Raw genomic sequence first — 57,671 nt, 5'->3', positions numbered from 1 at the left:
GTAACTGTTGGAGCTACGAAATCAACACGAAGAATAGCTTCTTTTGTGTTTTTATTTGTAAAAATAGACTGGAAGTTGGCATCAAGCTCGTACAATCCCAAATCAATAGTCGCTTGCGCAGCTTGTGCAGCTTTAGTGAAATATGCATTTGCTTTCGCTTGATTTATCCCTGTTAAAGGATCTGAATTAAATTGCTTCTTATCATTCTTTGCAATTGAACCTGCAAATAGTGCTGCACGCGATTGTAAAGCATAGGCTGCTCCTTTTCCGGCGCGTCCGCTCTTGTTGCTGTTCGGTAAATTTGCTGCAGCGAAATCCAAATCTTCAATTATGAAATCATAAACCGCCTCTTCACTAGACCGCGGGTTGTCCTTCGTAGCATATTGTTCGATATCATTAAAAATGATGACAGATCCGTGTAGTTTCGCCAACCAGAAATAAGCATACGCTCTGATGAAACGTGCTTCTGCTTCATATTTAACCTTCTCTTCATCGCTTGATTGCGACTTCGTCTTTAGTCCGCCAATAAATTCGTTTACACGACGAATTCTATCATACCCCGAGCCCCAATAATTCAATCCTACACTCGCAGGGGAAAATTGATTTGCATTCGATATCAAGATATTGACTGTGCCATTACCTGGAGTATTGGAAGTAAACTTCATACCATCGGCTAACGCGTCCATCGCATTATCATAACCTAAATTGGGAAACAAGCCGAACTGGAACTTTTTCACTTCCGCATACATTCCGTTGATGTATAACTCAATGGTCGAAGGATCAGCCCAAATATTTTCCTCAACATATCTATCTTGTGGGATGACGTCAATACTACAGCTATTCATACTAATGAATGCCGAAGAAAACAATGCCATCGCGCTATATTTTAATACTTTTAAATTTCTCATGATCAATGATTAAAAAGTGACGTTAAGACCAAATGAATAAATCCGTTGTTGTGGATAGAAACCATTGTTCACATTTGGCATCTCTGGATCTAAATATTTCAAATAATCCCATGTAAATAAATTGGATCCTGTTACGAACAAACGAACATTTTCGATCTTCGCTCTCTCAGTTAATGTCTTTGGCAAAGTATAACCTAACTGCACCGACTTCAAGCGTAAATAATCTCCTTTACGAATCCATGCCGAGTTCTTGTTCGCATTATGTGCTGACATACCTGTTGCTTTGTAGGAGCTTAAACGTGGAAATTCCGCATTTGGATTATCCGGTGTCCAAGAGTTCTCAACTAAGAAGTAAGGTGAGTTACCAAAACCGTAGAACGTCCTCGTGAATGGTGTATTGTCATCAACGCCAGTCGTTCCGGAAGAACCTTCATATGTTCCCGCTAGGGTCACATCCGCCAAAGCCGCACCTTGGAATAAAGCTGAAAAATCAAAACCCTTATATGCCATATCAATGTTCAATCCGAAGGTTAATTCAGGTACATTCGAACGACCAATGAAAGTCATATCCTCTGCACGAGTTAAACGGCCATCCCCATTTAAGTCTCTGAACTTAAATGAACCTGGAGCAATAATGCCTGAACTTGGAGACATCGCGTTATTCGCTTCTTCCCAGGTTTGAATCATTCCATCTACAACAAAACCAGTTTTTTCGCCAACAGAACGGCCAATGACGCTTAAATAAGAAGGAGTACCATCTGGTTCTTGATATTTCAGATATCTGTTTTTCGACCAGTTAATATTACCAGTTAGCCCTAAACGGAAGTCGCCGTAAGTATCATTATATTTAATCTGTGCGTCAAATCCGCGGTTATCCATTTCACCAATATTCGCCAAACTTGGATAATAACCGCCAATCGAAGCAGGATATAAACTACCAACGCTTCCTAAGATTCCCGTTGTATGACGGTAGAACCATTCGAAATCAAAGCCTAGCTTGTTATCTAAGAAGAAGGATTCAAAGCCTACGTTAAACATGGTTGACTCTTCCCATTTCAACGATGGATTGGGAATATTCGATGTGTAAATAGCAGTCACCGGCTTACCGTCGATCACGACAACAGGCGCCGTATTTTGAACGAATGTGGCCAAATAAGGAAATGTACCTACCTGTGCACGGTCATTACCGGATTTACCATAAGAGGTTTTCAACTTCAAATAATTGATACCCTTAAAGTCTGCAAAAAAGTCCTCATTAGAAACAACCCAACCTAAACCTACGCCTGGAAATGATTTCCAACGATTCTCCGGTGCAAAATTTGCCGATGCATCCCAACGTGCTGCTGCTTCTAACAGGTACTTGCTCTTATAAGAGTAGTTGACACGTGCAACCATACCTGCGCGAGCTTGCTCCGCATCTGAAGAACCAGTAGGCATCACATAATCTAAAGGATCTTTTGACCCGTAGTTAATTTCTTGGATGATATCAATTGGGAAATTAGCAGCCCCTGTGGAGAATAAGTTCCCCTTTTGGCCAGAGAATTCATATAGCGCTAAAACCGATAAGTTATGATCCGTAGCAATCACTTTATCATAGTTCATGCTCGCCTGAAGCGTCTTTCTATAGCTTGCAGAGTAACCCTGACGCAAAGTACTTTTTGTAATTCCTGGTAAAGTCGAAAGAGCTACATAATCTCCAGTAACCTGATCCCGACCACGTCCCATTGTTTCATATGGAGTTAACCAAGTTTTGCTTTCCTGATTAGAATAATCATATGCTGCTTGCACTTTCGCTTGTAAGCCTTCCACACGAGGAACGCGTAGGGTAACATTTGCTTGCCCTTGGAATACATTCCCATTGTATTTCTGATAACCTGAACGTTCTACCGCTGCTAATGGATTCACATAACCAGCATTGGAATTGTACGAAGTCGGCAAACCATTCGGCGCAAACATTGGCATGTTTGGTAAAGTACGAACCGCTTGATAGAATGGGTTCATATATGCTGTATTATCAGGAGAAATACCTGGCGTATTGGTAATTTGATTACGCAAGCCAACATTCAATCCAACAGATAAATAGTCTGTTAAGCGACTGTTTAAGTTCGTACGTACGTTGTAACGTTTAAAGTTCGTATTAGCGACAACACCATCTTGATCCATATGGTTAATTGCCGCGAAGTATTGTGTATTCGAATTTCCGCCGGTAATAGTCGCAGAATGATGCTGCGATTGTGAATTGTTGTCTACCAACATGCCGATCCAATCTGTATTTCCAAATAAAGGATTAGTATTCGTACCGTTACGAACGGCATCAATTAAATCCTGCGAGTAAACAAGTGCCGCTGGAGCTTGCCCTGTATTAATTAAGAAATCATTATCTACTTCAATCCCCTTATTATACCATGTCATATAATCTGGTCCATCCAGGAATTCAGGAAAACGTGTATTTTGCCCGATACTGTAAGAAAAATCATACGATACTTTAGAAGGTGACTCTTTACCAGATTTAGTCTTTACGATGATGATACCGTTCGCTGCCTGCACACCGTATGCCGCAGTAGCAACCGCATCTTTTAATACCGAAATGGATTCGATTTCATTAGGATCTAAATAAGCTAAGGTCGAAGAAGGTCTTTCCACATCATCAATGATAACTAATGGACTTCTATTAGAACCATAGGTTCCTATACCTCGAACATAAAGTGACGAGCCATCAGCTCCCGGACGACCCGACTGCTGTACAGCCGTTAATCCTGGCAAACGTCCCGCCAAAGTGTTGGTAATATTTTGCGCTGGAGTACGCTTCAGTTCGTCTCCTTTAATTTGAGCAACTGACCCTACCATCGTACCTTTCTTTTGCGTTCCGTAAGCAACAACCATCACCTCTTCTAATGCATTATCCTCTGAAGACAAGGTAATGTTGTTGTTCGTCGCGCTATTGACTAACACCTCTCTCGACTGATAGCCAAGAAACTGAACTTGAAGGGTAACTGGTAAAGCATCAACTTGAACCTCAAAAGATCCCCGTTCGTCAGACATCACTGTTTGACTCTTACCTTTTACTTTCACAGTAGCTCCGGCAATCGGAGCGTTCTGTTCATCTTTGATCAAACCGCGAACGATAGACTGCGCATAGGAAGCAGCCGTTTGCATCAGTAAGAACATAAAACAGAACATCTTAAAAATCAAAGATTTACTCTTTTTTAGATGATTCATAATTTAATTAACTAGTTTATTAAAATTGTTTGTTTTTCAAATTTCCTGCATAGTCAATCTCTTGATCGAACAAGTTCAAGACCTTATCTAAAAGAACCGCTACAGATCTTCTATTCAGCTTGCTAGCATTGTCGATGACGTCGATACCCTCTTCTTTTAGCATACTTCGAAGTGATTCCTCCGAAACATCCTTTTTCACATAATTCAACATCGTACGCAATCCTGTAAGATCAAGACTTTCTCCTGACGCATCCCAGTTATTGTTCAATGCTGGAAAATAGCTGCGAAGGCCCTGCATCAATTCATACTGACTCACCTCGCGTTCAGGATAAAACCAGGTTTGGTTAGCCCATTTGTATGGCACGCCCGTACCTTTTAGAAGTCCCGTTGCTCCAATTTTTTGTAGAATCTTAAATTGAGGATCCGTAGATGACACATCGATGTAAGGCATGATATAAGCTTTATGATCTAATAATGCAGCTTGTACATCTCTAATAGAAACCTCCGAAGGCTGTTTTCCCTGTTTAACGGACACGGCTGCTAAAGCTCCCGAAGCCTGACCGATTCCCAACACTACAGGTTGCAAACGCGTCGCACCATTCACGATATTACTGACACCAATGCTTTTCTCCGAAACAATCAAGCCATCGTAATCAGCTGGGACTAAGGAGCCCATAGGAACATTATAGGACGGGACGCGGATCTTAACGAAATCTATCTCCGGAGCATTTCCATATTTATAATGATGATGGTCGATCGTGTAATCACCCACAGCAATACCGGTCTTATAATAGGCTTCTTCTGTTTCAAATGGCGACATGATATGCTGAAGTGCAAAGAGGGATTTCGCTTTCAATCTTCTAGATTCGCGATGATAGGGAATCATTGGAAAGCCGTCTTTCGTTGGATACTCATCATACGCGATGCCTAGGTGTTTAAAGCCAAGCTCGTTCTGAATATAATAGACAAAGCGCAATGTCATTTGCTTTGCTTCTTCCAACATTTTAGCACGTTCTACTGGACTTTTTTCGATTATATTAAGGTAAATATCATTACCTTTTTTCGGCCAATTAATCATGAACTTATTATTCGGCAAGGCGCCGTAAGTAAGCATTTTATAGCAATCGTTATTATCTTTTAAGTGCGTTGCGGGATCAGACACATCACAACATCCTGCAAATTCTGATGGATCGTAGTTTTTAGGCTTCTTGATGGTTTTGTTAGCTCCTTTTCCAAAATCCTTCAACGTAATTACATATGTCAAATCCTGAACGATATCATTGCCTTCAGACAATGCAAAGCTTTCTTTTGTTAAGGTTTGGCTATCCATACCCAAGTAATAGGGAACCTTCAAAGCCGCCATTACATCCCCCAACTCTGTCGCATCAATTAATACTTTTGCTTCCACTTTGGTCGACTTACCATTGATTGCTTTAACATCCATGACCCATCCATTCGCGGTTTTGCTAGGGTTGGCCCAATGTGTTTCAAATAGCACTTTAATGTTAGGCTCTTTCGCTACCATTTCTTGAAGAATCTTGTTTCCGATTGATGGTTCGAAAAGGGTATTACTAACCCATCCAGTTTCTACAGCTTCTGCCCCACCGTAATGCTGATATAACTTCTCTCTAAATTCTCCCCATAAGCCGGAAGGCATTTTGTGATTACCATCGATCGCAGACACGCCCGCCGATGTCAACATACCGCCCAACCAAACGGTTTCCTCTACAACAACAGCCTTCACGCCCAGACGCGATGCTTGAATCGCGGCCATAGTACCACTGGCACCACCCCCGATAATTAAAACATCTGTCTTTATCTGTGAAATAAGTTGCGAATTGGACAAGAAAAGAATTAAGCACAATAAGTAAATCTTCTTCATATTGGGTTTGTTGTCTTAACTATGCGAGATCAAATGGTGCCCCCTCATAATTAGGTAGATCATATACTAGGTTACATTACGGGAACTAAATTATAAATAAAAACAACAATGACCAATATATTTTTAAAATAATTTAAAAACACATCGGTCATTATTATATTTTATACAAATAGGTAGCGCAGCAACTATTTACGTGGTTCCATCTCTTCGTTTTCATCCGGCTTGCGTAGTGGTACTAACCAACTGACGATAAATGCAGGAATCGTCGCGATTAAAACCCAAATAAAAAACTCTTTATATCCGAGATGATCGCTCAAATAACCACTGATCATCGATGGAATCATAAAGCCTAAGTTCATTAAACCACTTCCAAATGCATAATGCGCCATCTTATATTTACCGGGAGCAATATTCTGCATCATAAATAAAATCAAGCCTACAAATCCAAATCCATATCCAAAGTATTCCACAATGACTGCTCCCGCGATTAGATAAAGGTCAGTCGGCATTGCAATGGCCAGAAAAGCGTAGGCTCCAAAAGGTATATTGAAAAATGCGCAAAGTACCAATAACGTTTTTCGATTTAATCCATATTTTGCAACATAATTACCAGCTAGAATGGATCCTAAGACGAAAGCAATCGCACCGAAAACACCGTACAACAATCCAATTTCTGAAGTACTTAGGCCCAATCCCCCTTCCTCGCGCGTGGCCTTAAAAAACAGCGGGATAATCTTAATCGCCTGGCCTTCAGCAAAACGATAAAAAACGATGAATGCTAAACTAAACCAGATATATTTTTTCTGAAAGAAAGAAATAATTACATCTTTTAAAGTAGAAAACCCCTCCTTTAGCGAGCTCGTTTCCGCTGCCGGCTGTCCCGATGGAATAGCACGCATATTATAAATTCCCAAAAGTATCATGATCAAACCATAAGCGAACATCACGATCATCCAGGCATTAACAACGCCTATATTCTTTTCCAATTGCCCGGCAATATATACTAGTGCTCCTCCGGAAAATACTTTCGCAATATTATAAAAAGCTCCTTGCCAGCCTACGTATTTAGCTTGTAACGTCGCACTCAACTCATTCAGGTACACACCGTCGGCCGCCGTATCGTGGGTTGCCCCACTAATAGCGATGATGGCTAAAATTCCGATCGAAATACTGAAAAAGGCATCTAACTGTAAGGAGATCCCAACCAATCCAAACAACAAACCGGTTAAAATCTGTGTCACAAAAACAAAAAACCTCTTGGTCTTATACAACTCTAAGAAAGGACCCCAAAGCGGTTTTAATGTCCAAGGCATCATAATTAAGGATGTCCAAAAAGCGATTTTACTATCGGAAACCCCTAGGTTTTTATACATTAAGGTAGCGGCTGTCGATAAGGCAACAAATGGCAATCCCATAGCGAACCAGGTGGATGGAATCCAAATCAATGGATGCGCTTCTTTGTTGTTGAGTTGTTCTTTCACGTTAGTATAATTAAGGTTTTCGATATTTTTGGTATATTATGCAATCATTTAATTACGTAGAGCTTATTTTAAGCTATATTTATTAAATGATTTTCATGGGTAGATGTTTTATGCCCGTAGTTCATAAAATCATCCAATTATATTAAAAAAATATTAAAACCTAAAACTTGTTTTTAAAATTATTTAATAATATCAATATTTTTACTAATATCGCAGTGTATTACAAGCACCCTATAATAACAGCTAGGTAAATAAACATGACCTTAAATTTTCTAAACGAAAGACAACTCGGCGCCAATACTGGTGTAGCATATAAAAACATTAGGCTAAAAAAGCAGATCTTGTCTTATTTCGCCCAGAATGAAACGGCCACCATTGCTGAATTGAGCAAAGAGTTCAATGTAAGTATTCCAAAAATAAACGAGTGCGTCACGGAACTCATAAACGATCAGTTAGTCAAAGACTACGGCAAGACATCAGCAAGCGTAGGTAGAAAACCGAACTCCTATGGATTGGTTGCTAATGCTGCTTACTTCATCGGTGTGCAGGTAGGAACGGAAAACCTCAGTATCGCCATGATCAACTTGAAGAAAGATTTGGTCGCTAAAAAAGAGGATATCCCCTTTCAATTAGAAAACAACGAGGAATCCTTGCAGGTTATCTGTGACAACATAACGGAGTTTATCGATAAGCAACCCGTCAACAAGGAGCATATTTTGGGTATAGGTATCAACCTTTCCGGTCGAATCAATTATCGTACAGGCTATTCCTATAGTTATTTCAACTTCTATGAAGATCCGCTCTCGACCTATTTCGAAAAAGCATTGGGCATCCCTTCATACCTTGAAAATGATACAAAAGCGCTCTCCTATGCTGAGTTCTCTAGCGGAATCTTGGGTACCGAAAAAGATGCGCTATATATCAATATAGACAACGGGATTGGTCTAGGTATTATGATCAACGGGCAACTGTATTACGGTAAATCCGGATTCTCCGGCGAGTTTGGTCACATCCCGATCTTTGACAACGAGATCATCTGTAAGTGCGGAAAGAAAGGCTGTTTAGAAACTGAAGCTTCAGGCCGTGCGCTACGTATGAAAATCATAGAAGAAATCAATGCAGGAGCGACAAGCACGCTAACGAAGAAATTTAGCAACATTGAAGATATCCGATTGAACGACATTATCCTGGCAGCGAAAAAAGATGATAACCTCGCAATCGAATCCATAAATCATATAGGCGATAAATTAGGTCGTGGAATCGCGTCGCTAATCAATATATTCAATCCGGAATTGATTATCATTGGCGGCTCACTCGCTAAGTCGGGGGAATATTTAAGCTTACCGGTGAAAAATGCCATCAACAAATATTCACTTTCCATTGTAAACAGAGACACCAAAATTACCCTGTCTTCCAACGGTGAGAAATTAGCGGCCTACGGAGCCTGCTTATTATTACGCGACAGATTGCTGGAAATAACAGAGTAATATACCTTCTATGAAAAAAATCTACCTAAGCTTATTAGCAGTAGCCTGCTATGTGGGCAGTATTGCCCAAGAAACTACAGTTTTCAAATCTGGCGAAGATGGATATGCCAGCTATCGCATTCCTGCCATCATAAAAAATAAGAATGGCGACTTGATGGCGATTGCCGAAGGCCGTGTAGACCATGCCGGCGATTATGGAAACGTAGATATCGTTTGCAAAATCAGCAATGATCAAGGCAAAACCTGGGGCTCCTTGCAAGTAATTGTAGATTATGAGAACCTACAAGCCGGCAACCCTGCTGTTGTGGTCGACCTATTAAACCGCAACTTTAAGAATGGCCGTATTTTTCTTTTCTATAACACCGGAAACAACCATGAGGGGGAAGTACGAAAAGGAAAAGGATTGAGAGAAAACTGGTACATCAGTTCAAGCGATGGCGGCAAAACATGGTCGGAAGCAATCAACATCACATCATCTACGCACCGTCCAAAACAACCAGAAATCAACCCTGCCTATAACTTCAAGGAAGATTGGCGAACCTCTGCGAACACTCCAGGACATGCTTTCCAATTCGTCAGCGGTCCGAACAAAGGAAGGATATACATCGCTGCGAATCATAGTGCCGGCGCACCTGATCCACAAGGAAAAGACTGGAATGCACATGCCTTCTACTCCGACGATCATGGAAAAACATTTCAATTGAGCGAAAATATTCCGTATGCCGGATCGAATGAATCCATGGCCGCGCAGGTCGATGAAAATGAAGTCTATATGAGCTCCAGAAATCAACAGCTCAATCCAAAGTTGCGTATCGTATCGCGCTCTGTAGACGGCGGAGAAACATGGGAGTCATCAGTCACCGACCCCAACCTTCAAGACCCAATCAACCAAGCATCGGTGCTGTCCTGGAAAAAAGGTAAAAACTTTATCCTCGCACATCTCAATGCCGCCGATCAAACGCGACGTAATAACCTAACCCTGCGACTATCCAAAGACAAAGGCAAGACTTGGTATTTCAATAAAACAATCGCCAAAGCGCCGGAAAACATGAAAGGCGATTATTCCGCCTATTCAGATCTCGTATTGATCAATAAAAATCAAATCGGAATTCTATACGAAAAGAATAACTACAAAGAGATAGTCTTCGTCAAGGAAGATATTAAATAAGCTACCCACACATTTAAATAAGATTTTAATAACAGCAGATTTATCAAGTAAATCTGCTGTTTCTTTTACTGCACCATTAAAAATCCATTTGGTATTAATCATTGCTTCGAATAAAGAAAGGAATAAGTCTCGTTCGACTTAAAGCCCTTTCAAATCCCTTTCACTCCCCTTTCATAACCGTATCAAACCCGCTCCGGAAGGGCTATGATTTGGGTATGAAAAAGGAATGAATAGCGATTGATGTAAAGTAGTTGCTTTTTTGTCTGAACCAGGAAAGGAAGGATTTGAGGATTGGCAGGATCCTGTTGAAAGAAAAAAAGTGGCTGTTTCTGAACCAGGAAAGGAAGGATGCAAGGATTATCAGGATCCTGTTGAAAGAAAAAAAGCGGCTGCTTCTGAACCAGGAAAGGAAGGATGCAAGGATTATCAGGATCATGTTGAAAGAAAAAAAGTGGCTGTTTCTGAACCAGGAAAGGAAGGATGATAAAATGAACAGGATCCTGCCAATCCTTGCATCCTTCCTTTCCTGGTTCAGAAAAACGAATCCAAGCTTCAAACTAATCGAAAGATAGCAGCTAGAATGGACGCTATAGGTCTAAATACTAACTACTAAATACTAACTACTACTTAACCAATTTATTAGCATTCATCAGCTTAACCTTCTCCTCTACTTCCAAATTAATGAACTGCGAAGGTGTGATTCCATAAAAAGCTTTGAAAGTCTTGCTAAACCATTTAGGATCGGAGAATCCTACGGAATAAGCAACTTCGGCAATACTGAGTTCTTTATTTCCGAGCAGTGTGCTGGCGGTTCTCAGTCTTACGGCGTTGATCATTTCGATGATGCTGAGGCCTGTCAGTTGTTTTACTTTTCTATAGAGCACGGGTCTGCTCATACCAATCTGATTGGCGAGCTGCATGACATTGAGTTCCTCCTCAGCCAAATGCTCTTCAATAAAGCTGACTAGTTTACTGAGAAAACCCATTTCCTCATTCGCTGTTTCCTCGTCCTCTTTCTTATCCTTTAATAGATATTCTTTAACAAAATGCTTCCTGAAACTTTGCTGCGTAAAGAGTATGTTCTGGATTTTCAGCGCTAGAATTTCGATGTTTACGGGCTTGGTCAAGTAATCATCCGATCCCGCATGCATCCCGGTTTTCATATCTTCTGTAGAGGATAGCGCGGTAAGTAGAATTACGGGAATATGCGACGTAGTAGCGTTAGATTTCATCATTTTTGCGAGGCTGATGCCGTCGACATTGGGCATCATGACATCGGAAATAACAAGATCGGGCAAGTTTTCTGAAACCTGCTTCCATGCCTCTTCGCCATCTCTCGCCAGCAGCACCTGATAGTTTTTGTTCAATTGCTGATAAAGAAACTGCAAAATCTCTTCATTGTCATCGACCAACAGCACCATTTTACGCTCTTTTGAAGGAATATGCTCAGCTATTTCGATAGCCTCCTCGGTTGGCAGCGTAGGATTTTGCACTACAGCTGTTGTTTCTACATCTCCGAGCGAAGGTTGATTCTGCGGAGAGACCTGCAATATTTCCTCCGCCTTTAAATGAGCTTTCCCTAGAGGAATTCGGATGTAAAAACTGGTGTACGAAGGTTTGTCCGTTTCTTCATTTTGGCTTTCTACGTAAATCTCACCATGATGCAGCTCTACAATATCTTTCGAAAGAGAAAGACCGATTCCACTACTATATTTCTTGCTGGATAGGTTTTGATCGCCTTGATAGAAAAACTCAAAAACGGTTTCCAGTTCGTGTTTCGGAATCCCTGGACCGGAATCCGTAACACACAGTTGCAGCATCCCTTCCGGATATCTCTCCTGTGCCTCTTCTTGCGATAGCGATAATTTGATTTCCCCTCCTTCAGGTGTAAACCGCAACGCATTGGAAAGTATATTGAAGCAAACTTTCTCCATCTGATTGATATCGATCCAAACGTCCGGCAGATCGTCCTCAACTTCCAATCGAACTTCTATTTGCTTGCTTTGAAAATCATTTTTGAAGGATTCGAGCACATCCAAGATGACTGCATGGAGGTCGTATTGAGCAACCTGTAGCTTTAAGAGTCCCAATTCACTTTTCCTTACATCCAAGAGCTCATTGACGAGCAGCAACAAACGCTGTGCGTTCTTCTTCATCACACGGAGTGTTGGCTTGCTATCATGGTCGGCAGTAGTAGATAGAATCTGTTGCAAAGGACTAAGAATAAGCATCAGGGGCGTCCGCAACTCATGCGATACATTGGTAAAGAAATTCGCCTTCATTTCCGCTACTTTCTTTTCGTGGGCAGTCTCTAGATTGACCAATTCCAACTGGTATTTTAGCTCACTCTTCGATTTAATAAATTGAATGATGATGTAGAATATGCTCAGCCCCAATAACACATAAATACATATCGACCACCAGGTTAGCCACCAAGGGGGAAGAATCGTTAATTCCAACCTATTGATCTCCTGCGACCATACCGCATCATTGCTCGCTCCTTTAATCAAAAGCGTATATTTTCCTGGAGAAAGGTTGGTATAGGTTGCTGTTGGGATATTTACATAGTTCCAATCTTCCTCCAGCCCCTCTAATTTATAGGCATATTTATTCTTTTCGGGCGTAACGTAATTCAACGTTGCAAAGTCGATACTAAAAGTATTCTTGTTGTAGGGCAGCTCAAACTTTGGATTCACCGCCAATTGGAAAGGCAATAGGGTTCCGCGCTGCGGATCGATGGGTTGATTATGGATTCTTAGATCCGTGAAAGTCACCTTCGGACTGTATCCGCTGCTCCCGATTTGGCGAGGATAAAATGAGGTAATACCATGTGTCCCGCCAAACAGAATTTCACCGTCGCTGCTCTTAAACGCCGCCCCAATGGAGAATTCATTACCCAATAATCCGTCCTTCATGTTGAAAGGAGCAAACTCCCCTTTTTCCGGATTGAAGGAACAGATACCGTTATTTGTACTTATCCAAAGCTTATTGGCATCTTCCAAGATGCCGACAATATTATTCCCCGGCAGCCCTTCCTTCTGTGTATAGCGTTTGAACTGCTTCGTTTCATAGTCAAATAGGTTTAAGCCTTCTTTGGAAGTTCCCACCCACAGCCTGCCCTTGCTGTCCTCAAAGATACTGAGGATAATAGAGCCACTGATGGAATGTGCATCGCCAACCTTCGGAAAGAAAACATCAAAAGCCTCTTTACTCGCCCACTTTACATTAAGCCCGTTCTCTGTGCCGACCCATACATTTCTCCTTGAATCGATGAAGACCGTACGGACCATTTCGGAAGAAAGGTTGTAAGGAGGCCTTTTACCGGGCATATATTGCTCATAATAGCCTTTGGTACCTGCTTTCTTCAGATTTAATCCGCCCCCATAGGTTCCGATCCAAAAATTACCTTGATGGTCTTCCTTGATGCTGTAAACATTGTTACTGGACAGTGACGTCGCATCGTTGGGATCATTTTTGATATGCTCAAATCCTTGTTGATCAGGCTTCAGTATGTTCAAGCCGCCGGAATAGGTTCCTATCCATACGTTGGATTTACTATCGATAAAAATATGCTTGACATGATTATTGCTCAGCGAATTGGTTTGGCTCTGTTGATGGCTATAATGTCGGACTACCTTTTTTGAAGAATTCATATAGTCCAGCCCACCGCCTTCGGTTCCTATCCAATAACCGCCGTTCTTATCTTGTACTATGCCGCTGACAACATTGTAGGATAGACTAGCAGGACGGCCATCCTTGCTGTAATGCTGGAAAACCGGAAGATGCCGATCATAGACGCTGATGCCACCATAATAGGTTCCGATCCAGATCGAACCTCTACGGTCTTGAAATATCGGCCGAATCGAATTATCAGCAAGCGAGTTGATATCATTTTCCTTTTTGAAATAATTCCTAAAGCCCCTGCCCTCCTCATAGTAGTTCAAGCCATTGATCGTACCTATCCAATAGCCGCCTCTTTTATCTTTAATAAGGCTGCGGACGTCGTTGCTGCTCAATGTTGCGCCCTCGCTGAATCCGCTTTTCGTAGTTAGATAGGTAAAAGACTTCGATGCTTCATTGAAAACATTGATTCCTCCTTCTTTGGTGCCTATCCAGAATACGCCCGGTTTCATTTCATATACAAAGCGTACTTCGTCATTATTGAGCTGTCCTGCTTTGCGTTGAAAGCTATAGATTAGCTTATTAAGACCAGTTTCGCCGCCCGCCGAGAACACATATAATCCGCCGTTCGTACTTACCCAAAGCCTATTCTTAAGATCATGATATAGCTGCTGTATATTTCCCGCATTATTGGGAAAGGACTGATCACTGATATTTCTTCCGTTGAAAGCTAATTGTACGCTAATGTCATCATCATTGCATTGGATTCTATATAATCCCTGATTACTACTGATCCAGATGTAGCCGTTTTTATCCTCGGTAATGGCATAAATCAGAGGTTCCACAGCGGGATTACTGCCGATGGCGATACGTTTGAAATCGTCCGTATCTCTAAAATATAGATTGAGCCCTATTGCTGTGCCGACCCATAGTCGCTTTTTTGAGTCTTCAAAAAGACTGGTTATATAGCTATCCGAGAGCGACGTAGAATCTGATAAGGCGGTTCGATAAATTCTGAATTTACTAGCATCGTAACGATTAAGTCCGTCGCGGGTGCCGATCCAAATAAAGTCCTGATGGTCTTGAAGCATGGAAAAGACAGTACTTTGTGATAATCCGTCCTTCGTAGACAAGTGGAAAAAACGAGCTTCCTGCGTATGCATTTGAGCAAACGACAGGGATAGCAAAGAACAAAAGAATACCAGGGAACACAGAATCCGTCTCATACTAGGCGTATTTGGTACAACATAATAGGAATTTTCGTGCGAATTTTCAAGTTTACGTTTATCCTTAAACAAATAGTACCAACCCAATTGCTCGGGTTGGTACAGCTTTAACCTATTAAAACCATTAATCTATGTTAACAGTACGTTTGAACGCGGTAGAAAAAACATCAACTCGGAATTGCTCTTGAATATTATCAACGAGATTGATGGCCACGGAGCGACGTCCAGTTGCTGCCGTGTTGTTTAATAATTTGATGTAAATCTTAGCTTGTGCTTTTTTGGCGCCTGGGAATACGATTTGATATTTGCCGGCAATGGGGCTAATCTTGTTGCCCGAAGCATCAACGACCTCAAAGTCTTTGCCCAATTCCGCCGGGTTATTGATCCCGTCTATACTGACTACATAGTGAGCAATAGCGTCGTAGTTACGCTCGAATTCGGAATAAAATTGCACAGGGAGTTCGAGCAAGGCGGTTTGCGAGCGCTTAACAGTTACTGCCGAGTTGTTGTTCGGCATATAAACCACATAGTAATGGTGCTCGTATTCCGGCAAACCAGGCAATACTTCTCTATCCTCTTTACAGGCAAATAAACTTGTTACTGCCATGAAGAGCAGCAGGATTTGAGAAGCTTTATTTCTGATATGATTGATTTTCTTTTTCATGTTATTTCCAATTAGGGTTTTGAACTACTGCACCGCCACTCAATGAAATCTCATTCAAAGGAACCGGATACAAATAATCTTTCGCAGGGTTAAATCTTCGAGTGCTTTTATCCTCCACAATTAAAATCTGGTCAGCATTCAAGTTTAAGTTCTTGATATCGGCTCCGACCCAATCCGTAGCATTATATTTTGCACCCAGAATATCTTGTGTCAATGCATTTTCTGCTAGTTTCCAACGAATCAAATCAGGATAACGGAAACCCTCAAGTGCTAATTCAACGTTTCTTTCACGACGGATCTCCTCAAGCATACTCAATTGATTAGCCGCTGCAAAGGCATTGGAAAGTTTCACGTTCATTCCAACTCTACTGCGCAATAAATTGATGCTCTTGTCTAAATCCTCGTCGGATATCGATCCGTTTAGTTCGTATTTCGCCTCGGCATAGGTTAATAACACTTCAGCATAGCGGATTAATATCCTATCTGTCGTCGCCGAACCTGAGGTTTGCCAATCTGGAATGTTGAATCCTTTTTTAGTCGCATATGCTGTTCGAGCACCTAATGTTGTTGTGGGCACCCAAGGCCCCTTGTAAGCTTGCTCGCCATCGCGAAATACCGTCAAGCCTAGGCGTGGATCCCTGTTATCCAGAACCGCATTATAGCTAGGCTCTGCGCCTTCGGCAATGTAGAAGGCTGAACGCATAGGTTTTAATTCATTGCGCTCGTTATACGCTGGGAGACCGTCCGTATAGAGATACTGACGAATAAGATTACGGGTTACCGCCACACGACCGTTTTCTAAGTCGCGAGAGTAATTATGCGCTAAAATAACATTGGATGCATCGACCCCGTAGATTTTAACTAAGATATTCTCGCTGTTTCCTGGTCCCTCGCCTTCTTGATTGAACAGCTTGGCATAGTCCGAGAACAGTTGATGTCCCTGCCCCATCACATAGGTGGCACCATCAACAGCTTGTTGTAAATGCGTCTGCGCATCAGATCCGCCATGGTATTTGGCAAATGTGCCTAGAAACAAACCGATACGTGCCTTTAATGCCTGTGCCGCGCTTTTGCTCACGCGCCCGTAGTCAGCCGCAGGGATAGATTTTGCGGTCGGCAACCAGTCTTTTGCATAGTCAAGATCTTCATAAAGCTGCTTTGCAATTTCAGCTTTTGGAGTTCTCGCCATGTTCAATTCTGGCGAATTGAAGTCTAATGTTTTCGTTAAGAACGGGACATCACCATAACGCTGTACCAGTTGAAAATAGGCATAGGCTCTAAAGAACTTCGCCTCTGCGAAGTATCTGTTCTTAATTTCCTCCGCTACGCCGGCTTTTTCGCCTTTGATCAAGATATTGTTTGCCGTAAATATCATCTCATAAGGCTGCGACCAATCCGAACTTGTGCTCGGAATGCTCCACGCTCCATTACTAATTAGATTTACCGTTTGGTTGACATTGTCATCGCCACGGTTATCCAGGTCAAAGCCTTCCAGTTGTTGATATAGACGGTTAGCGGCAAATTTTAAATCAGACTCCGTGTTCCAGAACTCCTGATCGGAGAATGTGGTTTCGGGGAATCGGTCTAAGCTACAGCTGGCAGTCATACTTAAGGCTGCAGCAAGAGCAAAATTGGTTATAATAGTATTTAATGCTTTCATGTGACAGGAGATTAAAGGGTCAGATTAAGGCCAAAAGAAACGGTTCGGAAAAACGGATAAGTGGTCGCTCCAACATTGTTGGGAACCTCAGGATCGAAGACCTCCATCACTTTCGTTGTTTCCCATAGATCTTGTCCGGAGAAGAACACTCTCAGCTTACGGATCGCTTGTGTCTTTAATGGCAATGTATAACCCAATTGTACATTCTTCAAACGTAAATACGCCCCGTTCTGAATCCATTTATCCGACGGACGGTAGTTATGTGAACTTGTTTGATACATGCGTGGGAAGGTTGCATCAGGATTCTCCGGCGACCAACGGTCCATATGTATGGTCCATGGCAAATCAGCAGTACCTAACATCGGCGACAATGTTTCTGTAGAGATCACGAATACACGTTTGGCAACCCCTTGCAACATCGCACTGAAATCAAATCCTTTGTATTGGAAGCCCATATTGAATCCGTAGAAGTAACGTCCGTTGGAAGTACCATAGTTCACTAAGTCACCTGGACTATTTGGCGTACCTTCGCCTGCCGAAATAACACTATCGCCATTAACGTCTAAGTATTTCACATCTCCGGCACCAGCATTGTTCGGGAAGAATGGCGTATTCACTTGTGCTTTATAAGCATCGTACTCTTCTTTCGTTTGGAAATATCCATCTGTTTTGTAACCCCAAACGGTGTTCATTGGATAGCCTTCTAATAAATCGACAACACCTTCATTGATGATGTTACGACCATCGAAACGCACCAGTTCATTTTGATTATCTGATAAATTGAATCCTACTGAATATCTAAAATCATTGATCTTGTCTTTCCACTTGATATCAAATTCCCATCCCCAGCTCTTTAATTCACCCACGTTGAAAAAAGGAACATCTATACCAATAATAGACGGCAAGTTCAAGGCCGCTAGCATATTCTTATTGCGCTTTACATAGTAGTCTCCAGTGAAAGAAAGGCGATTCTTCAGGATAGCGAAGTCAATACCGATATTACTTTGTTGCACAACCTCCCAAGTCTTTTGTGGAGATGCTAATTGCTTTTGGAAGAGATACTGCTCGCGCACATCGTTGAACACTAGATAAGGGTTGTCACTAGCACTCTCGCGCAATCCTGAAGACAACAACGGGATATAATCGTACAGCCCTAAGGAAGCACCATTACCCAATTGTCCCCAAGATGCTCTAATCTTTAACAAGTCAAAGATAGTTTGATCTTTCATGAACTCTTCCTGATCTAAACGCCACGCTGCAGAGAATGAAGGAAATAGTTCCCAACGGTTTTCTGGCGCTAATCGCGAACTACCGTCATATCTGAAAGATGCTTCTAATAGATAGCGTTCTTTGTAGTTGTAGTTCAAACGACCGAAGTAAGATCCCATCGCCCATGTTTGAATATCATCACCATTGGTTTTTGTCGCCGGATTACCGTAGTTTAAGCTATAGAAGTCGTTAGTGATTAAAGACTGCGCGCCTGCTACTAATTCATCCTTACGGTATTCTTCGAAGGAAGTACCAGCAAGCAAGGTAAAGTTATGATTCTCAGCAACCTTAAAGTTATAGGTAGCTACCGCTTGTAGGTTGTTTAGGAATCCTCTGTTTTTAGCCCGCTCCGTAGAGTTCGGATCGTTTACTTTCGATCGGATGGTGTTTGTTGAGCGTCCGTACCAAATAATCGTACGACGATCGCGTTGCATATTATAGTAATCTTGATTTCTAGAACCTGTGATATCGATCGTCAACCCCTCTACAATATTCTTGATCTTTAAATTGGCTCTACCTGTAAAAGATTCATAAAGACGTCTGTAGAGACCACCGTTTTGCTGGATGTCTATCGGGTTGATCTGCAAGTCACCATTGAACGGCTGCCCTGTGATATCTTCTGCTGGAACATAAAGGCTCTGGCGTGTTCTACTTCTGTACATTCTGTTGATAATCTGCTGCGTTCCGTAAGCATTCTGATTCACCTCAGATCCTACGTAATTGGCTGCGATATTTAACTGTACATATTTATTTACTTCCGCAGATAGGTTCGTTCGAAGGGTGTAACGTGAGTTATCGTCTGGACCATAGCGGAGAACACCGCTACGATTGTAATATCCTCCGGAAACATTATATGTTACCTTTTCTCCACCGCCGCTTAGGGAAAGGTTGTGATTATGCATGTCGCTATACTTATTCATCCCCTCCTTAATCCAGTTATTGTTGCCGAAATATTCCCAGCGATCCTGTGTTGGGTTAGGTCTGTAAGAAAAGTTCGGATTCATTAACCATTCGCGTTGCTCTTCCGTGAACTCTGGATTTCCGGTCGCATTCAAGCGCGCTTCGTCGATCAATAATTGCTCATCCCAAGAGTTTAAACGTTCAGGACGACGGGCAGCGATATTAACACCGTAGTAATTATTGTAATTCACTACCGGCTTACCTGCTTTTCCCTTCTTCGTCGTAACTAAGATGACACCTCCTGCAGCTCTTGCTCCATAGATTGCCGATGCTGACGCATCCTTAAGAACCGATATAGACTCTACGTCATCAGGATTGATCAGGTTGAGGTCCATTTCAATACCGTCTACTAATACCAAGGCTGACATACTATTCGCAGAACTAAAGCCACGAACACGGATACCACTGCCTTCATCACCAGGATTACCGCTACTTCGCGTTACTGCGACTCCCGGCAAAACACCCTGTAAGGCAGACGTAAGGTTAACATTTGGACGGTCGACAAGCTCTTCCCCTGCTACTTGGCTTACCGCACCGCTTAGATTAACTTTCTTTTGCGTGCCATAGCCGACCACCACAACCTCATCGAGGTTCTCTTGATTTTCAACTAAAACAACATTGATGGTCGATTGTGTTCCGACAGTAACCTCCTGCGTTTGATAACCAAGGAGTCTAAATTGCAGAACAGCTGCATTCGAAGCTTGCAAACGAAAGTCCCCAGCTTCATTTGTTGAAGTCTCTTGTTGACTGTTTTTAATGGATACACTGACATTGGCAGCAGCAGTTCCGTCTTGCAGACGTACCACTCCTTGAATAGTTCGTAAAGCTTGCGCATATGATAATTGAACAAGAAAAATAAGTCCAATTATGATACAGCAGCTCCTACTGAGGTGGATGCATGATCTCATCATAACTGATAGGTTTTAATTTGGATAAAATAAGTGCCCGAGCAGACCCGGGTTAGACAAATGTCTTGATTGGTTAATATTTATTAGGGGTAGAAATTGCTCAAATAGGGGTAGAAATTGCTTTATTTGCAATCCTACACCTGTTTTTAGAGAATCCAGATTAATGGATGCCTCATCGGCGAATTTCTGCGTACTTCTAATTCACTATAATCTAACGGCAGCTTCAACCAGGTATTCAACAAGTCTTCCCGTTGAAAATCTAATGCACCGAACAGTAAAAAAGGATGGGCAATTGGCCAATTATCCCAATACATTACATCCTTTTCATAAGGCCATTTCGTCTTGTCTACCACATATGGGAACATGAAATCAATACCCTTTTCTAAATTCTTCCCATCTACGGTAATCTCGGCTGCCTGCGAATTATGCTTCTGCAGAATACGCGTAATACCCGCAAAGATATCTAAGTTGAAAAGTGAATATCCATATGGCTTTGTTCTTTCGATCTCCAACGGAAAACTGCCGTTACTAGCCATCTGATTGGGTAATATGACCTGCTGATAGCGTTGAACGCAGGAGTCTAGCATAGCCTGATTATTTGTATAGCGAGCGAATGCTGCTGCTTGCAATAACCAACAGGAAGCGTGATTGTTCTTAGTAGCCTTTTCGTCCAGTCCATAGGGATGGGTATTCATCCAGTTTAAATAAGAAGCAAACCATTCTTCAATCGCTTTTCCGTCTTTCTCATTGAGCTTGCCAGCAGTTTTTAAGTGTTCTAGCGAGCGCGCTACTTCGACAAAATGAATTCCATCAATTAATCCGATACCTCTCCCACTTGCTACACCCTTGATGGCTTGCGCATAGTTCATCGAAGGGTTCATACGTGTATTTTTATCGACGAACCAAGCCTTTGCATGTTCCATTGCTCGCTTCGCATAGCGATCATCTTTCGTTAGCAACCATCCGGAAACCAGATCGCTAATGATATCACCGTATCGCATCACAAGCTCCCGATGTGCTACAAAGTTATCGGGATTGCTCATGCCATCTTTACGGATATAAGGACCATCGTTATCCTCTGGATTTGGCCACCAATAGTCTCCTTCCGAATAGAAGTCATTCTTCGTCCCTAAACTACGCTCGCTGGTAGCCGAAGTAATCGTCCTGATGGGCTCCTCTAAGGCTTTATCCGCTGCCGCTAAAACCTCTGGACGGAGTTTATTAACGACAGTAGTCGTCAAATCTCTGTCTTCACCAGTAATATTGATTAGTGTCGATTTGATATAATCGCCTTTCACCGATACGACGGCATGCTTTCCTGTTCGCACAAAACGGATAAGCGCACGGCCGTTATAAGCCTGTAATCTACTGCTCCCATCCGATGTACCCTGGTTGACGATAAGATATCCATCGCCTGCGGATGCAAACTCCAAATAATCGCGACTATCTAATACTGGAACTCCTTTTGCATCGAGAAACTTAGCTTCCAATAGCACAGTATCGCCTTTAGTTTCAATGGCATTCAAGCTTATGCTAGCTGGTTTACCCCATTTCTCGGTTTGGTAATCTTGAACTAGCTCATCCGATATCACTACCTTCCCTTTCCTCGCGATCGCCTTCAGTTCATTCTTCCCTTTTTCAAATTTCACCATCCATCGCAGTCCAGCTGCAGGGAAGTCCTGCGAATCACGCTTTTTCTTTCCGAGGCTTATACCATTGTGAAAAAGTTCCACTTCTTCCGCGTTCGAGTACACTTTAACCATTCTTTCCTGCCCTTCATCACCCCATCGCGTTGGCCAGCTATGACCATAGATACGAACCATAGGCTCCTCCGTCCAATAGGATTGGAAAACATAGTATGATTCCTTCTTATTCAAGTTTCTTTCAACAACCCCCTTTTGATTCATATAAGGGACGGGGTTCTCTGGACGAACCGGCGTCGTAAAATCCTTAAATGGCCAGTATGCAGTACCGGTCAACCAAGGCATGGTTTCTTGTTCTTTCAGGTGCCAATCAATTAGATTTACGATGTAGCTCTCACTCCAATCGCCATCTTTTGATACTCTCGCCGGCCCACCGAAAAGCGACGCATCACCTGCGCGCTCATCTGCCGAGGTACTGCGCATCACTTCCGAAAGCCCTTCATCAGGTGTCTCCGAATGTCTTCGCGCATGACTATCCCCACCCCATTCGACATGCAGGAAGTGACTAACCCGCTCAAACTCGGTTCTACTAGCTGTCTTGTAATCCGTATATACCCCACGATACCAACCTGCCCAAATAGAAGGCGAATAGACATCTACAATATCTCTACAGAAATCACAACGGCGAATCGCTGTCTTTCTGGAGTCATCAAGTTTATGAGATAACTGATGTAACTCAGTCATAAAGGTCCTTATCTTCTGTTGGTCGAACTCATTAAAGTCGCCGGGCCAATCATTCTCGTTTCCAAGTCCCCAAATAATAATGGACGGATGATTATAATGCTGCTCAATCATATTAGTGAGCATCCGGCGCGCTTGCTCCTGATATACAGGGCCGCCCAACCCACCGCGACACCATGGAATCTCCTCCCAAACCAATATTCCTAGTTGGTCGCAAGCTTCCAAAACTATCCTCGACTGCTGGTAATGTCCTAATCGAATAAAGTTTACCCCCATGTCCTTCATCATCCGCATCTCTTGCCAAATCTGCTCCTCTGTCATCGCTTGCCCTACACCCGCATGGTCCTCATGTCGATGCGTACCACGCAGCAAAAGGCGTTCGCCATTCAGATGAAATGGACCCGATGCAACAAATTCAAAAGATCGGAAGCCGATATGCTCCTTTAAAATAGCTGTATCCTTTCCTACGATCGCCGAGATCTCCACACGATATAGATTCGGCTGGTTGGGACTCCATAAACTAGGATTGGATACAGCAAGAGGTTCAAGATTGAAATTACCATCATTCGAAATCGAAACAGTTTGTTTCTTATTAATGATTTCCTTCCCTTTAGGATCAAATATCTTTGTTTGCAATGAAGCTTCCTTTATACCTTCAGGATTCCAAAAACGTCCTTTGAGAGTCACCTTAGCCCCCTTTAAATTAGGCTGAAGATTGATTTCCGAGAAAATATGTTGTACCGAAAGCTTCGGTGCATATACCAAATTGACATAACGATACAGCCCTCCAAACAGTGTAAAATCCGAAAGATCTGAAGGAATCATCTCCAAATCTCTGGAATTATCTGTTCTAATCAACACAGGCACTTTTCCATTAAAGCGCTTCGCGTCTTCCGATGCCCTAAACTTCGCTACTGCATCCGTAATATCCGCATACCACTCATCATAACCACCGACATGCTCTGTAACTAATTGATCGTAGACATAGACGTTGCTCTTTTGGCCAGCTCCTTCGAAGTGCAAAATAACACGTCCGTCGGAATAAGGGTTATTTATTGATAGGTTGGTTCTGTACCATGCCGGACCCTGATAATAATTCTCATGCGGATCCACCGCATCCGACGCATTGTAGGTATGTGGCAACTGCACCTTGGACCATATAGGAACAGACTCAGGCGCTCCGGCAGGAACAGGACGAATCCCCTCCCATATCCCCCCAAGATCAGAGCGCAAAAACTCCCAATCATTGATAAGCCGCTGACTAGTTTGAGCCTGCAGATTCCCAATAATTGAAAGCCCGATAAAAAGAATAAACGATAGATAAGTTTTTCTCAGCATAACAAATAGGTTCTAAATCAGTAGAACGAAGATGCATGCAGAACTGACGTTTTAGGTGTTGATATCGGTTTAAAAGGGGGAGTATTTGTTCAGAACGCTTTACAAATAGCGTTTAAACCTGATAAAACAGGTTTTCTTCATAAAAACTTTAATGGATACTTTGAAGCATCAACAGGGATAAAGCTTCTTGATGGTGTTTTGAAAAGAACACTTTCAGCAAAAAATAAAGAGAGAGCCCTTACTATAAGAACTCTCTCTTGATCTATTTATTTTAAGTTTACTTTCCTGAGGAATCTTAAGCGTGCGCTTTTTCTTTCTTGCCGAACAAAGCTTTACCAACAGTCACCAATCCCAAAGCTATCAAACCACCAACGATTGCTGCAGCAATTGATTTAACAATACCCGGTAGGCTTGGTAACATATGGTGTAGATAGTCGATATTATGAACAAAAATATCTCCTGATACCATCAATAAAGCAATCGTTCCAATTACGCCTAAGGATTTAATTACTAAGGGTAATAACTTCACTAAAGCATGCCCGAACTTAGCAGCAAATCCCTTATCGTTGGAACGCTTGATCAGGCTATATCCCATATCGTCCATGCGCACAATTAGCGCCACAATCCCATAGACACCTATCGTAGCGATAATAGCTACTACAGAAACCGTTAGAATCTGAATCGTCAAAGATTGGTCTAACACGGTTCCTAGGGCGATGATCACAATCTCCACCGATAAGATAAAGTCAGTGGTAATAGCAGACTTTATCTTCGCGTTCTCTGCAATCTCCCCCTGCTCTACATTCTTCTGGATAACCTCATGGCCTTCTTTCTTACGATGGAACAGGTAATGAACAATCTTTTCTACCCCCTCGTAAGCCAAGTAAAAACCACCGAGGATCAAGATATACTTGATCGCTATTGGAAATATTGCATTCAGGATCAATGCAATCGGCACAATGATCAGTTTATTGATAAAAGAGCCTTTGGTAATTGCCCATAGCACCGGAATCTCACGGGTTGCTAAAAATCCAGTAGCTTTTTCTGCATTAACGGCTAAATCGTCTCCTAAAATACCTGCAGTCTTACGTGTTGCCAACTTACTGGCTACCGCCACGTCGTCCATTAATGCAGCGATATCATCCAATACCGCAAATATGCCTGATGCCATAGTTATTAATTATCTTTTACTTTTCTAAAATAGAATTAATTTAGAAATGTTTGAAAAAACTTTCATGTTTTCATTGAATCATCAACAGAAATGAAAGTTCTTGAAGACCATTGATAACAGACAATTTCAGAAAAAAAATAACAAAGGACGGTATTAAACTAGTTCTACCTGCTCGCTTAATCCCTATTCTACTTCCTGCACTTTGCTTTTCCGGAACTCTTTCATGGATGCAGGCTCTTTACTTTCTAATTCCGCGAAGTCCACAACACCTGTTTCTTTTGCCCAATTTGCATAAGCCTGTGCCAGTCGGGATACGACGTCCTCATTTTTATCCGCAATATTTCTCGTCTCCGTCGGGTCGCTCTCCAAATCATATAATTCCCAGGTTTGCGACGGCCAAGTCGAAACCAACTTCCACTTCCCTACCCTCGCTGCTCTGTTCCCCGCACGCTCCCAGAAAAGACCTTCCTCTCGAAGCACCTGTTGGCTTTCGCTGGTAAGCAGTGGTAATAAACTTTTACCTGCGAGCGCATTAACCTTCGTCGCCTTATAAGCTTCCGGATACTTTGCATTCGCTAATTCATAGAACGTAGGTGCTAAGTCGATTATATGTCCAGTACCTTGTTTGATTTCTCCCTGTTGAATTCTTCCGGGGAACCAAGCGATGAACGGCGTATTGATACCACCTTCATACATGTAGTCTTTAAAAGCTTTAAACGGTGTGTTACTTGCATATGACCAATTCTTACTCTGCGATTCATAGGAAGTAACCGTCCCAATAGCGCCCTTATTCCTATCCGAACCATGATGCCAGCGAACCAAATCCTCAGCCGGCGCACCGTTATCAGAAAGGAAGACGATTAGCGTATTATCTAATTGTCCGTTCTTTTCCAAGCGGTCTAACAGCTCTCCGATACTTTGATCCAAACGATAGACCATCGCAGCGAATATTTCCATTTTCTTCGCCCAACCTGCCCTTTGTTCAGCAGTCAGTTTTTCCCAGTCATAAAGATCCCGATCAGCAGTTGATGGAGTCAGTCCCGTCGGTATCAAGCCGATTTCACGCTGTCTTTTTAGTCTTTGCTCCCTAAGGACCGACCATCCCATATCATACTTGCCTTTAAAGCGAGCTATATCCTCTTTTGGAGCAACCAAAGGCCAATGCGGAGCCGTATGTGCTAAATACAAAAAGAACGGCTCCTGTCGACTCTTAATGCTATCCAAAAAACCTATCGCATTCCGCGTGATCAAGTTGGTCGAAAATGTCGCTTGAGTTGGATAGCCCTCCGCATCTGTTTCAGGCGTTCGTAGACCCGGTGCTCCGGAATTTGCATTCTTATCATCGCGAGGATAGACGTAGTCAAATCCTCTTTCCCAAGGATAACTTTGCCCCTTCTCCGACACATGCCACTTACCAGAGGTTAGCGTAATGTAGCCATTTTCTTTAAGCACCTCCGCAATCGTTAGGGACTCCTTATTCAGATAACCCTGATATGCAGACAGTCCCAGGTCATTAGAAAAGTAACCGACCCCGGCTTTATGTTGGTACTGCCCGGTCAGCAGCGATGCTCTGGTGGGTGCACATATGGAGTTGTTATAAAACTCACGAAGGCGCAACCCTTCCTTCGCTAGACGATCTAAATTAGGGGTTGGGATTTCCGACCCATATGATCCCAGGTCCGAATAGCCCAGATCATCTGCCAGGATTAAAATAATATTTGGTCTTTTATCTTGCGCCCATACCGATAGCGAAAGAAGAAGCAATACTGTGTTTAGGAAAATGTTCTTTCTGTTCATAATGTTAATGATTAATCCAATCTGGATGTTGTTTTAGATTAGGGTTAAGGTTCAATTCTCGCTGTGGAGTAGGAAAATGCAGATGTCTTGCGGAGGCATTAATCTTGCCCGCGGCTTTCAGCTTAGCGACGTAGTAGTCCGCACCACGCCTCACCAAGTCGAACCATCTTTGATACTCATAGACGAGTTCTTTCCGACGCTCTTCAAAAACCGACTCCCGAAAGGCATCTTTACTAACGCTGGTTGTCAATAAAGTAGTCTTCGCCCGCTGCCGTACTGCATTCAACGCGTCTTTTGCAGCAGCAGTAGGTCCATTCAACTCATTTTCCGCCTCTGCGAAGATCAATAGCACTTCTGCATACCGAATAATTGGTAAGTTTTTAGAAGATTGGCTTTGATTACCGACCACCGCGTCGTCATAATATTTATTGAATTGCGGCGTAGGCAGTGCGTAATACTTACCGTCGACAGGCGATACTTTTCCGAGCGTAAAAGTCACAGCAAGGCGGGCGTCGGTTTTCTCGTACGCTTCATACAAGCCACCCTGCACATGTAAGGCATCCGCATAATCGCCATTGATGCCAGGAATATCAGCCGGTGCTGAACGGCCCGCCAAGGAATTGCCCTGGTAGCCTACATTCCCCTTAAACTGCGCCGAGAAAATATGCTCCTTCCCATTCTTCGTCTCCACGTTGAACACATCGGCAAATTCCTCAAATAGCTCATAGCCCTCCTGCTCAATGACCTCTGCTGCCTTAGCTTTCGCTTTCGCATAATCTTTCTGCGTCAGATAAACCTTAGCCAACAAGCTCTTTGCTGCTCCGGAACTCGCCCGTCCTCTGTCTGTATCGCCATATGCTTTATAATTGGGCAAAGCTTCTGCAGCCTGTAAATCGGCAATAATCTGTAAGTAAACCTGCTCCTCAGTACTTTTCGCCACCTGCAGTTCCGCCTTGCTCAGGTTTGCAATCGGCTGCAGTTGCAATGGCACGTCGCCAAACCAACGCACTAAATTGAAGTAATGCAAGGCGCGCAAGAACCTCGCTTCTAATATCAGACGCTTCTGTATCGTGGCGTCGATCTTATCGGCTGGAATCTTTTCTATAGCAACTATATTCAGGTTAGAAGCATTGATGGCATCATAGCTCTGCTTCCATAATTGCTCCATGCGGTCATTCGACGCGTCGTGCGTTAAGTTACTGATCGCGCGAACATGGGCATTCCGCGCACGCGGTCCCGCCTCATAGTCGTCCGTCGCCATCTCCACGCCAATCTGGAACAAACTATTATACAGGGACTGTCCAGTTTCATATAGTTTTCTATAAGTTCCGGTAACCGCAGCGACAGCTTGCGCCTCATCGAGGTAGAACTGCTCATTCACGAGGATAGCACGGGGCTGCTCGTCTAACTTCGAACAAGCGGTTGCAAGCAGTGAAATCAATAGGACAATAGGTAGATATCTTTTTCTCATGACAGGATATTAAAAGGTTAATGAAAGCCCCAACGACAAAGTCTTCGCTACAGGATAGATGCCAGCGTCGGTTCCGATCTGCACATTGCTGCCCGATGTTACTTCCGGGTCAAAACCGCGATAGTTTGTCAAGGTCAGTAGGTTTTGTCCAATAAAGTAAACTTGCGCATGATTAATGTGGGCTGAGCTTAACCAAGTTTTAGGCAGGGAATAAGCAAACCGTAGGTTCGCCAGCCGAACGAATGTTCCCGACTCCACAAATTGGTCCGAAAAGATGGGCGCCGGATCAAGCTTTGCCCGAGGATAAACCTGCGTAGTGTTTTCGGGAGTCCAGCGAGCTAAAGCATCTATCGACGCATTTTGCTGCCCGGTAAACATCTCGAGGTTTTGGCGATTTATATTCAGAATCTGATTACCGACAGTGCCTTGTATCAAGAAACTCAAATCGAAACCTTGATAAGAAAAGTTATTACTGAAGCCGAAGATAAAATCGGGTTGCGCATTTCCAATAATCGTGCGGTCGTTTGCTGTCGAAAACTTACCATCGCCGTCAATATCTTTATATAGGCGATCTCCAGCTTTTGGATTTGCATTCCCCGTATAAACACCCTTAGTGGCTTCCTCTCCCAACTGCAAGATACCGTCTGTCACCGTGCCATAGAATGTTCCCAATGGTTTTCCGACAGCAATCAGGTAATTACCGTTGATGTAGCGCTCCGAGCCATCGCCAATCGATAAGACCTTGTTCCGGTTAAAGGAGATATTGAAATCCGAACCCCAATTAAATGCACCCTGCACATTCTTGCTCTTGATGCTCAGTTCCACGCCTTTATTGCTCACCGAGCCGAAATTCTGCAAGGAAGTTGCATAGCCCGATGTCCAAGGAATTTCCACGCTGAGCAACAAATTTTTAGTGCGCTTGTAATAGTAGTCCGCTGATATTTGTATTCGATTTTGCAGGAATGCCAAATCAATACCCGCATCATATTGATAAGTCGTCTCCCAACCTAACTCAGCATTCGGCACACGCTGCGATGCAAATCCGGTCTGCACTGCATTTCCGAAATAATAGTTCAAAGCATAAAGAGTAGCGAGTGACTGATACTGGCCGATTTCCTGATTTCCTGTTGCTCCGAAGCTGGCGCGTACTTTCAAATCATTAATCGTCGGCAGTAAGCCTGTAAAAAAGTCCTCTTTGCTTGCTCTCCATGAAAACGCTAAGGATGGAAAATTACCCCATTTGTTAGCACTTCCAAAACGAGAACTACCGTCTCGGCGAATACTTGCCGAAACATAATATTTATTTGCATAATTATAATTTATGCGACTCAACAGCGAGTGTAATACCCAATCGTAAGCATCAGAGTTAGGACGGATTAAAACCGACCCGCTCTGCAGGTTGTTATAAAGAAGTTCGTCTGTTACGAAGCTTGATGCCCCTGCATTGAACAAGCTTGTACTGCTTTCCTGCTGCGTAAAACCGAGCAGCACGTTGAGGTCATGTTGTCCGAAGCTTTTGCTATAGGTTAGCGTATTCTCATTTAACCAGGCTTGATTCTCTAGGTTTCCCAAGTTGGCTGTCCCTTTGCTTCCTGAGCCCTCATAAATATATGATGGCAGGTAATACTTATCATTTCTATTACTCAGGTCTACCCCAAATAACACTTTAGCAGACAAACCTTTCAACAATTCGTATTGCGCATATGCAGTTCCCAGAACACGTAGATTATTAGATTCGTTGCTCGTCTCCAATAGTGTTGCAATAGGATTTGCAAAGATGTTTTCAAATGGATTACGCAGGGTATATGAACCATCCGCCTCATAGATTGTAGCCGTAGGCGGCATAATCAATAAGGAATTGATAATACCCGTCGGAGCGATCTGCGAATTGGTTTTATTGATAGTTAGATTGGCAGAAACATCCAACCGCTCGAACGGCTTTGCGTGTAAGTTGGATCGAAAACCCAATCGACGGAAGTCTGTATTGACCACAACACCTTCCTGATTCAGGTAGTTAGCGCCTAAATAATACTGAATTCTTTCTGCTCCCCCCGTCAGTGATAGCTGATGATTTTGCACCTCGCCCACTCGGAAGGCTTCGTTCTGCCAATTTGTACCCTCGCCTAGTTGGCTAATCTGTTCCTCCGACAAATACTGGAATTTTCCTCTACTTGGGTTGGTATCATACAGGGTTTCATTCCGTAATCGAGCGAAGGATTGGGCATCTAAGACGTCGATCTGCTTGACAACAGATTGCCAACCCTTGCTGCCATCGTAGTTCAGTTGCACACGACCTGCACGCCCCTTCTTCGTACTGATGATGACCACCCCGTTCGCGCCGCGAGAGCCATAGATCGCTGTCGCTGCAGCATCCTTCAAAACTTCAATGCTTTCAATATCGTTAGGGTTGATGCTCGCTAAGGGGTTGATCGGTGTCCCGCTGTTAACACCAGTGCTTTCCGACTGATTGTAAACTGGAAAGCCATCGATTACATAGAGCGGTTCATTGCCTCCTTGAATGGATGCACCGCCGCGAACCCGGATACTTACCCCCGCTCCGGGCTGCCCGGAAGTTTGTGTTACTTGTACGCCTGAGATGGCTCCTTTCAGCGACTGGTCGACAGAGCTTACCTTTTGATTCAAGAAGCTTTCCGGAACCGAGCCAACAGCTCCCGTCAGATCACGGCGTCGCTGCGTACCATAGCCGACCACGACCACCTCGTCCAGATCTTCCGAAGACGGACTTAACAAGATTGCGGTTGGCGATACGTCGACTACTAAATTCTTCGTCTTGTACCCAAGAAAGCTAACTTTGATCGTAAATGGCAATTTTTGTCCGGTGACAAATTGAAAACGGCCTTCCTGGTCAGTTTTTACTGCATGCGTTACGGCATCTAACTGTATCGTGACCCCTTCTATAGGCTGCCGGGTTAGTGAATCAAGAACAACACCTTCTAAAGATGCGTTGATGATAGGTTTGGGTTTATCCTGAGCATACAGCGTGCTGTTGAACAAGCTGAAAGCCCATAGCAATAAACTGAAATACCGAAGTACTCCAATATTTTTCATATGTTTGCTTTAGTTTAATAGTGAATACTTACAAGTGCCAACGCCAATTGAAAACTTGTTTCATTATTGAATTCGAGGGAAGCTTTGCTTCCCTTTTTTCTTTTTAGGGAAATGAACTAAAGACACATTCGCATACCAAAATGGGCAGAAAGATGAGAAAATTTGAAAGGTAAAAATGCTTGTTTAGATAGATTTCTTTTCATTGAGAATGATTTAGTTTAATAAATAATTTACTTGCGGTTACCAACGCCAATTGAATAACTTTTGACAAATATAATAGGATTAGAAAATAAAGTCTACTATTTTAGTAGATTATTTTTAAAGTGTTATATACATTCCTGATTTACAGGATAATAAAATACATTCACAGCGAGATAAGCACGAAGATTCATATTAAAGCAGTTATCTAAAAGTTTCCAAAATGGAAACTTTTACTTATTTTTATATCGCGTTATGATTATCCTGAAATTGGAACTTCTAGATCGTTTCAAAAAGAAACATGCGAGCAGCAGAAAAGGGATTGACGCTTGGATTATTCTGGTCAGAAGTGCACAATGGTTGAAAAGCCAGGACATCATAGACGATTTTCCAACTGCTAAGATTATCAGTGCGGATAGGGCTCGCTTCAAAATAGTTGGCAATAAATTCCGATTAATTATTGAAGTCGCCTATAAGGACGGTTATGTGGACGTTCGCTTTATTGGAACCCACGCAGAATATGATAAAATAGATGCGAAGAATATTTAGCTATGTGGTATTTACTAGAAAATGATAACGAGTATAAGAACGCCCTTAAACGATTTGAAGAGATCAAATATTCAAAGCGCGGTACGGTGGAACATAAAGAAAAGATGCTTTTGGTTACCTTGATTTCAAATTATGAGGTCAAAAAATACCCGGTTACGGAAATTGATCCTATTGAGATGATTAAAATTCGAATGAAAGAATTTGGATATTCGGCATCTCAACTAGGAAACAAAAGCACTGTTAGCAAGATCCTGAATTATAAACGACCACTCACCTTGTCTATGATACGGCATCTCTCGAAATTATTAAAAATCCCCTCTGACTTCTTGATCCAAGAATATCAATTAAAGCCTTAATAGTATAACATACTTTTCTAGCTATCTTTCCTATTTGTAGTTTTGAACCTTCGTATAAACAAGACGGGAATTTTGTCTTGAACTGAGGAAGGAAGGGCTAAGGGAATATGTGTATCGTCTTGAACCAGGAAAGAAAGGATGAAAAGATGAACAGGATCCTGCCAATCCTTACATCCTTCCTGTCCTGGTTCAGACGAACTTCCTTTTCTAAACAATACTATCCTGCCAATCCTTACATCCTTCCTTTCCTGGTTCAAGACAACTTTCCCTTGATAAACAATCTAAACACCTTCGTCTGACCACTAACAAACTTCAGCCTATTATAACCCCTATCAAACCCAATTCGGAGCGGCTTTGATTTGGGTTATAAAGGGGAGTGAAAGGGTTCTGAAAGGGTTCTAAGCAGATTGAGGGTTGACGAATCGACGATGCAAAAAAAATAAGCGGCCCAGAGGGGGCCGCTTATTTTTAGGTTTAGAATCGAATTACATCGTTTATCTTAATGTTTTGGCTTTTGCCAAAGCTTCTGTTGTTATATAGTATTTGGTGAGCATGTAGGACTTCTCCCATTCTGGCATCTCGCCTGCACGCACATAATCCAGGAACTTGTTGGCGACATGGGCAAAGTGCTCTTCATGTCCTTCCAATAAATCCGCAGGAACATCGACTACGTAGCCATTACCTTCCGCTTTCAGTGCAATACCCTTGTATTTACTAGCGATGGTTTCAAAGCCTGCATTTATGGCCTTTTTGTCGTCTTCTGTAAATCCGGTAGCTGCAGCTGGCTCGATGTATAAGCGTGGTTTATAGTTTTGCTCCTTGCCCTGTTTGATCGATACAATAGATCGCGTTCCACGAATTTGTGAAAGATGGGTATCAACGGATCCTTCGGGAGCCTGATAATTCCATTGTACGGCAACCTTGCTATGGACTCCTTTGAGCGAATAATTGATCTCGCCATTGGCGTAAACATTTAGCGTATCGTTCTTGACATCTTTTTGTAGGAAACCCGGGAATGCGGCATCGCCAGTTGATTGCTCAAACTCTGCTAAGCTAATTTTTGTAGGATAGCGATTCGCATTAAGAACTTCTACATCCGCCTTGTAGTCAAATACATTTTCCGGGAAAAGTTGCCATTGAATCAAATCGATCGAATGCGTGGTAACATCGACAATACCTTCTCCCTCCTGCTCGACATCGTAATACCAATCTGGACGAATCAAAGGTTTGCCCGACACCTCTTTAAAGAAGTGATGAACCGAATTCTTGATGATTGCCGGGTTATCAATTGTACCCTTCTCTAGTGTTCCAAATAGGTCGGCATTATGGACCAACTCTTTCTGAAGAATAGAAAAGATATTATAACGCTCGGTCATGATATCATATAGCAATACTTGCTTATCCTTCGCAACGTCAAAGGCGTCAATCAACAGGTTGAATCCTTCTTTGTTGATCGCCATGGGCTTATCCGAAAGTACGTTGAGCGCTGCAGAAACTGACTTATGGATATAATCTGTCTTTCTCTTATTGTTACCAGCTAACACGACGATGTTGCCAGGCTTTTCTTCCAGCATTTTCTCTAAGAAATCTGAATCGGTGTAGGATTCGACCTTCCAACCCGTCGGGTTTTCTTCACGGATATTATACTCGTTCAGCAGAGCATTGTGCGCAGATACGCCTAACGACTTTGGTGCATAAACATAACATACGGAGTCGATTCCGGGCAACATACTTTTTTGAATCAGGGACGCATGAAAATGTCCTGGATCTAAAGTCATCAGCGTGAGTTTATCTGACGTTGTTTCTTTTTCTGTTTTACAGGAATTCAAAGTAGCAAGAACAAGCAAGGCGATAGCTAATTTTTTCATTTGAAATTAGTTTAGTTGTGCAGCACTATCCTTATCAATAAAGAGTGATACCTGTGGATGTGTCCGCAATATACTAGATGGTATTTCCGTTGTAATTTCTCCGTTTAGGGTGGCATGAACTGCCGTCGCTTTGGTACTACCGGGCACCATGCAAAAAAGGCTTTGTCCAGCAAATAATGCTGGTACGGTCAGTGTGATTGCATGCGTTGGCACCTCCTCCAAGGTAAGGAAACATCCGTCGTTGACCTGCTGTTGTCTACTTGTTAAATCCAAGTCGACCAGCTTGACAAAATGAGGGTCTGCGAAGTCTGCTAAGTGAGGTTCATTGAATGCAATATGTGCGTTTTCCCCTATTCCTAAGCATACGATATCGATGGGCGCTTCTTTCAATAAGGCTTCATAGCGCTCGCATTCTGCCTGAGGATCCTCAGCAATGCCGTTGATGAAATGAACCTGTCCGATATTTACTTGATCAAATAGATTTTGCTCTAAGAAGCTAGCAAAGCTTTGCGGATGGTTTTTCTCGATGCCGACATACTCGTCCATATGAAAAGCGACTACCCGAGACCAGTCGATACCCTCGTCCTTACGTAAATAAGCCAGTGTTTCCAGCTGTGAAGGCGCCGAGGCAAATATCATACGAACAATTTTATCGGGTGTTTCCTGCAGTTCTTTAATTCGTGCTGCAGCTTTTTTTCCTGCATACAAACCTAGCTCCTCTCTATTTTCAAAAGTGTACACTTTTAGTGTACCAACTTCTAGTTCTTTAGCATCCATAGGTTTAGATAATTTTTTTGATAAATGGTTTTATTAATACTAGTGTAGGTACCCGATGAGAAAGCAAAGCATAATGAAATATGCTACCTTGCCATCGGCTTCCTTAATTCTTATAAAATTGTTGGTTTTCGCGATGTATAATATCTATCGGCATGAAATACTCTTTCTCCTGATCCTCTTCAAACATCAGAAAACGATATAGCGCTTTTATTCCGCGATATGCCTGCTCCTGTGGTTTCTCACAGATCAGAAAATCAATCATGCCTTGATTTAAATATTCAATGTTGTTTGGCAGAAAGTCATAACCTATGAGCAAGATATCGTTCTTGCCGATCTCTTGCAGAAATTTTGCAACCAAAGCGACCCTGGAATTGGTCACGAAGATGAGATGCAAGTCAGGGTTCGATTTTACGATCTTCGCTAAAGCCTTTTTGACAGCAGTGTAGTTCGTATCATAAAGATTTTCTTTAATAATATTTCGCGGTTTGTTGTCGTTGAAATAGCTCATGAATCCTTCTTCCTTACGTAGGATGTGGTGATCGGAATCGATATCTTTCGCAATATTCAATAGGAGGAGCTGATCGGTTTCCTTCGTCAGATAATGAATAAGATGTGCCGCAGTTTGTCCACTATGGAATAGGTTCGGGCCAAAATAACTTAAACTTTTCTGTTGCGGGATATCCGAGTTGATGAATACAAAAGGAATATTCCTACGCTTGCATTCTTCGGTAAATGCTACGGCTTCCTCAACAAAGGCCGGCGCCAAGAGCAGTCCATCGATATCGGTTTGTTTCAAAATGTTCTTCGTCTGTTCGATAAACGATTGCTTATCGTTCATGTCGTAGAAGAACTTTGATACTTTCACATTATAGAGCTTGATTTCATTTTCTGCTTGAAAAATGCCCTGCAAAGGCACATCCCAGTAATCGGTTTCCTTGGATTTCTCCGGAATCAGCGTATAGAGGTGCATCGTTTTCGACGATGCAAGGCGCCGCGCGAGTATATTGGGTTTATAATCCAACTCTTTGATGATCTCGAGAATTTTCTGTTTTGTTTTCTCCGAAACCCCCGGTCGGTTATGCAGCACCCTATCAACAGTAGCAATGGACACTTTCGCTCTTCTAGCGATTTCCTTGACCCCGTTTAACTCTTTTTGCTTTTTTTCCATATAAATCCAATGTACCCGTTTTTACGGATTGATCGACAATATAACTAAATAATCAGTAAAACATATTAACTTAAAAAACATTTTTTATACTAATTAGTAGCTTACCGAATAGCGATTGTATATCAAATTAGCCCGATTCTGTTTGGCTTCACGCTTCTGCTTTCAACAGCTCGCGGCTGTATTAGACGCGCGGCTCCCACCCTCTTTGATATTCGCGCTTCCAATATTTATTCATAGCCTCCTTATTATTAAGGATTTTACCTGTTTTCGGATCGATATCAAGTGCCTGACCAGTACGCTGTGCTATATTACCCAACTGCACCAATAGCGTACTTTGATGACCACCAATAATATCAGAATTCAATGCAGAACCGTCTTTAATCGCCGAGAAAAAATTCTGAATATGGATAGCATCTAATTGTTGTGACGGATTCGTTAGGCTCGTTGCTTCAACTTTCGTTGTGTCGCGAACTTCCTTCACCAACTTGCTATTCAAGTCAAAAATTTGGTAGGCATTATCGCCGTTGATCTGTAGTGAGCCCTTCTCACCGTAGAAGACTACGCCTACCGTAGCGCCGTCGGTTTTCATGCCATTACAGCTTCTGCCTTCCCAGGTAATCATGCTGTTGTTTCCAAACTCTAGACCGATGGTTTGTGTATCAGGCGTCTCCCAGTCATCTTTGTGTGCGAATCGACCGCCCACAGAAGTGACACGCGTCGGGTACTCGACTTGTAATCCCCAACGTGCTAAATCGACGAAGTGTGTTCCGTTGTTTAGCGCCTCACCTGTTCCCCAATGCCAAAACCAGTGCCAGTTGTAATGCAGAATATTATCTTTATATGCACGACGTGGTGCCGGTCCTTGCCATAGATCGAAATTTAACCTGTTCGGTACTGCTACTTCTTTTCCAACACCAATTGGTGCTCTATTGTTTGTGTACCATGTTTTCGCGAAATATGCCTTTCCAATAGCTCCGTTATGTACTTCACGAATTCCTGCGGCAACATTTGGCCAAGAACGGCGCTGGTTGCCCATTTGGATTACATTTTTGTATTTCTTTACCGCCTCGATTAGCAACTCGCCTTCGTGCGGGTTATGGCTACATGGCTTTTCCAAGTAAACATGCTTGCCTGCCGATGAAGCAAGAATTGCAGCAGGCGCGTGCCAATGATCTGGCGCCGCAACTACCAGTGCATCCACATCCTTATCTTCCAAAGCACGACGGAAATCACCTTCGGTCTTCGGTTGATGTTTCTGGCGTTTCATCACTTCCGGCATACAGCGATCAATTGCTCCTGAGTCTACATCACAGATATAGGTAATCTGCGAGTTGGGCTGTAGGGCAAAGTTATTTGCTAAAGCCTTACCACGCGCATTGACGCCCATCATCGCGATATTGATACGTTCGTTAGCACCTATTATATTTCCATAGCTTTTTGCCGAGAATGAGGGCAAAATGCCTCCAAAGGTCATAGCCGTTGTGCCAATGACTGCTTTTTTGATAAAATTTCTACGAGATTCTTCCATCTTATTTAGGTTTATGATGTTACTAATGATACAGGTTTCCCTTGCTGACGCTTGCTTTCGTCTGCCGCTTCGATAAACGCACAGATCTCTAAAGTCTCTTCGGCAGAAACAGGTGGATTTCCGGTTTCAAAGAATGCGATAATCTCCAACAAGAGGGAATCATAACCTTTAAACTGCCCCAGCGTCGTATTTCCTTTTTCGCCGAACACAGTACCTCCATAATCATGCTTACCCACACGAAGACCGCGGAACGTACCGATGCGGCCATCTTTCCATTTTCCGACTACCACATCCGTACCTTCAGTATGCACGCGCGTTACACTTTCACATCCCGTTCCCATTAGTGCAAACAGGATCTCAATACCGTGGATACCATACCAGAAGAAGTCAGGGTGGTTTGGTTCTAATGCCGCAGGGCTGAATGTGTCAGCACCTAAGACTTTGCCAACGCTACCTCCTTTAACTTCTTTTACTTTGTCCATGAAACGCAAAGACGAAGTGGAGAATACCGGAACATTGTTTTGTTTTGCTAAGTCGAATATCTGTTTAGCATCTTTATACGAAGCCGCAATTGGCTTATCGATAAATAAGGTCTTTTTAGCCTTGATAACAGGTATGGCTTGTTCTAAATGCACTCTTCCGTCGTTGCTCTCTAACAATACCACGTCTACCTTTTTCAATAGCGCATTGATATCTTTAACGATTTCAACGCCATACTTTTTTACCTCTTCGATGTATTTCGGAACGCGCTCGACAGAGGATGGAATATCCTTGCTACCTTGTGCTACAGCGGCTACCACTTTATACCCTTTAAATCTAGGGTCAGGATTTTCTCCATTTAAAGATTTGGTAAATGCCGTCGCATGCGACGTATCTAATCCGATAATTCCGACGCGCTTTCCTTTTTGTACGGAGGAAAGGCCTTCAAAGAATTTGGTATTTGGACCGAGCATGCCGATTCCGAGCGAGGCCATTGCTGTTGTTTTTATGAAACCTCTTCTGCTAACATCATTTTTCATAGCTATTTAAGTTTAAGGTAATTCTGTTTATAATTTTTTGAAGGGTCAAGATTCCGAATATCAAATGTCTTGGATGATGATAGTTTTCTATCCTTATTCCCTCCTCTTCTCTGTTCATCTGTCTATTTCCGTTGATTTTCCAAGGTTTATAGGGTAAATGATCGAGTATAAATTGCTGCTGCAAATACTGCAGTGTGTTTTGAAACGTATGATACGCCCATTCGTCAGAACGCTCCTCCATCAGGATTAAACATCCGACCATAACTTCCTCTTGTGCCCAAAGCACTTTATCTAAGAGAAACCTGTTTTCTTTGGCATGATCCAGACAGTGGAAGAAACCACCAAATAAATCGTCCTTTGCTACCTCCACATGAAACTTGAAGCGGGATGCTGCAAGATCGAACAATTCCTGATCCTTTCGGCGCTTCGCCTCATCCATAATCATCCATAAGGTTTCTATAGCATGCCCGATGTAAACAAACTGGTCAAGACTTTCGCCCAGTCCGCTGCCCGCTTTACTTCGCAGTTCGGGCATCAGGTTGAGTTCTGCATCATAATGCTTTTGAAGCAAAGCTTCTAAACAATAATCTGCAATTTCTTCGAGTTCGGTATCAGCTTGAAGGCGCAATAAGGTCGTACATAGGTGCAATACGATCATGTAATGCCCCAATATTTCTTCTGCTTCCGGATAATCTTTCGTAGGTGTATACTCCAAAAGATAGCGATATTCTTTCGTTTGGTAAAGTGCAAATGCTTCCTGTAGAATATTTTTAGCTTCGTCCCAAGCATCTTGCTCGCCACTGGCATCAGAATAAGCGGCCAAAGCTTCTGCTACAAAGAGATTTCCATAGATATCCCCTTCTCTTTCTTGGAGGTCATTGCCGGCTTGATCGTAAGACCAAGGCCAGAAACGAGCACCAGTATCTTTGGCTTTGAACAATAATTTGAGCGTTTGCTTGGCGCGCTCTAAGTATTGCGGATCAGTATCCAACACTTTGTATAAATAAGAATAGACCCAAGTTCCTCTGGCATCATACCAGGTTCTTTTGTGGCTGCTAAGCTGCTTGCCTTTATAGCTGGTATTCCAAAAATACCCTCCATGTTCCTTATCATATACGTATTCATCGATAAAAGGCAGGTAGTCGTCGAACAAGTATTGCTTATACTGTTCAAGCATCATATATAGCGTTTCATTTGTAAACGCCGTCTGCCTATTTATCTGTATGCTATTCATTTTATGTTCTGTTATTCTTCGTTAATGGCATCTAATAGTTTTTCTGTTTTTTCAGGAACTTCTCCTTTGGCAACAAATGCATAGCCAATATAGAGTACCAAAGACGTAATAAGTGGTCCTGCTAATTCCACCGCAAGTCCGGTTCCTCCAATGAGTTTTAAGATGACAAACGTCGCTAAACCACCGATAATGGAGAGTAGTGCGGCTATGCTTCCGCTATGTTTGAAATATGGTAAAAGACCAAGAATCATCGGGATAGATATAGGGCCTAACAATGCCGCAAACCAGGAAATGATTAATCCGATTACCCCTCCAAATGTCTGTGCGTTGAAAGCGATAATTATCGTCATAACCAGAAAGCTAAAGGTCGTAATGCGCGCAACAAGTAGCATCTTCGGTTTATCGAAAGTTTTAACCTTCTTGATCATAACCGGCAAAATATCACGGGTGATCACCGAGGAGATAGTATTCGCATCTGAAGAGGTCATGGATAGCGTTGTTGAGAATAACGAAGCAACCAATAAACCTAAGAGACCGGGAGGAAGAAACTCCATTGCCATTAAAGAATAGGAAGTTTCTGGCTTTTCTAAGTTCGGGAAGAATATAGGCGCCGCAAACATCGGATAGAAAAGGATCAATGGCCAAACAAGGTAGAGGATTGCTGAAAGGATCGCCGCCTTTTTGGCGTCTTTCCCCGACGGCGATGATATAAAGCGCGTCGCGAGGTTCCAGGTTCCACCACTGTAACTAAAGAAATTGATGACTAGGAATGCCATGGCAAAGCCCACTGTATACGGGGAATTGAACAGATTACTGTTTTCTGGCGGCAAGCGATCCCACATCGTAAAGACGCCGGACGCCCCATCCCCCAAGTGCATCAGGACCACGAAGAACATGACTAAGCCGGAAGCTACCTGGATAAGAAATGACATAAAATCATTAAGTACATCGGCCCATAGGCCTCCTAAGGTTACATAGAAAAGAGTAACTACCCCGGAAAGAATAATACCCGTAACGATAGGAATGCCCATGAAAGCGTTTAATAATATTCCTACTGCTGCCCATTTCGCTCCAACATCAAATAACTTAACGATTACTCCGCACCAAGCCATCAGTTGTTGAACGGGCAGGTTATATCGCGTTGCTAAATATTCTGTAGGTGATTGTATACCCGTTTTAGTCCGTAGCCTTGCCCATCGGGGTGCGATAAAGATAATCGTTCCGATCATCGCGATTGCAATCGTCAATGCCCACCAAACATACATCACAAATCCATGGGTATAGGCAATTGACGCATACGCGACGAAGACTGCACCGCTATAACCGGAAACATGATGTGATATTCCAGACAACCACCAAGGGAGTTTCCCTCCTGCGGTAAAGAAATCGGCGGAAGAAGATACCTTGAAGTAACTGTAGATACCGATTCCAATCAGTAGAAAGAAAAATACGACAATGACGATATAATCAATGGGCTGCATAAGGCTGATAATAATTTAAATTATAATTGTAGATACGTGCGACAATGATGTCTTACTGTGTACGTACCCGAATATAAGATTAATTTGAAAAGCTTGCAAGATATTTTTGAATTTATTTTTAAATTTACTTTGGCTTCGAAATACAATATACGTATTTACAAGTTCATCTACAACATTGAAAATCAGAAAACTACAAAACCTATGAACCCTATTGAGTACATTCAAACGCAAGATAAGCATATATTAGAAAAAGTCGTTCAATGGCGCCGACACTTACATCAGCATCCGGAACTGTCTTTTGAGGAAAAAGAAACCACAAAGTATATCGCTAGTGTTCTTGATGGAATGGGAATACCCTACGAGCAGGTATCCCCTACCGGACTCATCGGAATTATTCATGGCAACGGTTCATCTGAAAAAAGTATTGCCCTTCGTGCCGATATTGATGCACTACCGATTACAGAAGAAAATAAGCATGGATATGCTTCTTTAAACAAAGGCGTGATGCATGCATGTGGGCATGACTTTCATAGCTCAAACCTCTTGGGCGTTGCTTACTTGCTGAATGAAATTAAGCATACTTTGAATGGCAATGTGGTATTGATCTTCCAAGCTGCGGAGGAAAGAATCCCAGGCGGGGCTGCAGCAATCGTGGAATCGGGTATTCTTGACCGTTATCAGGTTCAAAAAGTAATTGGTCAGCATGTGTCTCCACAGTTGCCATTAGGAACCTTTGGCTTCAAGTCGGGATATGCGATGGCATCGAGCGATGAGATTTACATTGATATTATGGGTCGCGGTGGGCATGGCGCTCAACCGCAGTTGAATATTGATCCTGTTATTATATCAGCGCAATTACTGGTTGGTTTGCAGCAAGTAGTTTCTCGCTATGCTGATCCGAGGATACCATCTGTTCTGTCTTTTGGAAAAGTTATAGCCGATGGTGCAGCGAATGTCATTCCTACGACGGTTCATTTAGCAGGTACTTTCCGTACGACCGACGAGCAGTGGAGGGCCTCTGCGTTAGCAAAAATTGAGAACTTAATTGTTCAGACGGTGGATGCTTACGGTGCGTCCGCAAAGATCGAGATTAAGAGAGGATATCCTACTCTATATAATGATCCTAGTCTTACGGCTGAAATGCAGCAACTTGCGACTAATCTTTATGGCGCTGAAAGCAGCCTTTCGGTTCCAACCTGGATGGCATCAGAGGACTTCGCCTATTATGCGCAAAAGTATCCGGCTTTGTTCTATTTTGTTGGGACGAGAAATGAAGAGAAGGGTATTGTTTCGGAATTACATACGCCGACTTTTGAAATCGACGAAACGATCTATGAAAGATCGGTGGAGTTTATGTTTAAAGGAGCAGTTTCCGTCTTACAAAGATTGTAAGACGGAAACTGCAGTATTTACAAACACTAAGCGCTATCTTTCGCTAAGAAAGATTTTACGAATGTGTCATCATTAAGTTCTGGGTAATTGTCGTAGACACGGGAAATCTCTTCGGCTTGTCCTTCCGACAACACTTCATCAGGGTTTAGACACCAGATGCCTTTCAATAATCCTTGACGGCGCAGTACCTCATGAATACCTGGGATGCAACCATGAAAATCGTGTGCTGGGTCAAAGAATGCGGCATTGCTATCCGTAACTTTGACACCTTTGCTCAACAATGCATTCAAATGGTGATAGTCTTTAGAAGCCTTTGCCTGCTTCACCTGCTGCATTAATTCTACCGCCTTTTTTGTCCATACTGCCCAATGTCCTAAGAGTCCTCCGCGGAAGTCAATTGACTTCGTCAATCCATCCACCTGGAAATCATAGGTTGTCAGAAGGTCAGCTACAATGTTGTCGTCATTTCCGGTGTACATAGCTACATCATCAGCACGCGAGGAGTTTGCCAATGCACGCATGACATCCAGCGTTTGGTATCTATTGAAAGATGCACATTTGATTGCTTCGACACCTTCAATCTCGACAAATGAGCTCCAGAAGTCGTATGAGAATATACGACCTCCCACTGAAGGTTGTAAATAAAATCCGAATACAGGAATAACTTGCGCCACTTTCCGTACGCGCTCTAGGATCGCCTCTTCGGTCCAGCCTTGTAGTCCTCCCATACTTAACAAACCAATATCATATCCTAATTCCACAGCGATTGCAGCCTCCTCGAGCGCTTGCTCCGTTGGCCCACAGATTCCAGCGATTTTAAGGAAAGGACGATCCAACTTAGCCTTATCAATTTCATCAGCTGCGAGTTCCAAAACCTTGCGGAATAAATTGATATTAGGATCACGAATCTCGAACTGCGTAGAGTGAACAGCTACCGCGACACCGCCCGCACCAGACTCCATATAATATCGTGTCAAACGCCGCTGGCTTGCTTCATCCAACGAACGATCTTCATTAAGCGCCAATGGATGTGCAGGAAAGACCTGCCCTTCCATTAAGAAATCTTTTAATTCTTTTGTCAGCTTTTTCATTAGAATTGTCCTCCTCTTTCTTGGAAATGCGTTGGCTTCCCAAACTCATCACCACCGTTTTGAATCCAAGCTGCATTTAGCTCGATAACTTCTCTGATAGTAACCTTTGGATAACCAAATAAGCGATGGCATTCTGAAGCATTATTCAATAAAGCCGTTCCTTCGGCTTCATGAACAAACTTTGCTTCTTTACCGAATATCTTAGCAAACTCCTTTGCAACCCATTTTGTAGATAGGGTTTCAGGACCCGTCACGTTCAATATCTTCGCAGGGGATTCACAGTGCAATAAGGAGCGGATAGCGATTTCATTAGCATCGCCCTGCCAGATCACATTCACATTCTCCGTGCGTAGATCAATAGGCTTTTCATTCCATACGGATTTACCGATCTCCATAATCACACCATAACGGAAGTCAACAGCGTAATTTAAACGGTAGATAAGCATTGGCGTATTATTCTTTTTGGCGAAATATTGGAATACGCGTTCGCGGCCTAAGCATGATTGCGCATACTCACCAATTGGTTGTGGGACTGCATCTTCGTCCACACCGCCTTCATTTAATTTCACGAAAGGAAGTATATTTCCTGAGGAGAATGCCACGATCTTAGCATCTTTGAATTTCTCGGAAACACGGCCCGGCAAATAAGTATTCATAGCCCATGTGAAATCCTCATTCCCAACAGTACCAAATTTATGGCCCGCCAAGTAAATTACATTGGCAACATCCGGTAAGTTAAAAAGCTGTTCGTCGTTCAATAAATCACATGCGATGGCGATAATACCGCTCTCCTCAACTTGGCTTTTCGCCTTTGGATCCGAGAAACGAGATACTCCATAAACTTTATTTTCTTTACCTGCTAACTTTAACGCATCCACAAGAAGCTTGCCCATGCTCACCCCCATCTTTCCTGCTATACCCAATAGCATGATATCACCCTCAATCTGCTTTACATCTTCAACTAATTCTCTGGAAGGTACTGCGTATTTCTCTTCCAACTTTTTTAAATCCATAACAAACATTTATGATAATACTAATACTTTAAAATTCAATATCGCTAGACCAATAACGAGAAGCAGACCTAATAGTCCAACTATCTTTTGGAACATATTATTCTTATGCTCTCCCATAATATCGTCACTATTGGCAATCCAATAAATCGCTATTCCGGTGAATGGCACCAAGAAGATGGTGACACTTTGCGCTAATACAATAAGTTCAAGAGGAAGACTGCTAAACAATAAAGAGATAATGGCTCCGAAGATCATCACCGTGGCAATCAGCATCTTCACATAATTGTTGTTCAAGTTTCCTTTTAATCCGATAGCGTCTCCTAGCATTGATCCCCCAAGGGCGGCATTTCCGATCAGTGAGGAGAACGAAGCGCCAAACAATCCTATTAAAAACAGATGGCTAGCATTTGATCCAAATAGTGGCTCTAATGCCATTGCCATTTCAGATGCAGAGTTTACTTTCAATCCTTTAGGATGAAGTACCGACGCAGCGCAGATTAACACGACTGCACTCATGATTCCTAAGATCATTATCCCAATGGTACTGCTTAGTTGCGCATGCTTATCTGCCGAGAGGGGTTCACCAGGAGCAACACCATTCGCTTTCCTTTTCTCCTGCACTAAATAAGACTGATAAAATGCTCCTACCAATGAAAAACAAGAAGCAATAAAGGCAACGATCAATCCTGTCGAACCAGTTGGGATATGAGGAATTAAACCATCAGCGATATGGCTGAACGAAGGCTGAATCAATATCAATGTCAGCACAAAGCTGAAGAGCATCAAGATCACCAGCCCGAGCATTACTTTCTCCAATACCTGGTAGAAGGATCTGAAGAACAACAACAAGATACCGGCTAGATTGAATACGATAATCCAGATCTTCGCATCCGTATTCGTCGCTTCCCCCATCGCAATCCCGACACCCGTTGAGTTACCTGCTTGAAAGGATATTGCTACTAAAAAGATCCCCGCTCCAATAAAGACACTGCCAAACTTTCCTATCTTTTTGCGGATCAATGTTAATAGCGAGTCTGTGTTATATTGCCCGATTCTAGCACTCATGTTGGTAAAAATGAGCATGAAAAATATAGCAAGAATGATAACCCAGATGAGTTCGAACCCATAGTCTGCTCCCATTTTGGACGTAATTGTCATCTTACTAGGTCCAAAAACAAGAGCGGCTGTTACAATCCCCGGGCCTAATATCGATAGGCCTTTTAATAACCAGTTTTTATTCATTTTTTATTTAATTCTAAGTGCTTTTATCGCTTCAGGAGTCGTTGTTTTCTTATCTCCAAACTCTGTTTTTACGTAATTGATTATTGCGGCAAGCTCATCATCTTTCAGGAAAGAATAGCTCGCCATGTTTTGCTCATAGCTTACACCATTAATTGGCTTCTTGTCTTTTGTTCCTTCCAGCAATAGTTTTGTAAATGCAGTAAGGTCGTTTATACGTGCAGAATTCACGAGTGGCGGAAAAGAGTTTGCGACGCCCTTTCCATCCTCCTTGTGGCAGGATGCACAGTAGTTCTTATACAATACCGCAGCATTCTGATTGCTGGAAGCCGCTGTAACTTTCGGATCCTCTTGTAAAAAAGACTGCGGTTTTTGATCGGTAATCCGCAGGCGAATAATACGATCGTCATTCTCTTTCGGGAATCCAGGCTGCGGGTTCCAATCCCTGTTGCTTGTAGAAAGTAACACATCGCCATTAGGCAATACTAAAACCGCACGCATACGCCCAAAGTGCTTCCCAAAATAAATATGCTCTTCCTTTATACTATGCTGATCTTCATTAAGGTTTAACACGCGCAACGTTTGGCTCTTAAGCGTTACGAGCAACAAGGAATTCTTCCACTCCGAAATCTCATCATGGTTGTAATAAGCCATACCTGCCGGAGCTATTACCGGAGTCCATGATCGGATAGGCTCAGTCATTTTGGTTTTTGCTGTAATAGCCAACTCCTTATCCGTATCGTGCTTACCTTCGATCAATGGCCAACCGTAATTATGCAATGGTCGAACCCAATTGACTTCATCTTCAATGGCATCGCCATGCTCCGCAGTAAACAAATTACCATCTTTATCCAAGGTCATCCCCTGAATATTTCTGAAGCCCCAGGCATATACCAAGCTATTGGCAATAGGATTATCCGCTGGCACAGAGCCATCTAATTTCATGCGTAAAACCTTGCCATTTAAGGTCGTTGAATCCTGCGCCATATTATTATCCGCGACATCCCCTGTTGCCCAATAAAGAATATTGTTCTTATCGATCAAAAGACGCGTTCCATTATGTCCGTTCGCACCTGCAACGCTGAGTATTTCCGTTGGATTAATGAGCTCCGTACCGTTATACTGATAGCGCATGAGCGTTGAAACCACCAAAGAGTCTCTCTTTTTCGTATAGTTTAAAAATACGTATGGATCATCTTTTGAATTCTTTTGAATCGTTATGTCCAATAAGCCGGGGGTCGTTCTTGTAAAAACATCCTCAATCTCTAAAAGTGTCCTCACCTCTCCCGTCGTTAGATTCAGCTCTTTTACTTTCCCCGCGATCTCTGTAAAAAGAATCTTATTGTCTATATAGTCCATCCCCCATGGAACTGACAATCCTTCAGCGACTGTACTTACTTCTAAGTAGCTGTTATCAAGTTTAAGATATTCCGCAGGAACATCTTTCACGGTGAAATTATGATCCGTTTGCCTGCATGCTGTAAAGAAGAGGCAAGAGAAGATTAAAATGTTAATAAATGGTTTAGGTTGAAATATCATTATAAATATCCGTTTTTCAATTGATCCGCTGCATAATCGACAGCTCTGGCAGTCAATGCCATGAAGGTCAGCGAAGGGTTCTGATTACCAACACTAGACATACAAGCACCGTCAGTTACGAAGACGTTCTTACAGTGATGCAATTGATTGTATTTGTTCAACAAGGAATCCTTAGGATCCTCACCCATACGAACCCCACCTACATCATGTACTTCCAATCCAGGCTGCCTTCCAAAAGCGATATGCTGATCTAGTTTCTTAATATTTTTACAACCCGCCTTCTCTAAAATGGAAGTCCCTTCTTTAAAGAAATCCTCCATCATCGCTACATCATTATCCGAATAACCGATAGACGTAATGAGCTGCGGCAGGCCGTACTTATCCTTTTTATCAGGGCTTAAGCGTACATGGTTCTCATAAATAGGCAATACCTCTCCTTGCATCATCATCGAGATTTTCCATCCTCCCGGTTCCAATATGGCATCCTTAAAGGAAGCTCCCAAGGTATTCAATCCCGGATTGCGACCCCAGCCATCACGATTCGCCGAATAGGCAATCAGATAAGAGCCCTTGAAGGTCTCCGCATCGCTGTGAATATTCTTGAAAGCAGGAATAAAAACCTGAGTTGGTCTGCGTCCGTAATAATAGGAATCTTCAAATCCATCAATTTCTGCCGTAATCCTTCCTCTATAGTTGTGAAAGGCAATATATCGGCCTAAGAGCCCATTATCATTCCCTAAGCCATTCGGAAAACGCTCCGATTTGGAATTCAATAGGATTAAGTTGGAATTCAAAGTTGCTGCATTCAGAAAGATCACCTTCGCTCTGTATGTTTTCTTTTCTCTGCTGTTCGCGTCGATTACTTGTACGCCCGCTGCTTTTCCAGTCTTTTCATCGTAAATAATCGACTCAGCGATGCTATCCGTTAGGATCGTTAGATTCCCTGTTTTCTCGGCATATGGTATAGTCGAAGAATTAGAACTGAAATAACCACCAAAAGGACAGCCGCGCTCACAAAGCGATCTGGCCATACATTGACCTCTGCCCTGCTTCTTTTGCTCATCCTTAATCACCGCAAGGTTTGCAGAACGACCGATGATAGCTTTACGGTCTGTGAAGTTCTGATCAATAGAATCCGCGATAGCCTTCTCTACCTGATTCATTTCAAAGGCACCCACGACTTCCGAGTCCGGCATATTTTCAATACCGTCACGATTACCAGAGATCCCTACGAATTTCTCTACATGCGAATACCAAGGTGCCAGATCGGCATAGCGAATCGGCCAATCTATTGCATAGTCATATTTCTTCGGCGCATTGAATTCAAAGTCGCTCCAGCGTTGCGTTTGTCTAGCCCATAATAAAGATTTACCACCAATCTGAAATCCGCGGATCCAATCAAATGGCTTCTCTTGAATATATTCTTGGTCTTCGTCTTTTATATAAAAGTGCTTTGTCGCCTCGCCATAAGCGTAATGCTTACTGATAAGTTTATTTTCTGCAACATCAGCTTTTGTCTTTTGCCCTCGGTATTCAAATTCCCAAGGATCCATATTCGCCGTAGGATAATCTTTAATATGCTTAACCATACGCCCTCTTTCGATCAAGAGCGTCTTAAATCCCTTTTCGGTAAATTCCTTCACTGCCCATCCTCCACTGATTCCAGAGCCAATAACAATTACATCAAATTCGCTGTTTAGGTCCATGTCGTTTATTTAAGGTTGTTGATACTTACGATTCGATTCTTTCGATCGTGCTTTTCGATCTTAAATCTAGCCATTTTATCCCCCTTACTTCAAGAAATATTCAAAAAATAGGTTTGCTTGACGATTAGATTCTGCATTCGGAGAATGCTCCGGTCTATTGGTCATCGCGACTCTATTTTCATAACCCAATAATTTATTCAACTTAATCGTGTGATTCAATGGAATCCATCTTTCGATAGGATCCGACGAACCACCAGATACCAAGAATGGTCGCGGAGCCATTAAAGCATGCAGCTCGTGCAAATCTTGCTTCGATGTCATCAGCTTAGGATACAAGCCTTTTGCTCCATCAATCATTCCGGTCAGTCTCCACGCATTTTGCCAAGGCGGTGGATAATACCCCAAATACCAAGGTTCCCAATAATTTACACCAGAACCTTTCGTTTCATCAAATACGATCCCCGGATCCGACCATACCGCACAAGCAAACTTATCGAACAAACAGGAACCAAACATCGCCCATTTGCCACCATAAGAGTGCCCCATAATACCAATCCTCTTGGAATCTACTTCTTTATAATTTGCCAGTACATACCATGCATTTGCAGCAGCATATGCCAGTGCAGACAATGGCTGTATCTGTGCGTTATCTATCGATGGATAGTATAACGAATAAGTTTTATTGTTCGTTGTTTCGGTAGTGCCGATTGATAAGGTTACAAAACCCTGCTTACATAATTGCAAAGCAAAGTCACGTTCCGCTTTACCACGGCCGATGGCCGTTTCAGGCTCGTAAAACACGGTCAAAACCGCTGCTTTCTTACCTTTTGCATGTGGGACCAATAAGTATCCCTGTGTTTCTCGATTAGGCAACCAGTCAAATGCGACTAAATATTCGGTATAGCCCTCGCGAACGGTGGTATCTAAAAACTGAAGTTTCTGATCTTCTAAAAATGCAGGCCATTGCCCCATCTGATTCATCCACTTCGCCTTAATTTTTTCTCTTTGTTTTAACCAAGCTGATTTGCTCTGAATTTCGTTTCCTTCTTCATCGATGAGCAGAGATTTATAATCGCCAAATTGGTTCTCATACGACGCAGGAGCTTGGAAATATGGACTTATTTCTGCCCATACAGCTTTTTTATCCATCTTTTTCTGCGCCAACAGCGGATGCAGCATACCAATAAATAGTAAAGTGCAAATACAGTAATATGGAAACGTTTTTTTCATCGTGCTCATTCTATTCGGTCAAAGACCAAAGTTAGGTGGCAAGCTGGCACTTACCACCGCTTTGGACATTCAAACCTATATTAAACGAAAATCTTTACCATCCTGGGTTTTGTGTTAACTTGTCGTTTAAGACAATCTCACTCTCCGGAATGGAGTTTAAATAATCTCTACCTAACTTAAATCCATAACCATTTGGAATTGCTTTTTGGAAAGGATCTAGGAAACCGTTTTGGTCTACAGGGAATGGATTAGTTGTTATCTGACTCGCTAAGAATCCATGCGGGCGCTTGCCGACGATAACTTCATCCGCTGCAGCCCAACGTGCGATATCATCCCAACGGAAACCTTCGCCAATTAACTCGATGCGACGCTCACGTCTGATCTCGTTCAACAATGGAGTTAAAGTCGGAAACTCCCATTTAGCATCGCTGGCAATGCTTCCGATCACGATGTTCGGCATGCCTACGCGATCGCGCAATGGCTTGATTGTTTTGTCGATATCAGCTTGTGTAGCACTTCCTAGCTCCGCTTTTGCCTCAATATAGTTCAACAGAACTTCGGCATATCGGAAAAGAATAGAAGGAGTTTCTTCATATTGCTGCACATGATAAATCACATGTGGATCATATCCCTTTTGAATGATATAACCTGTCGGTGCATTTAAATCCGTCTTCGTATTCAATGTATTGTACACAACCGACCAATTCTGCGTTGTTCCATTGGCTGCAATCTTCCAAACTTGTGCTGGTGTCGCAATAGTTTGCTTCAACCTTGCATCTCTATTTTGAAACTCTTGAGTAATCGTATTGTAACCACCAAATAGGCTGTTTCCTGTAATAGGTTTACCATCGGTCATCAAATATTGATCGACTGCTTCTTTAGTCATCGAACGACCCAATGGCTGAGACATTCTGAAGTTACGGTCATTCGTAAAGTCGGTATCTCCTCTCGAAAGATCATTATCATAGCGTCTCCAGAAAAGTACCTCGGTATTTGACGTATAATCCCGACGCGTGAAGAGATCAAAATAGTCTGATTCTGGTTTTCCAGTATTATATACGCTGTATAATCCTGAATTCATTACCGCTTCACTCGCCTTTACAGCTATCTCAAAATATTTATTCGGATCAGCGTTCTGCACTCCAAATGGCGTCCCGTTATGATATTTCTGCCAAGTGCCTTCATAGAGTGCCACACGACTTTGCATCAATAAGGCAATCCATTTGTTGATGCGACTATAGCCATTCGTACGGTCAGCATTCAGATACATCGCAGCCGTATCTAAACATCCAAGGATACGGTCTGCAACGATATTACGCGGCGTTCTCGGACTGTAGAGTTCCGGCGAAGTCGTTCCATAGACCTGATCTACCCAAGGTATATCACCATAGGACTTTAATAAATTGAAATAGGTAACAGCTTTAAAATAGTATGCTTCACCGACATATTGCTTATAGGTATTGAAATCATGATTTCCTTCCAGCTTTTTATACTCAGTTAAGAAATAATTTAAGCTACGTACGTTGCCAAAACCTATAGTTCCTGTTGTGGCAACAGTTCTTGTGCCTTGTAGTCTTACATCAGGCGTAGAAGCCACCATATTGTCGCTGTTGTAGTCGCCACCATGGTTAGGGTATTTTGGGAAAAATGAAGCATTGTAATATTGGTTCATATAGATTTCCAAATCCATCGGCTTCGTGAAATAACTCCCCGCTCCCACTTCATCTAGTGGCTGACGCTCTAAGAAATCGTCGTTACAGGACAGCAAGGTCATACTGCTTGCTAGTAATATGCTGGATAATTTTAGAAAGTTCTTCATAATCGTCATTACTTTAAGGTTAGGTTTAAACCGAATGATAATGTTCTGTTCATCGGATAGATAACCCCACTGGTTAAGTATCCACCTTCGCGACTATCAGAAGCGATGGCTGTTTCCGGATCGAACACTTTCGGTAAGCTCGAGAAAGTCAACAAGTTTTCACCTGAGAAATAAACCCTAGCACGACTGAACATCTTACCAACTAGACTTTCTGGCAAGGTATAACCAACTTGAACATTCTTCAAGCGGATATAAGATGCATTCAACATATATCTAGATTGCGGGAGTTTGTTTTTTTCAGTCTCCGCCGTGAAATAAGGCTTCGGTAGATAAGAGTCTGTGTTCGGCCCTAGAATATTTGTTTCATCTGCCGGTCTCCAATAGTCTAAGGCAGGTGAGTTTTTGTAAAGACCTGAATTTGCCCATGCATTAGTCAAACCCCAGAACAAAGGTGTAGACGACTCTGGTAAGAAATCGCGTTTTCCAACACCTTGCCAGAACATATTGAAGTCAAAGCCCTTCCAATTCATGCCGGCAGTAATACCATAGTTGTAACGTGGTTGGTTATTTCCAATTACTTTTAAATCACCGTAGTCATCCAATGTACGCGTTCCGTCATTGATAATTCCGTCTCCATTCTGGTCCACATATTTGATATCTCCAGGTCCCCAGTTCGCATGATATTTCGACTGGTCTGCCATTGGCTCACCTTGTGTCTGAATAATACCATCCGTCTCAAATCCCCAAATCTCACCATATTCCTTACCGTTATACCAAGTATCGATACGACCTACCAAGTTCAGGTATTCCAAAATCTGAGTACGGCTATCCCCTAAAGTCACTTTAAAATTATACCCGATACCGTTATCTAATTTGTCGTTCCAAGTAGCAACCAATTCAAAACCCTTCGTTTGTAGTTTTGCATTATTGGTTCTTGGTGTTGTCGCTCCTAACAAGAAAGGCAATTCGATCGAAGGACCTAACATCTTGTCTGTCGTTCTATTGTACCAATCGAATGAAAGGCCTAGTCTCGATCTTAAGAAAGACATGTCCACACCTAAGTTTAACGTTGTGATATTTTCCCAAGTAATCTGATCAGAAATAATCGCCGGCATACTAGCATATTGCGGTCTCGACTCGTTAATTATCCAGTCTGTTTCAGGATGAATTGGGATTTTTGAGATATACAGATAGTTCGCAACATTCTGATTTCCTAGCGCACCATAGGAAGCGCGAAGTTTCAGGTTATCAATCTTATTTCTTAACGGTTCGAAGTAGTTTTCTTTAGAGATCACATAACCTACGGATGCCGAAGGGAAGAATGCAAATCGAATATCCTTCGGAAATCTGGAAGAACCATTGTAGCGACCCGCTACTTCAACCAAATATTTTTCTTGATAATTGTAGTTGATACGGCCAAAGGCTCCTCTCGTTGCCCAGTGGCTCATATTATCGTCAGCAATAATTCCGCCCAATGAAGTTCCAATCGAAGGGTATTCATCAACAACTGGAGATGTACCTGTAGCATTCAAGCCGGAGTAAACATTCTCTTCTTGCTCAAAACCCAACATTCCCTTGAAGTAATGATCGTCTAATTGCGTTTCGTATGACGTAACTGCGTTCAATACTTTATACACATATTCATAATATCCGGAAGTATAAGAAGCTTGTGGCTTACCGATATTTCCAAAACCACCTGTTCCCAACTCTACCATGACTGGTTTAGGATTCAGACTTGTCTTTGTGTTTTTGATGTTGTAATTGTAGTTTACGGAAGTTACCCAGCCTTTAATTGGTTCCAATTCTCCACCGATCGTTGCAAGGAAATCGTTGTTGCTTTTCTTATCGCGCCCTGAGTCTTGCAATAAACGCACTAAAGGACTTTGAATGGTTCCGTTAATATTGTGGAATGGCATCATTGGTGCAAACATCAACATCTCTCTGAATGTATGCTCGCGACCTACGGTCGTTTCACCCATTGGGAAATCCGTTGCTGTATGTGCCCATTTTAAGCTTGAATTGATCTTGAACCAATCCGTCAACTGAGTTGACACATTCGACATCAAGTTATAGCGCTTGAAATAGTCATAGCCAAATGCGTAGGTACCATTTTGTTTATTATAACCTGCCGATAGGAAGTACTGCGTTTTCTCTGAACCTCCTGAAACGTTGATGTTATGCTTCTGACTGAAAGCATTCTTGCCCATCAAGATATGTGGCCAGTCATTATTTGCATTACCGTTTCTACGACCTGCCCAGATATTATCAATTGGGTTCTCCGGATCATATTCGTAAGGAAAGGTTCCATCGATATATCCTTTAATACGCTCCATTTGCTCATCACTATATACTGGCGTCAATCCTGCATTCGCATTTGCCTGATTATAAGCAGTGGCCCAAGTGTAAGAGTCGATAAAGCTTGGTAATCTCAATGGCGATGAGAACGAAAGGTTATTGCTGTAGTCAAATTTCGCCCCCTGCTCTCTTCTTCCTTTTTTCGTCGTAATCAAAACAACACCGAATGGTGCTCTAGATCCATAAACAGCCGATGCAGATGCGTCTTTTAAGATCGACACATTGTCTACAGTTTCGGGATCGATAGCATTTAAATCCATCTCCACCCCATCAACGAGGATCAAAGGTGCACTGGATCCAGAAATCGATCCAACTCCGCGAATGTTCCAAGAGCTTGTTGCACCAGGTTCACCTCCGCGCATACCCATGCCGATATTAACGTTGGGCGATGCTCCTTTAATAAGATCAGCAACGTTTGTAGCTGGACGATCCGCCAATTGCTTGCTCGAAATAACATCCACGGAAGCCGTTAACTGTCCTTTTCTTTGTGTGCCATACCCCACGACTACGACTTCATCCAAATCGGTTGCATCGTCTTGCAGGGTCACATTCACCGTTGTGCGGCCATTGATTCCCACGCGCAATGGACTGAATCCGATAAATGAAAAACGTAAAGAATCATTTAGGGAATTAACATCTAAGCGGAAGGCACCTTTGTCATCTGTTTGAGTCTCCCCACTCGAACCGATGTTGGACACACTAACGCCCATCAAAGGTACTCCTTGCGAGTTCCGAACTGTACCAGTTACAGAACTCCGCGTTTGTGCTCTAGCAGTTACCTCAAACAATAGGAGGAAAACTATTAGCATTAAGGGTCTAATTGATATCATATAAGTGTTTAATTTGGTTATTGATTCACTCTTAAAATCGGCAAGAATCTCGAACTTTTGTTACAATTTCCGACTCACCGTTAACGTTTACAGTCTAGCACTCAAGACTAGGTTTTTCGCACGAATAGACACAAAATGACGTGCCGAATATGTTATTTTATTTTGATTTTAGGATTATGATTTCGACCAATATAGGGCAAATCAAAATTGATTACAAGAAATTTCTTTAAATTTTTCTATCTTTCGACCTAAATCGCTGACAAGACAATAATCTAACGTCATTACACAGGGGTACGTTAACGGAAAATGTAACAAAGTCCTTCAAACAGCAAAATCCACTGTGGAAAACAATTATATTAGCCCCAAATCAGCGAAACGATTTACCTAAGTGAACATCAGCAGAACGCTGAATTTTCGAGTAACCTAAAAATATGATAAGATGGATCAAAACAATTTTGGATTTGCAATCATAGGAACCGGCGCCATTGCAGCTATACATGCCAAAGCAATTGCCGACATCCCAAACGCTACCCTGCTCGCAGTTTATAACCGCACAAAAGAGAAAGCAGAAGCTTTTGCATCGACGTATGCTTGCAAAGCTTACCATTCGATTGATGAATTGTTAGCAGATCCGAACATCCATATTATCTCCATATGCACCGCATCCGGGGCACATTTGGAAGCTGCGGAGAAAGCGCTTCGCGCCGGAAAGCACTGTTTAATTGAAAAACCACTGGAAATAACGACGCAACGCTGCGATAGCATCGTCTCCTTGGCTGAGCAAAACTCCCTTCAGGTGGGTACCATCTTCCCTACTCGATTCTATCCGAATAGCATCAAGATTAAAAAACAGCTGGATGAAGGTGGCTTTGGCGACTTGGTCATCGGATCAGCCTACGTAAAATGGCATCGAAGTCCGGCATATTACCAATCGGCAGCATGGCGAGGTACATGGGAACTTGACGGCGGCGGCGCCCTAATGAACCAAGGCATACACGCTGTTGATATGCTTTTATGGTATATGGGTGCTGTAGAACATGTTACTGCCCTTGCAGCAAATAGATTACATCAGGAAATCGAAGTCGAGGACACTGTGGTCGCGCAATTACAATTCAAAAACGGAGCATTGGGAACAATTGAGTGTTCGACCGCTGCTTATCCCGGCACTGCCAAGCGCGTGGAAATTATCGGGACGAAAGGGTCTGCTATTCTAGAAGAGAATAGCCTGACACTTTGGGATTTTCAAGATCAGGAGTTCGATGACAGTACTGAAACGACTACCGCAGTTTCAGGCGGTGTTAGCGATCCAATGGCCATTGGCCATTATGCGCATCAATTACAAATTGAAGATTTTATAGACGCTATCGAGAACAAACGCTCACCATTTATAGACGGTACGGAAGGCAGGAAATCGGTAGAATTGATCTGCGCTATTTATCAAAGCGCAAAAGAAGGTAAACGTATCTATTTATAAATCATCCCTAAACCGTTTCATCGAAACCGATAATGCAAAAAGAAATACAAATAGCTCAACTCATCACGGCTCTGCAAAAGGGTGACGTGACGGCTTTTGATCAGCTATATTTTGAGTATGCA

36 protein-coding genes (2 of these 36 only partly in view) are annotated in these 57,671 nt (G+C 42.6%); 8 read left to right on the top strand and 28 right to left on the bottom strand.

Annotated features, from left to right (window positions below; genetic code table 11):
• From DSM08_RS06685 to DSM08_RS06670, 4 genes are all read right to left on the bottom strand, one after another.
• Positions 1 to 908 carry the 5' portion of a RagB/SusD family nutrient uptake outer membrane protein gene (locus tag DSM08_RS06685; protein WP_149525430.1) on the bottom strand. Its footprint begins 787 nt before the window's first position, so the window shows 908 of its 1,695 coding nt (coding positions 1–908); it begins with the start codon at positions 906 to 908; its stop codon lies beyond the left edge, outside the window.
• Positions 909 to 917: 9 nt separating this feature from the next.
• Positions 918 to 4,127, bottom strand: a complete 3,210-nt coding sequence (locus tag DSM08_RS06680; RefSeq protein ID WP_149525429.1) for a SusC/RagA family TonB-linked outer membrane protein — start codon at positions 4,125 to 4,127, stop codon at positions 918 to 920.
• 19 nt (positions 4,128 to 4,146) lie between these two features.
• Entirely contained in the window at positions 4,147 to 6,009 is a 1,863-nt protein-coding gene (locus tag DSM08_RS06675; RefSeq protein ID WP_149525428.1) for an FAD-dependent oxidoreductase, read from the bottom strand.
• Positions 6,010 to 6,194: 185 nt separating this feature from the next.
• Positions 6,195 to 7,490, bottom strand: coding sequence for an MFS transporter (locus DSM08_RS06670; protein WP_246172503.1), 1,296 nt, complete (start codon positions 7,488 to 7,490; stop codon positions 6,195 to 6,197).
• Between the two features lie 257 nt (positions 7,491 to 7,747).
• Between DSM08_RS06670 and DSM08_RS06665 the strand changes: the two genes are divergently transcribed.
• The 3 genes from DSM08_RS06665 (at position 7,748) to DSM08_RS06655 (ending at position 10,629) form a co-directional block, all read left to right on the top strand.
• Complete coding sequence (locus DSM08_RS06665) at positions 7,748 to 8,977, top strand: ROK family transcriptional regulator (RefSeq protein ID WP_149525427.1); 1,230 nt, start codon at positions 7,748 to 7,750, stop codon at positions 8,975 to 8,977.
• A gap of 10 nt (positions 8,978 to 8,987) precedes the next feature.
• Complete coding sequence (locus tag DSM08_RS06660; protein WP_149525426.1) at positions 8,988 to 10,145, top strand: sialidase family protein; 1,158 nt, start codon at positions 8,988 to 8,990, stop codon at positions 10,143 to 10,145.
• A gap of 259 nt (positions 10,146 to 10,404) precedes the next feature.
• A complete protein-coding gene (locus DSM08_RS06655; protein ID WP_149525425.1) occupies positions 10,405 to 10,629 on the top strand; it encodes a hypothetical protein in 225 nt (74 codons plus the stop codon).
• 139 nt (positions 10,630 to 10,768) lie between these two features.
• Here DSM08_RS06655 and DSM08_RS06650 read toward each other — a convergent pair whose 3' ends face one another.
• From DSM08_RS06650 to DSM08_RS06605, 9 genes are all read right to left on the bottom strand, one after another.
• Entirely contained in the window at positions 10,769 to 14,929 is a 4,161-nt protein-coding gene (locus DSM08_RS06650; protein ID WP_187773995.1) for a hybrid sensor histidine kinase/response regulator transcription factor, read from the bottom strand.
• Between the two features lie 187 nt (positions 14,930 to 15,116).
• Complete coding sequence (locus tag DSM08_RS06645) at positions 15,117 to 15,656, bottom strand: hypothetical protein (protein WP_223110875.1); 540 nt, start codon at positions 15,654 to 15,656, stop codon at positions 15,117 to 15,119.
• Position 15,657: 1 nt separating this feature from the next.
• Complete coding sequence (locus DSM08_RS06640) at positions 15,658 to 17,316, bottom strand: RagB/SusD family nutrient uptake outer membrane protein (protein WP_246172501.1); 1,659 nt, start codon at positions 17,314 to 17,316, stop codon at positions 15,658 to 15,660.
• A gap of 11 nt (positions 17,317 to 17,327) precedes the next feature.
• Complete coding sequence (locus tag DSM08_RS06635; RefSeq protein WP_149525423.1) at positions 17,328 to 20,456, bottom strand: SusC/RagA family TonB-linked outer membrane protein; 3,129 nt, start codon at positions 20,454 to 20,456, stop codon at positions 17,328 to 17,330.
• Positions 20,457 to 20,599: 143 nt separating this feature from the next.
• Positions 20,600 to 24,175 carry an alginate lyase family protein gene (locus DSM08_RS06625; protein ID WP_223110874.1) on the bottom strand — a complete coding sequence of 1,192 codons (3,576 nt, stop codon included), beginning with the start codon at positions 24,173 to 24,175 and terminating at the stop codon, positions 20,600 to 20,602.
• 295 nt (positions 24,176 to 24,470) lie between these two features.
• Complete coding sequence (locus tag DSM08_RS06620) at positions 24,471 to 25,346, bottom strand: DUF808 domain-containing protein (protein WP_149525422.1); 876 nt, start codon at positions 25,344 to 25,346, stop codon at positions 24,471 to 24,473.
• Between the two features lie 183 nt (positions 25,347 to 25,529).
• Positions 25,530 to 27,143, bottom strand: a complete 1,614-nt coding sequence (locus tag DSM08_RS06615; RefSeq protein WP_149525421.1) for an arylsulfatase — start codon at positions 27,141 to 27,143, stop codon at positions 25,530 to 25,532.
• A gap of 4 nt (positions 27,144 to 27,147) precedes the next feature.
• On the bottom strand, positions 27,148 to 28,614 hold the full coding sequence (locus tag DSM08_RS06610; RefSeq protein WP_149525420.1) for a RagB/SusD family nutrient uptake outer membrane protein: 1,467 nt from the start codon (positions 28,612 to 28,614) through the stop codon (positions 27,148 to 27,150).
• Between the two features lie 9 nt (positions 28,615 to 28,623).
• Positions 28,624 to 31,683, bottom strand: a complete 3,060-nt coding sequence (locus tag DSM08_RS06605; protein ID WP_149525419.1) for a SusC/RagA family TonB-linked outer membrane protein — start codon at positions 31,681 to 31,683, stop codon at positions 28,624 to 28,626.
• Between the two features lie 453 nt (positions 31,684 to 32,136).
• Here DSM08_RS06605 and DSM08_RS06600 point away from each other — a divergent pair, with 453 nt between their 5' ends.
• A complete protein-coding gene (locus DSM08_RS06600) occupies positions 32,137 to 32,430 on the top strand; it encodes a type II toxin-antitoxin system HigB family toxin (RefSeq protein WP_149525418.1) in 294 nt (97 codons plus the stop codon).
• A 2-nt stretch (positions 32,431 to 32,432) separates the two neighbouring features.
• Positions 32,433 to 32,786, top strand: coding sequence for a helix-turn-helix domain-containing protein (locus DSM08_RS06595; protein ID WP_149525417.1), 354 nt, complete (start codon positions 32,433 to 32,435; stop codon positions 32,784 to 32,786).
• Between the two features lie 494 nt (positions 32,787 to 33,280).
• Here the strand turns inward: DSM08_RS06595 and DSM08_RS06590 are convergent, their stop codons facing one another.
• The 7 genes from DSM08_RS06590 to DSM08_RS06560 all read right to left on the bottom strand — a co-directional run bounded on the left by DSM08_RS06590 (position 33,281) and on the right by DSM08_RS06560 (position 41,861).
• A complete protein-coding gene (locus DSM08_RS06590; RefSeq protein ID WP_149525416.1) occupies positions 33,281 to 34,654 on the bottom strand; it encodes a putative oxidoreductase C-terminal domain-containing protein in 1,374 nt (457 codons plus the stop codon).
• Positions 34,655 to 34,660: 6 nt separating this feature from the next.
• Entirely contained in the window at positions 34,661 to 35,431 is a 771-nt protein-coding gene (locus DSM08_RS06585; protein WP_149525415.1) for a glucosamine-6-phosphate deaminase, read from the bottom strand.
• A 103-nt stretch (positions 35,432 to 35,534) separates the two neighbouring features.
• The gene (locus tag DSM08_RS06580) at positions 35,535 to 36,599 is read right to left on the bottom strand and encodes a LacI family DNA-binding transcriptional regulator (protein ID WP_149525414.1); all 1,065 of its coding nucleotides are present in this window, start codon (positions 36,597 to 36,599) and stop codon (positions 35,535 to 35,537) included.
• A gap of 181 nt (positions 36,600 to 36,780) precedes the next feature.
• Positions 36,781 to 38,127 (bottom strand): Gfo/Idh/MocA family protein, encoded by a 1,347-nt coding sequence (locus DSM08_RS06575; protein ID WP_149525413.1) that lies wholly within the window; start codon positions 38,125 to 38,127, stop codon positions 36,781 to 36,783.
• 11 nt (positions 38,128 to 38,138) lie between these two features.
• Positions 38,139 to 39,146 carry a Gfo/Idh/MocA family protein gene (locus tag DSM08_RS06570; protein WP_149525412.1) on the bottom strand — a complete coding sequence of 336 codons (1,008 nt, stop codon included), beginning with the start codon at positions 39,144 to 39,146 and terminating at the stop codon, positions 38,139 to 38,141.
• A complete protein-coding gene (locus tag DSM08_RS06565) occupies positions 39,136 to 40,380 on the bottom strand; it encodes an AGE family epimerase/isomerase (protein WP_149525411.1) in 1,245 nt (414 codons plus the stop codon). The genes DSM08_RS06570 and DSM08_RS06565 overlap by 11 nt, the downstream gene beginning before the upstream one ends.
• A gap of 11 nt (positions 40,381 to 40,391) precedes the next feature.
• On the bottom strand, positions 40,392 to 41,861 hold the full coding sequence (locus tag DSM08_RS06560) for a sodium:solute symporter family protein (protein WP_149525410.1): 1,470 nt from the start codon (positions 41,859 to 41,861) through the stop codon (positions 40,392 to 40,394).
• A 201-nt stretch (positions 41,862 to 42,062) separates the two neighbouring features.
• Here DSM08_RS06560 and DSM08_RS06555 point away from each other — a divergent pair, with 201 nt between their 5' ends.
• Positions 42,063 to 43,253, top strand: a complete 1,191-nt coding sequence (locus DSM08_RS06555; RefSeq protein WP_149525409.1) for a M20 metallopeptidase family protein — start codon at positions 42,063 to 42,065, stop codon at positions 43,251 to 43,253.
• A gap of 26 nt (positions 43,254 to 43,279) precedes the next feature.
• Here DSM08_RS06555 and DSM08_RS06550 read toward each other — a convergent pair whose 3' ends face one another.
• The 8 genes from DSM08_RS06550 to DSM08_RS06515 form a co-directional block, all read right to left on the bottom strand.
• On the bottom strand, positions 43,280 to 44,344 hold the full coding sequence (locus DSM08_RS06550; protein WP_149525408.1) for a dihydrodipicolinate synthase family protein: 1,065 nt from the start codon (positions 44,342 to 44,344) through the stop codon (positions 43,280 to 43,282).
• Positions 44,344 to 45,357: an NAD-dependent epimerase/dehydratase family protein gene (locus DSM08_RS06545; protein ID WP_246172499.1), complete on the bottom strand. Its 1,014-nt coding sequence runs from the start codon at positions 45,355 to 45,357 to the stop codon at positions 44,344 to 44,346. Before DSM08_RS06545 ends, DSM08_RS06550 begins: the two co-directional genes overlap by 1 nt.
• 9 nt (positions 45,358 to 45,366) lie before the next feature.
• Positions 45,367 to 46,599, bottom strand: a complete 1,233-nt coding sequence (locus DSM08_RS06540) for an Nramp family divalent metal transporter (RefSeq protein ID WP_149525406.1) — start codon at positions 46,597 to 46,599, stop codon at positions 45,367 to 45,369.
• Positions 46,600 to 46,602: 3 nt separating this feature from the next.
• Complete coding sequence (locus DSM08_RS06535) at positions 46,603 to 48,135, bottom strand: PQQ-dependent sugar dehydrogenase (RefSeq protein WP_149525405.1); 1,533 nt, start codon at positions 48,133 to 48,135, stop codon at positions 46,603 to 46,605.
• On the bottom strand, positions 48,135 to 49,841 hold the full coding sequence (locus DSM08_RS06530; protein ID WP_149525404.1) for a GMC family oxidoreductase: 1,707 nt from the start codon (positions 49,839 to 49,841) through the stop codon (positions 48,135 to 48,137). Before DSM08_RS06530 ends, DSM08_RS06535 begins: the two co-directional genes overlap by 1 nt.
• Positions 49,842 to 49,925: 84 nt before the next feature.
• Positions 49,926 to 51,071, bottom strand: a complete 1,146-nt coding sequence (locus DSM08_RS06525) for a prolyl oligopeptidase family serine peptidase (RefSeq protein ID WP_246172498.1) — start codon at positions 51,069 to 51,071, stop codon at positions 49,926 to 49,928.
• 94 nt (positions 51,072 to 51,165) lie between these two features.
• A complete protein-coding gene (locus tag DSM08_RS06520; protein WP_246172496.1) occupies positions 51,166 to 52,890 on the bottom strand; it encodes a RagB/SusD family nutrient uptake outer membrane protein in 1,725 nt (574 codons plus the stop codon).
• Between the two features lie 8 nt (positions 52,891 to 52,898).
• Entirely contained in the window at positions 52,899 to 56,054 is a 3,156-nt protein-coding gene (locus DSM08_RS06515; RefSeq protein WP_187773994.1) for a SusC/RagA family TonB-linked outer membrane protein, read from the bottom strand.
• Between the two features lie 460 nt (positions 56,055 to 56,514).
• On the opposite strand from DSM08_RS06515, the gene DSM08_RS06510 reads away from it, so the two are divergent.
• Together DSM08_RS06510 and DSM08_RS06505 are read left to right on the top strand one after the other, a co-directional pair.
• The gene (locus DSM08_RS06510) at positions 56,515 to 57,549 is read left to right on the top strand and encodes a Gfo/Idh/MocA family protein (RefSeq protein ID WP_149525400.1); all 1,035 of its coding nucleotides are present in this window, start codon (positions 56,515 to 56,517) and stop codon (positions 57,547 to 57,549) included.
• A gap of 32 nt (positions 57,550 to 57,581) precedes the next feature.
• Positions 57,582 to 57,671 carry the 5' end (the start) of an RNA polymerase sigma factor gene (locus DSM08_RS06505; RefSeq protein WP_149525399.1) on the top strand. It continues 468 nt past the right edge of the window, so the window shows 90 of its 558 coding nt (coding positions 1–90); the start codon lies at positions 57,582 to 57,584; its stop codon lies off the right edge, out of view.

It is taken from the genome of Sphingobacterium hotanense, from assembly GCF_008274825.1.
Classification (GTDB): domain Bacteria; phylum Bacteroidota; class Bacteroidia; order Sphingobacteriales; family Sphingobacteriaceae; genus Sphingobacterium; species Sphingobacterium hotanense.
The sequence above is the reverse complement of the archived record's forward strand: the minus strand, read 5'-3'. Positions and strand labels throughout refer to the sequence as shown.

Excerpts from the sequence above, each read along its gene's own strand:
- DSM08_RS06680 (WP_149525429.1), bottom strand. The coding sequence starts at position 4,127 with ATGAATCATCTAAAAAAGAGTAAATCTTTGATTTTTAAGATGTTCTGT.
- DSM08_RS06675 (WP_149525428.1), bottom strand. The coding sequence starts at position 6,009 with ATGAAGAAGATTTACTTATTGTGCTTAATTCTTTTCTTGTCCAATTCG.
- DSM08_RS06665 (WP_149525427.1), top strand. The coding sequence starts at position 7,748 with ATGACCTTAAATTTTCTAAACGAAAGACAACTCGGCGCCAATACTGGT.
- DSM08_RS06660 (WP_149525426.1), top strand. The coding sequence starts at position 8,988 with ATGAAAAAAATCTACCTAAGCTTATTAGCAGTAGCCTGCTATGTGGGC.
- DSM08_RS06650 (WP_187773995.1), bottom strand. The coding sequence starts at position 14,929 with ATGCATACGCAGGAAGCTCGTTTTTTCCACTTGTCTACGAAGGACGGA.
- DSM08_RS06645 (WP_223110875.1), bottom strand. The coding sequence starts at position 15,656 with ATGAAAAAGAAAATCAATCATATCAGAAATAAAGCTTCTCAAATCCTG.
- DSM08_RS06640 (WP_246172501.1), bottom strand. The coding sequence starts at position 17,316 with ATGAAAGCATTAAATACTATTATAACCAATTTTGCTCTTGCTGCAGCC.
- DSM08_RS06635 (WP_149525423.1), bottom strand. The coding sequence starts at position 20,456 with ATGATGAGATCATGCATCCACCTCAGTAGGAGCTGCTGTATCATAATT.
- DSM08_RS06625 (WP_223110874.1), bottom strand. The coding sequence starts at position 24,175 with ATGCTGAGAAAAACTTATCTATCGTTTATTCTTTTTATCGGGCTTTCA.
- DSM08_RS06620 (WP_149525422.1), bottom strand. The coding sequence starts at position 25,346 with ATGGCATCAGGCATATTTGCGGTATTGGATGATATCGCTGCATTAATG.
- DSM08_RS06615 (WP_149525421.1), bottom strand. The coding sequence starts at position 27,143 with ATGAACAGAAAGAACATTTTCCTAAACACAGTATTGCTTCTTCTTTCG.
- DSM08_RS06610 (WP_149525420.1), bottom strand. The coding sequence starts at position 28,614 with ATGAGAAAAAGATATCTACCTATTGTCCTATTGATTTCACTGCTTGCA.
- DSM08_RS06605 (WP_149525419.1), bottom strand. The coding sequence starts at position 31,683 with ATGAAAAATATTGGAGTACTTCGGTATTTCAGTTTATTGCTATGGGCT.
- DSM08_RS06600 (WP_149525418.1), top strand. The coding sequence starts at position 32,137 with ATGATTATCCTGAAATTGGAACTTCTAGATCGTTTCAAAAAGAAACAT.
- DSM08_RS06595 (WP_149525417.1), top strand. The coding sequence starts at position 32,433 with ATGTGGTATTTACTAGAAAATGATAACGAGTATAAGAACGCCCTTAAA.
- DSM08_RS06590 (WP_149525416.1), bottom strand. The coding sequence starts at position 34,654 with ATGAAAAAATTAGCTATCGCCTTGCTTGTTCTTGCTACTTTGAATTCC.
- DSM08_RS06585 (WP_149525415.1), bottom strand. The coding sequence starts at position 35,431 with ATGGATGCTAAAGAACTAGAAGTTGGTACACTAAAAGTGTACACTTTT.
- DSM08_RS06580 (WP_149525414.1), bottom strand. The coding sequence starts at position 36,599 with ATGGAAAAAAAGCAAAAAGAGTTAAACGGGGTCAAGGAAATCGCTAGA.
- DSM08_RS06575 (WP_149525413.1), bottom strand. The coding sequence starts at position 38,127 with ATGGAAGAATCTCGTAGAAATTTTATCAAAAAAGCAGTCATTGGCACA.
- DSM08_RS06570 (WP_149525412.1), bottom strand. The coding sequence starts at position 39,146 with ATGAAAAATGATGTTAGCAGAAGAGGTTTCATAAAAACAACAGCAATG.
- DSM08_RS06565 (WP_149525411.1), bottom strand. The coding sequence starts at position 40,380 with ATGAATAGCATACAGATAAATAGGCAGACGGCGTTTACAAATGAAACG.
- DSM08_RS06560 (WP_149525410.1), bottom strand. The coding sequence starts at position 41,861 with ATGCAGCCCATTGATTATATCGTCATTGTCGTATTTTTCTTTCTACTG.
- DSM08_RS06555 (WP_149525409.1), top strand. The coding sequence starts at position 42,063 with ATGAACCCTATTGAGTACATTCAAACGCAAGATAAGCATATATTAGAA.
- DSM08_RS06550 (WP_149525408.1), bottom strand. The coding sequence starts at position 44,344 with ATGAAAAAGCTGACAAAAGAATTAAAAGATTTCTTAATGGAAGGGCAG.
- DSM08_RS06545 (WP_246172499.1), bottom strand. The coding sequence starts at position 45,357 with ATGGATTTAAAAAAGTTGGAAGAGAAATACGCAGTACCTTCCAGAGAA.
- DSM08_RS06540 (WP_149525406.1), bottom strand. The coding sequence starts at position 46,599 with ATGAATAAAAACTGGTTATTAAAAGGCCTATCGATATTAGGCCCGGGG.
- DSM08_RS06535 (WP_149525405.1), bottom strand. The coding sequence starts at position 48,135 with ATGATATTTCAACCTAAACCATTTATTAACATTTTAATCTTCTCTTGC.
- DSM08_RS06530 (WP_149525404.1), bottom strand. The coding sequence starts at position 49,841 with ATGGACCTAAACAGCGAATTTGATGTAATTGTTATTGGCTCTGGAATC.
- DSM08_RS06525 (WP_246172498.1), bottom strand. The coding sequence starts at position 51,071 with ATGAAAAAAACGTTTCCATATTACTGTATTTGCACTTTACTATTTATT.
- DSM08_RS06520 (WP_246172496.1), bottom strand. The coding sequence starts at position 52,890 with ATGAAGAACTTTCTAAAATTATCCAGCATATTACTAGCAAGCAGTATG.
- DSM08_RS06515 (WP_187773994.1), bottom strand. The coding sequence starts at position 56,054 with ATGCTAATAGTTTTCCTCCTATTGTTTGAGGTAACTGCTAGAGCACAA.
- DSM08_RS06510 (WP_149525400.1), top strand. The coding sequence starts at position 56,515 with ATGGATCAAAACAATTTTGGATTTGCAATCATAGGAACCGGCGCCATT.